At 53.4% G+C, this 57,671-nt stretch carries 48 protein-coding genes and 1 tRNA gene (2 of these 49 running past the window's edge); 20 read left to right on the top strand and 29 right to left on the bottom strand.

Features of this window, described 5'->3' with window-relative positions:
• The 3 genes from ACJJIF_RS08945 to ACJJIF_RS08935 form a co-directional block, all read right to left on the bottom strand.
• On the bottom strand, positions 1 to 31 hold the 5' portion of the coding sequence (locus tag ACJJIF_RS08945) for a hypothetical protein (protein WP_444931874.1). The gene continues 635 nt to the left of window position 1, outside the view; the window shows 31 of its 666 coding nt (coding positions 1–31); it begins with the start codon at positions 29 to 31; the stop codon falls past the left edge of the window.
• Between the two features lie 11 nt (positions 32 to 42).
• A complete protein-coding gene (locus ACJJIF_RS08940) occupies positions 43 to 4,410 on the bottom strand; it encodes an RHS repeat-associated core domain-containing protein (protein ID WP_444931873.1) in 4,368 nt (1,455 codons plus the stop codon).
• A gap of 846 nt (positions 4,411 to 5,256) precedes the next feature.
• Positions 5,257 to 5,526 (bottom strand): hypothetical protein, encoded by a 270-nt coding sequence (locus tag ACJJIF_RS08935; RefSeq protein WP_444931872.1) that lies wholly within the window; start codon positions 5,524 to 5,526, stop codon positions 5,257 to 5,259.
• A 121-nt stretch (positions 5,527 to 5,647) separates the two neighbouring features.
• Here ACJJIF_RS08935 and ACJJIF_RS08930 point away from each other — a divergent pair, with 121 nt between their 5' ends.
• A complete protein-coding gene (locus ACJJIF_RS08930; RefSeq protein WP_444931871.1) occupies positions 5,648 to 5,974 on the top strand; it encodes a hypothetical protein in 327 nt (108 codons plus the stop codon).
• Between the two features lie 103 nt (positions 5,975 to 6,077).
• Here ACJJIF_RS08930 and ACJJIF_RS08925 read toward each other — a convergent pair whose 3' ends face one another.
• From ACJJIF_RS08925 to ACJJIF_RS08910, 4 genes are all read right to left on the bottom strand, one after another.
• The gene (locus ACJJIF_RS08925; protein ID WP_444931870.1) at positions 6,078 to 6,839 is read right to left on the bottom strand and encodes a thiaminase II/PqqC family protein; all 762 of its coding nucleotides are present in this window, start codon (positions 6,837 to 6,839) and stop codon (positions 6,078 to 6,080) included.
• A 71-nt stretch (positions 6,840 to 6,910) separates the two neighbouring features.
• The gene (locus tag ACJJIF_RS08920) at positions 6,911 to 7,762 is read right to left on the bottom strand and encodes a M90 family metallopeptidase (protein ID WP_444931869.1); all 852 of its coding nucleotides are present in this window, start codon (positions 7,760 to 7,762) and stop codon (positions 6,911 to 6,913) included.
• Complete coding sequence (locus ACJJIF_RS08915; protein WP_444931868.1) at positions 7,759 to 8,178, bottom strand: nuclear transport factor 2 family protein; 420 nt, start codon at positions 8,176 to 8,178, stop codon at positions 7,759 to 7,761. Before ACJJIF_RS08915 ends, ACJJIF_RS08920 begins: the two co-directional genes overlap by 4 nt.
• Before the next feature lie 98 nt (positions 8,179 to 8,276).
• Positions 8,277 to 9,179 carry a LysR family transcriptional regulator gene (locus ACJJIF_RS08910; protein ID WP_444931867.1) on the bottom strand — a complete coding sequence of 301 codons (903 nt, stop codon included), beginning with the start codon at positions 9,177 to 9,179 and terminating at the stop codon, positions 8,277 to 8,279.
• A gap of 154 nt (positions 9,180 to 9,333) precedes the next feature.
• On the opposite strand from ACJJIF_RS08910, the gene ACJJIF_RS08905 reads away from it, so the two are divergent.
• The gene (locus ACJJIF_RS08905; RefSeq protein ID WP_444931866.1) at positions 9,334 to 10,311 is read left to right on the top strand and encodes a DUF1852 domain-containing protein; all 978 of its coding nucleotides are present in this window, start codon (positions 9,334 to 9,336) and stop codon (positions 10,309 to 10,311) included.
• A 28-nt stretch (positions 10,312 to 10,339) separates the two neighbouring features.
• Entirely contained in the window at positions 10,340 to 11,368 is a 1,029-nt protein-coding gene (locus tag ACJJIF_RS08900) for a methionine synthase (RefSeq protein WP_444931865.1), read from the top strand.
• Between the two features lie 382 nt (positions 11,369 to 11,750).
• Here the strand turns inward: ACJJIF_RS08900 and ACJJIF_RS08895 are convergent.
• Positions 11,751 to 11,827 (bottom strand) — tRNA-Arg (locus ACJJIF_RS08895).
• 346 nt (positions 11,828 to 12,173) lie between these two features.
• Between ACJJIF_RS08895 and ftsH the strand changes: the two genes are divergently transcribed.
• From ftsH to ACJJIF_RS08880, 3 genes are all read left to right on the top strand, one after another.
• Positions 12,174 to 14,156 carry an ATP-dependent zinc metalloprotease FtsH gene (ftsH, locus tag ACJJIF_RS08890; RefSeq protein WP_444931864.1) on the top strand — a complete coding sequence of 661 codons (1,983 nt, stop codon included), beginning with the start codon at positions 12,174 to 12,176 and terminating at the stop codon, positions 14,154 to 14,156.
• A gap of 701 nt (positions 14,157 to 14,857) precedes the next feature.
• On the top strand, positions 14,858 to 17,152 hold the full coding sequence (locus tag ACJJIF_RS08885) for a TonB-dependent receptor (protein ID WP_444931863.1): 2,295 nt from the start codon (positions 14,858 to 14,860) through the stop codon (positions 17,150 to 17,152).
• 204 nt (positions 17,153 to 17,356) lie between these two features.
• Entirely contained in the window at positions 17,357 to 18,349 is a 993-nt protein-coding gene (locus ACJJIF_RS08880) for an NAD(P)H-quinone oxidoreductase (protein WP_444931862.1), read from the top strand.
• A gap of 47 nt (positions 18,350 to 18,396) precedes the next feature.
• Here ACJJIF_RS08880 and ACJJIF_RS08875 read toward each other — a convergent pair whose 3' ends face one another.
• Positions 18,397 to 20,697, bottom strand: a complete 2,301-nt coding sequence (locus ACJJIF_RS08875) for a transporter substrate-binding domain-containing protein (protein ID WP_444931861.1) — start codon at positions 20,695 to 20,697, stop codon at positions 18,397 to 18,399.
• 90 nt (positions 20,698 to 20,787) lie between these two features.
• The gene (gene xseA, locus ACJJIF_RS08870) at positions 20,788 to 22,140 is read right to left on the bottom strand and encodes an exodeoxyribonuclease VII large subunit (RefSeq protein WP_444931860.1); all 1,353 of its coding nucleotides are present in this window, start codon (positions 22,138 to 22,140) and stop codon (positions 20,788 to 20,790) included.
• A gap of 175 nt (positions 22,141 to 22,315) precedes the next feature.
• Between xseA and guaB the strand changes: the two genes are divergently transcribed.
• Positions 22,316 to 23,803 (top strand): IMP dehydrogenase, encoded by a 1,488-nt coding sequence (gene guaB, locus ACJJIF_RS08865; RefSeq protein ID WP_444931859.1) that lies wholly within the window; start codon positions 22,316 to 22,318, stop codon positions 23,801 to 23,803.
• Between the two features lie 100 nt (positions 23,804 to 23,903).
• The gene (guaA, locus tag ACJJIF_RS08860) at positions 23,904 to 25,481 is read left to right on the top strand and encodes a glutamine-hydrolyzing GMP synthase (RefSeq protein WP_444931858.1); all 1,578 of its coding nucleotides are present in this window, start codon (positions 23,904 to 23,906) and stop codon (positions 25,479 to 25,481) included.
• 430 nt (positions 25,482 to 25,911) lie between these two features.
• Here guaA and rlmB read toward each other — a convergent pair whose 3' ends face one another.
• The 7 genes from rlmB to ACJJIF_RS08825 all read right to left on the bottom strand — a co-directional run bounded on the left by rlmB (position 25,912) and on the right by ACJJIF_RS08825 (position 30,835).
• Entirely contained in the window at positions 25,912 to 26,694 is a 783-nt protein-coding gene (gene rlmB, locus ACJJIF_RS08855; RefSeq protein WP_444931857.1) for a 23S rRNA (guanosine(2251)-2'-O)-methyltransferase RlmB, read from the bottom strand.
• Complete coding sequence (locus ACJJIF_RS08850) at positions 26,691 to 27,560, bottom strand: Rossmann-like and DUF2520 domain-containing protein (RefSeq protein WP_444931856.1); 870 nt, start codon at positions 27,558 to 27,560, stop codon at positions 26,691 to 26,693. The genes rlmB and ACJJIF_RS08850 overlap by 4 nt, the downstream gene beginning before the upstream one ends.
• The gene (locus tag ACJJIF_RS08845) at positions 27,560 to 28,318 is read right to left on the bottom strand and encodes a pyridoxine 5'-phosphate synthase (RefSeq protein WP_444931855.1); all 759 of its coding nucleotides are present in this window, start codon (positions 28,316 to 28,318) and stop codon (positions 27,560 to 27,562) included. The genes ACJJIF_RS08850 and ACJJIF_RS08845 overlap by 1 nt, the downstream gene beginning before the upstream one ends.
• Before the next feature lie 3 nt (positions 28,319 to 28,321).
• The gene (locus ACJJIF_RS08840) at positions 28,322 to 28,912 is read right to left on the bottom strand and encodes a peptidylprolyl isomerase (protein ID WP_444931854.1); all 591 of its coding nucleotides are present in this window, start codon (positions 28,910 to 28,912) and stop codon (positions 28,322 to 28,324) included.
• A 158-nt stretch (positions 28,913 to 29,070) separates the two neighbouring features.
• Positions 29,071 to 29,751, bottom strand: coding sequence for a TIGR04211 family SH3 domain-containing protein (locus ACJJIF_RS08835; RefSeq protein ID WP_444931853.1), 681 nt, complete (start codon positions 29,749 to 29,751; stop codon positions 29,071 to 29,073).
• Positions 29,752 to 29,781: 30 nt separating this feature from the next.
• Positions 29,782 to 30,081: a YciI family protein gene (locus tag ACJJIF_RS08830; protein WP_444931852.1), complete on the bottom strand. Its 300-nt coding sequence runs from the start codon at positions 30,079 to 30,081 to the stop codon at positions 29,782 to 29,784.
• 34 nt (positions 30,082 to 30,115) lie between these two features.
• On the bottom strand, positions 30,116 to 30,835 hold the full coding sequence (locus ACJJIF_RS08825) for a VC0807 family protein (protein ID WP_444931851.1): 720 nt from the start codon (positions 30,833 to 30,835) through the stop codon (positions 30,116 to 30,118).
• Positions 30,836 to 31,041: 206 nt separating this feature from the next.
• Here ACJJIF_RS08825 and ACJJIF_RS08820 point away from each other — a divergent pair, with 206 nt between their 5' ends.
• The 7 genes from ACJJIF_RS08820 to ACJJIF_RS08790 all read left to right on the top strand — a co-directional run bounded on the left by ACJJIF_RS08820 (position 31,042) and on the right by ACJJIF_RS08790 (position 38,392).
• The gene (locus ACJJIF_RS08820) at positions 31,042 to 31,998 is read left to right on the top strand and encodes a PHP domain-containing protein (RefSeq protein ID WP_444931850.1); all 957 of its coding nucleotides are present in this window, start codon (positions 31,042 to 31,044) and stop codon (positions 31,996 to 31,998) included.
• A gap of 93 nt (positions 31,999 to 32,091) precedes the next feature.
• A complete protein-coding gene (locus ACJJIF_RS08815; protein ID WP_444931849.1) occupies positions 32,092 to 32,715 on the top strand; it encodes an L-threonylcarbamoyladenylate synthase in 624 nt (207 codons plus the stop codon).
• Between the two features lie 54 nt (positions 32,716 to 32,769).
• A complete protein-coding gene (locus ACJJIF_RS08810; protein WP_444931848.1) occupies positions 32,770 to 33,795 on the top strand; it encodes a segregation and condensation protein A in 1,026 nt (341 codons plus the stop codon).
• Between the two features lie 10 nt (positions 33,796 to 33,805).
• Positions 33,806 to 34,897 carry an SMC-Scp complex subunit ScpB gene (scpB, locus tag ACJJIF_RS08805; RefSeq protein WP_444931847.1) on the top strand — a complete coding sequence of 364 codons (1,092 nt, stop codon included), beginning with the start codon at positions 33,806 to 33,808 and terminating at the stop codon, positions 34,895 to 34,897.
• 22 nt (positions 34,898 to 34,919) lie between these two features.
• A complete protein-coding gene (gene rluB / locus ACJJIF_RS08800; protein ID WP_444931846.1) occupies positions 34,920 to 35,786 on the top strand; it encodes a 23S rRNA pseudouridine(2605) synthase RluB in 867 nt (288 codons plus the stop codon).
• 762 nt (positions 35,787 to 36,548) lie between these two features.
• Positions 36,549 to 37,808 carry a YHYH protein gene (locus ACJJIF_RS08795; protein ID WP_444931845.1) on the top strand — a complete coding sequence of 420 codons (1,260 nt, stop codon included), beginning with the start codon at positions 36,549 to 36,551 and terminating at the stop codon, positions 37,806 to 37,808.
• Positions 37,809 to 37,888: 80 nt separating this feature from the next.
• Positions 37,889 to 38,392 (top strand): hypothetical protein, encoded by a 504-nt coding sequence (locus tag ACJJIF_RS08790; RefSeq protein WP_444931844.1) that lies wholly within the window; start codon positions 37,889 to 37,891, stop codon positions 38,390 to 38,392.
• Positions 38,393 to 38,444: 52 nt separating this feature from the next.
• Here ACJJIF_RS08790 and ACJJIF_RS08785 read toward each other — a convergent pair whose 3' ends face one another.
• The 3 genes from ACJJIF_RS08785 to ACJJIF_RS08775 all read right to left on the bottom strand — a co-directional run bounded on the left by ACJJIF_RS08785 (position 38,445) and on the right by ACJJIF_RS08775 (position 41,290).
• On the bottom strand, positions 38,445 to 39,107 hold the full coding sequence (locus ACJJIF_RS08785; RefSeq protein WP_444931843.1) for an SRPBCC family protein: 663 nt from the start codon (positions 39,105 to 39,107) through the stop codon (positions 38,445 to 38,447).
• Positions 39,108 to 39,195: 88 nt separating this feature from the next.
• Positions 39,196 to 40,572, bottom strand: coding sequence for an ATP-binding protein (locus ACJJIF_RS08780; protein WP_444931842.1), 1,377 nt, complete (start codon positions 40,570 to 40,572; stop codon positions 39,196 to 39,198).
• A gap of 10 nt (positions 40,573 to 40,582) precedes the next feature.
• Positions 40,583 to 41,290, bottom strand: coding sequence for a response regulator (locus ACJJIF_RS08775; protein ID WP_444931841.1), 708 nt, complete (start codon positions 41,288 to 41,290; stop codon positions 40,583 to 40,585).
• Positions 41,291 to 41,458: 168 nt separating this feature from the next.
• On the opposite strand from ACJJIF_RS08775, the gene ACJJIF_RS08770 reads away from it, so the two are divergent.
• The 4 genes from ACJJIF_RS08770 to ACJJIF_RS08755 all read left to right on the top strand — a co-directional run bounded on the left by ACJJIF_RS08770 (position 41,459) and on the right by ACJJIF_RS08755 (position 43,785).
• The gene (locus tag ACJJIF_RS08770) at positions 41,459 to 41,923 is read left to right on the top strand and encodes a Spy/CpxP family protein refolding chaperone (protein WP_444931840.1); all 465 of its coding nucleotides are present in this window, start codon (positions 41,459 to 41,461) and stop codon (positions 41,921 to 41,923) included.
• Between the two features lie 220 nt (positions 41,924 to 42,143).
• Positions 42,144 to 42,686 carry a flavodoxin gene (locus ACJJIF_RS08765; RefSeq protein ID WP_444931839.1) on the top strand — a complete coding sequence of 181 codons (543 nt, stop codon included), beginning with the start codon at positions 42,144 to 42,146 and terminating at the stop codon, positions 42,684 to 42,686.
• A gap of 7 nt (positions 42,687 to 42,693) precedes the next feature.
• Positions 42,694 to 43,062 carry a hypothetical protein gene (locus ACJJIF_RS08760; protein WP_444931838.1) on the top strand — a complete coding sequence of 123 codons (369 nt, stop codon included), beginning with the start codon at positions 42,694 to 42,696 and terminating at the stop codon, positions 43,060 to 43,062.
• Positions 43,063 to 43,323: 261 nt separating this feature from the next.
• Positions 43,324 to 43,785, top strand: coding sequence for a Spy/CpxP family protein refolding chaperone (locus ACJJIF_RS08755; RefSeq protein ID WP_444931837.1), 462 nt, complete (start codon positions 43,324 to 43,326; stop codon positions 43,783 to 43,785).
• A 330-nt stretch (positions 43,786 to 44,115) separates the two neighbouring features.
• On the opposite strand, the gene ACJJIF_RS08750 is transcribed toward ACJJIF_RS08755, so the two are convergent.
• A complete protein-coding gene (locus ACJJIF_RS08750; RefSeq protein ID WP_444932333.1) occupies positions 44,116 to 44,289 on the bottom strand; it encodes a hypothetical protein in 174 nt (57 codons plus the stop codon).
• A gap of 1,335 nt (positions 44,290 to 45,624) precedes the next feature.
• Here ACJJIF_RS08750 and ACJJIF_RS08745 point away from each other — a divergent pair.
• Positions 45,625 to 47,415 carry a hypothetical protein gene (locus ACJJIF_RS08745; RefSeq protein ID WP_444931836.1) on the top strand — a complete coding sequence of 597 codons (1,791 nt, stop codon included), beginning with the start codon at positions 45,625 to 45,627 and terminating at the stop codon, positions 47,413 to 47,415.
• 177 nt (positions 47,416 to 47,592) lie between these two features.
• Here ACJJIF_RS08745 and ACJJIF_RS08740 read toward each other — a convergent pair whose 3' ends face one another.
• The 8 genes from ACJJIF_RS08740 to map all read right to left on the bottom strand — a co-directional run.
• Positions 47,593 to 49,668 (bottom strand): S9 family peptidase, encoded by a 2,076-nt coding sequence (locus tag ACJJIF_RS08740; protein WP_444931835.1) that lies wholly within the window; start codon positions 49,666 to 49,668, stop codon positions 47,593 to 47,595.
• A 215-nt stretch (positions 49,669 to 49,883) separates the two neighbouring features.
• Positions 49,884 to 51,017 (bottom strand): succinyl-diaminopimelate desuccinylase, encoded by a 1,134-nt coding sequence (dapE, locus tag ACJJIF_RS08735; RefSeq protein ID WP_444931834.1) that lies wholly within the window; start codon positions 51,015 to 51,017, stop codon positions 49,884 to 49,886.
• 95 nt (positions 51,018 to 51,112) lie between these two features.
• A complete protein-coding gene (gene dapD, locus ACJJIF_RS08730) occupies positions 51,113 to 52,144 on the bottom strand; it encodes a 2,3,4,5-tetrahydropyridine-2,6-dicarboxylate N-succinyltransferase (protein ID WP_444931833.1) in 1,032 nt (343 codons plus the stop codon).
• A gap of 21 nt (positions 52,145 to 52,165) precedes the next feature.
• Positions 52,166 to 52,510, bottom strand: coding sequence for an ArsC family reductase (locus tag ACJJIF_RS08725; RefSeq protein WP_444931832.1), 345 nt, complete (start codon positions 52,508 to 52,510; stop codon positions 52,166 to 52,168).
• A 2-nt stretch (positions 52,511 to 52,512) separates the two neighbouring features.
• A complete protein-coding gene (gene nth, locus ACJJIF_RS08720) occupies positions 52,513 to 53,181 on the bottom strand; it encodes an endonuclease III (protein ID WP_444931831.1) in 669 nt (222 codons plus the stop codon).
• Positions 53,182 to 53,272: 91 nt separating this feature from the next.
• Positions 53,273 to 54,445, bottom strand: coding sequence for a succinyldiaminopimelate transaminase (gene dapC, locus ACJJIF_RS08715; protein WP_444931830.1), 1,173 nt, complete (start codon positions 54,443 to 54,445; stop codon positions 53,273 to 53,275).
• Between the two features lie 30 nt (positions 54,446 to 54,475).
• Positions 54,476 to 57,181, bottom strand: a complete 2,706-nt coding sequence (locus ACJJIF_RS08710; RefSeq protein ID WP_444931829.1) for a [protein-PII] uridylyltransferase — start codon at positions 57,179 to 57,181, stop codon at positions 54,476 to 54,478.
• 122 nt (positions 57,182 to 57,303) lie between these two features.
• Positions 57,304 to 57,671 carry the 3' end of a type I methionyl aminopeptidase gene (gene map / locus ACJJIF_RS08705; protein ID WP_444931828.1) on the bottom strand. It continues 403 nt past the right edge of the window, so only the last 368 of its 771 coding nucleotides appear in the window; the start codon falls outside the window, past its right edge; its stop codon occupies positions 57,304 to 57,306.

Raw genomic sequence — 57,671 nt, 5'->3', positions numbered from 1 at the left:
ATAAAACAATAATCACTAATACTTTAATCATTTTAATTTTCCTCACGGTGTACTATCGCAACCTTTGCACCACAGACCACTATAGGTATTAGCATCAAACATGGCTGGCCCCCATCCACCTTGAACAGGAACAGAAACAAAAGGAACTTTGTGCGTTCCTCCAAATATATGAGCAGGAATTCCATGACCTCGAAAAACAGAATGGTGATAACCAGCAACCTGAGTCGGGCTTAAAAGGTTAGCTATGCCACGCCCATCACCAATAACCGCATTAGCATGAGCTAAAGCTAATTCAGCCCCAATTTGTTCCATTGAAACTGTTAGACCGTTATCAGAAATATATGAACTTAGATCGCTCCAGGTATGACCTGCGGCCAGCTTCTCAAATAAACTTGCACCAACAAAGTCAGGATCACCCCAACCCGTCAATGCCGTTCGTGCAACTGGATCACCAGCTAAGTGGCGAGAGCGCCAAAACTCTAAAAACTTCCCTTCCTTAGCCAGTGCAAGCTCTGCATCAGTGATAGGTACACCCTTTTGTGCATCGTTTAAAACAAAAACCTTCTGTACTTGCGGCCCAGCAATAGTATTAACTTGCCTACTAGGATCTTCCTTCGCCGCAGTCAACCCCGAGGGGTCCACCCACTCAACTGGATTAGGCGCATACTGATAGCTATTTGACCCACCCAACAACCCAGTCGGGTCCTGCTGAGTAAACTCCCCAACTTGTGGATCATAATACCTAAACCGATTGTAGTGTAGCCCTGTCTCTTCGTCGAAGTACTGCCCCTGGAAGCGAACTGGCTGTTCTATCTGGTTCTGATGGGCTAAAGCGATATTGCCATAGCTCTTATAGGCAACACTCCATACCACTTCGCCCTCTTGATTGGTAAGGGTATCAGGCGTTCCCAGATGATCCAGATGATAGTGGTAAACCTGCTCTTTCTCTTGTTTGCCTTCTTTTAACGCAACCGGCTTGAAAGTACCTGGTTCAAAGTAGTAAGTTCGAGTATTCAGGTCCTGCCGGGTGTGGATATCAGCTTTATTTTCACGAAGCAGGACATCCCCATCCCAGAGGAAGCTGGTTTGTTCACTGTTAGTTGCCTTGCCAATACGACGGCCGAGCGGGTCATACTGGTAGTGAATCTCCTGCTGAAGCTGTTCTACCCCTTCTTCCAGCTTAAGCTTTTCTACCCGCACCAACTGTTGACGAGTATTGTAGTGATAGCGGGTTTGCAGCTTCTGCCCTTTACCGCGCAGTTCGGCGATGCGGTTGCCGTGAATATCGTAGCGGTAGTGGGTATCGCCACGGAAGGCTAGGCGGTTGCCTTTGACTTGAGTAGCATTGGACTGCTGTTTAGCTTCATCCTCTGAGCTGGCAGCGGCGAGAATATTGTGCGCAGGATCGTGCACAAAATATTCGGGGTTGGGGCCATCTACCTGAGTGAGACGGTCCAGAGCGTCGCAGTGATAACTGCGCGTGCCGCGCAGACTGTCTTCGATCTTGGCGATTTGACCGGCTTTATTGTACTGGTAGCCACGCTCCAGAATTGCGTTTGAGACCTGAGCCGGATCTGATATAGGACTGTTAGTTTTGTTTAGACGCAGCTTTTGCAGGCGCCCTTGAGGGTCATAATCTCGCTGGCTTTCCAACCCATTACCGTGCTGGCGCTGGCTCTCCCGGCCCTGTTCATCGTGACTGATACGGGTGATCAGCTGATAGGTATCACCACCGACTGGGCGGCGGTGTAGGCTTTGGAATTGGCCGGCGGGGTTGAAGGCGAAGTTGAGGACTTCTCCATCGGGCAAGGTTGTGGCGATACGGTTGCCGGCGGCATCGTATTTATGGGTAAGCTTCTCTTTGCCCTGCCAGTCCGCAGTGACGCGGCCGTTGGCATCATACTCCCAGCGCAGCTTGCGCTGGCTATTTTCCGCTTCGATTAGCTGGCCGCTGCGGTTGTAACGGAAGTTGGTAATCCCATCTGGAGTCACTTCTTCCAACATACGCCCGAAGGGGTCGCGTTCAAAGATCGTATCGATACCCTTGCCGGTATCAGGATCAGTTACCGCTCTTGAAGCGATCAGATGGCCGGCGCGGTTATAGGCGTAGCGGGTTACGCGGCCGTCGAAGCCCACTTCTTCGATCAGATGTTCGTTGAGGTCGTATTTAAGCTGGTAGCGCTCGCCATTTTCATTGGTGAGTCCGATTAAGTTGCGCTCGCCGTCGTAGTGGTATTCCAGGCGGCTGCCATCCGGATTGGTGCGCGCCTTAACCTGGCTGAGGCCGTCGTAGGCGTAGCAGGTGCTGCGGCCTTCGGAGTCAGTAATTTCGGCAAGCAATCCTTGGGCGTTGTAGCTGTACTGGGTGCGGGCACCATCTGGGGTAATAACCGCATGAATACGATCCTGGCTGTCGTATTCGTAGCGGGTGATTTGGCCGGGGGCGTGTTGTACTTCTTGCAGGCGGCGAGCCATATCATAGCGATAGTGCTGGCTGCGGCCCATAGGGTCTTGGGTTGCTGCGAGCCGACCTTCCGGGTTCCACAGGTAGCGGGTGGCATTGCCGAGGGGGTCGGTAACACTGCCGATCAGACCGACCGGGTTATAGCTGTAGCGGGTGCTGTTGCCGAGGGCATCAGTGGTGGCAACGATCTGGCCGTTTTTGTTGTATTCCCGCTGCCAAGTATTACCGGCTGGGTCGGTGACTTTGCCTGGTAAGCCTTCGTTGTTGTATTCGATGCGGTGGTTATTGCCGGCGGCATCGGTCTTTTGGGTCAGGCGCCCCTGATTGTCGTACTGATAGATATCTTCACGCAGGCTGCCATCATCGCTGGGCAGCTGGACCTTGGTTACCTGACCCAGCTCGTTGTAGCTGTAGAGCGTCTCTGCGCCCTCGGGGTCGCGGTGATAAATCGGCAGGGCGCGCTCATTAAAGCGGTAGCGCTCCTCGCCACCACGGGTATCGGTCACGGTAACTCCGTGACCATCCTCGTCCCAGGCAAACGCGTAGTTGTAGGTGGCCTGCCCATCGATGGGGTCGCCCCACTGGCGTATACAGCGGGCCGAGGGACCTTCTCTATCCCATTCGAAGTAAAAGCGGTAACCGGTTTTTAAGGTGCGCTTAGAGATGACATGTTGCTGGTATTCATAGTGCTCACTGTAGCCATCTGCATCAGTGGCTTTTATCAGGTCGCCTTCGTCACTGTATTCGTACTGAGCCAGTATTTTAATGCGGCCATCGCGGGTTTCTTTTTTTAGCTCGCCCATGCGCAGGCTGTTGCGCTGTCCTTCCGGTGGGCTGATATGCAGGGCTTCGCCGAGACTGCTCTCGATACAAATCAGGCGCTCGCCGATATAGTGGAACAGGTAGTAGTTGCCATAGCCGTCGCGTATTTCAGAGAGTTTTAGAGTGCCGCTCTCGCCTATCGCCTTGAAATGTTTTTGTACGCCATTTAAGGCGCCGTAGGGGCTGATCACCCAGTGCTCATCGTTCATTCGGGTGAGCGATAGCTTTTCCACCACATTGTGGCTTCGCCCGCTATTGCCCGGTTTCGGTAAACTAATTACCCGACCCTCGGCATCATAAAACTTTACGGTTTTATTACCCGGTATCAGGCGCTCGTTTAAGGTGTGCGCCCAGCCGTGGCCCAGACCAAAATCCTCGCTATTACTGCTGCGATAAGATCGGGTCAGGGTTAATGGCAGCGGGCCATCTAGCACCGCATCCACCAGGGATAAAAACTCCTCCCCGGTTTTCAAGTTAATGGGGTCGCCACCATGACAGGAGTCATCTGCACAGGGGACAACCTCACCTTCAGGTGTCTGCCCCACTGTAGCAGTTGCGTTGTCAGGCTCGTTGCTATCGTTCGCTTGACTATTCTGAGTACTATTTGAATTACTGCTGGCGCTACTGTCGGAATTACTATTGTTTTGATTGCTACGGGAACTGCTAGAACTTCCAGAGCTGGAACTACTCGAAGAGGGGCCGCTAGAGTTCTCGGGCACGGCAGCCTCAAAGGAGCTAAAGTCGGAGAAATTGGCGCCATCACTATTGGATGCCTGTTGTTGCTGGCCGCCTCTGGCTGTCGCTACGTTGGGCACCTGCTCGATAATCAGCTGATTCTGTATTAGGGCGCGGTGAATTTCCCGTCCATAGGTGGATAAATGGCTCGGGGGCTCAGATGCGGGGCCCAGAGAAAGAGCCCCCGAGATGTCAGCTAGGGTGCTTACATTGAGCAGAGATCCAGAGGCGAAAAAGTGCTGGTAAACTTTCTCGATCGCGGCATCGTCAAAAATCGAAAGAAACTGGTCGGGATCGAATGGGGTGGGAATACCAGGTTGAGATGTCCAGCCCATACGGATACGGACTTCGTACTGAATACCTCGTTTATCTTCAATAGTTATCAGCATTCTATTTCCTTAAGTATTCACGTTCTGGAATAACCTGGCTAAATACACGACAAACTGAGGGTGCTGGGCAACTATAAATGACTTGGGCGACCTGTTGATTTAACTTATTTTTATAAGGGCTTCTAAAAACATGATTCACTTGACTGTAAGTGTGTGATTGTTTTAAGTAAGTATTGGTGTCGATTAAATTCGATTTTTAGATTTGTTAGTAATTTTCTATTAAAGCTAATGGAATACTAACGTTTAGACTTCCCTCTTTGTTTGAATTTTTAAAGCTGGGAGCCCAGTGTCGCCGGATGATGCCGGGTTCTGAAGCCGATTAGATAAGATTATCGTAAATTCTATAAAAGTAATAGGCTGGGGTAGGGATATCGAAGGTGAAATCCAAATTGTATATGTTAACTAAAATATATTACCGATTTTTTTTGTCTATATGAGCTTTGTAAGCCGTTAGAAGTTAGTGTAGCTAGCATAAGGTATGATCGATAAGCCTGTGTTCGAATCCTGCGCTGGCGCGTATATAGCGAAATCTGAGTAGATTTCTGAGCCAGATGACTCGATTGGCGGTAAAAGCTTCTATAGCAGGGGGTGTGCAAAGGGTTCTAGATAAGGGGTAAGCTTATTGGTTGATGTATAGACATTGGTGGTTAATCGAATATCACAGATTAAAATTCTGGCAATGGCCACTGAGATTGATACAGCCAAATGAATAGCGAAGCTCTGTAATTGCTGTGGGGATGATCCCCATAAAAGTTTTAATAACCCATTTGATATTTTGCTCCGAGTTTAATGAAGCTTGGCAATATCTAAAAGACCATATTGATGATTTTTTATTGGGTAACCCCATCAGTGCCGCATCGCTTGGCTAAGTTTTTTAAAAAACGCTGCCGGCTCAGATTGTTCTAAGTGAACATTGAGAATCAGCGGTCCGTCAAATCTAGAGAAGGCCTTTAAGGCGTCACCGAAATCTTGCTCGGTACGAACCTCGTAGCCATTTAGCGCTTTATTACCACCAAAAGCCTCGGGAAGAAGATGGTAATTCCAAGGCTGGATATCATTGTAGGGGTCTTTAACCCCCCCCCGGGTGTATAGCGCGCTCACAACCGTATTCTGCATTGTTATCCTTTCGGTCGATTGAAATGTATACTTGGGAGCACGGAAGTCCTCCAGGGTGTGCCTACTAAAGTTAAGTTAATGGCAAAAAAGCAGTAAGTCTTAGGGGCTGGAATAAGGTGTTATGATCAGAAAATCTGATTTGATTGAACTTCTTTGGGGGGCAATAGATGGTGATTTGGTTTGTGTGTCACGTAGGCAGATGGCAGCAAGAGAGAAGGGCTTATTTTGGTTGGAGGGTGAATGGATTTGGATAAAAGACCTTGAGATATCTTTGAGGAAGATTCAAGGATATCTCAATAGAAGTGATCGGAATCTTGGGGGCAAGTATATTGCAGGTATTCTAATAGAATTTTCAGATGATCAATTGAAAAATTCTTTTGATGAGAGCTTCTGTAGCCTACTCTTTAATGCAAGGAAAGCGGTCAAAGAGTTAAGTAATCCGGACTAGGAAATTACTCTGGCCGTCAAATGGGTGTACAACTGTTAGTGTACAGTTAAGGCGGCGGTGGATTTTTGCTGCATTAAGAAAGTAAGAAGTAATATAGGTGGTTCTAATTGGTGTTGATTTTAGCCTCAAATGCCCGCCAAAATTCCTGCTCATAGGCTTGGATTAATCGTACCCGAATTTCGATGTCGCTTTCTCTAACACCTGAGGCTAAGCCTTTTGCGACTATCTCGGTAGCCTGCTCCCGGAACCCCTCTGGCAGCTGGCTAAAAGAGACCAAGAAGCGGAGCTGTTCGTTGGTTAGCCTTTTGTGCTGTTTTAAAGCTTTTGCAATACGCGCCGCATTTTTACCAAAGCTTTGAAAGTTGACCAGTAGGGCTGCGGCAATTTCAGCGGGTTCTGCATAGTTGGCAAGCCAGGCGGTGTAAGCGGGATATATTTGCGCACCTGCGAGCGGTTGGTGCTGGGCAATTTGCTCGGGGGAGACTCCCAGTGCTTGAATAAGGGTGGGCAGCAGGTCGTTAGCTTGGATTTCTGCTGTGGTTATTTGAGCAAAAAATGTCCTTGTGCTCTTTCCGGGTAGGCCGCCAAAGCGGTGTAATGACAGCGCATTGCTTCTTAAGTCGGATAAATTAATCAGGCGCTGCTCCATAATAAAAGCCTGTAATTTTGAGTCCGGCAGTGTGTTTTTTTCCAGTTGTTGTACAAATACGGGTGTGGGGATATTGAGGTATTGCTGCTCAAGGCGCTGAATCAGGGCTTTTGCATCTTGCTGGCCTGTGGCAATCTCCGCTGTGCCCAGCTGAGCCATACTTAATAGAATGACCAGTCCCGCGATGCCAAGTCTCAACCGGTGCCAATTGGCCACTATTCCAACTCCACTGATGCTCGACTCAAGCATAGCAGCCGCAGGGATGCCGGGGCGAATAAGCGCCCTCTCTAGCGAGTTGCGCTGTTTCTTTCCGCTATTAATTCGGCGGGGTCAATGCGATAGAACTGGCTTAATTCCCGATAGAGTTCCGGGTGTAAGGCGCGCGTAGCAGATGGAATGGTAAAAAAGCTCTCAGTGGCCACGGCGAAGAATTCAGCGGGAGACTGGGCGCCGTATAAATCCAGTATCGATGGGTTGTCGCCGGCAAATTCACCGAATTCAGCTCTGCGCCTTAGGCGCAGGAATTCCCGGCTCATAACGTCGGCCCAGGTGGCCCCCTCATCACTGTTCTCAAATAGTGGGCGGCCATCAAAATAGCCGTCCTCTTCATCGACCTTGTGGGCAAATTCGTGCAGGGCAACATTGTGGCCGCGCTGGGGGAATTGTAGATCTTTTTCCAGATCTCCCCAGGAGAGAACTACGGGGCCGCGATAGTGGGCCTCCCCTTCGCGGGCACTGTGTCTGGCTGTTTCCAAATAGCCCTCTCGGCGGGTCTCATAAGCTACATAGGTATCGGGGTAGAGCAGCAAGCTGTAAAGGTTGGGATAGCATTCATTTTTGCGGCCCAGCAATAGCAGACAGGCGTGGGCGGCGATAGTCACCCTCATACGCTCACTGACTTGAAGCCCCTCGCAACCGATAAACGCTTTGTCGTGGAGAAACAGGGCAATATTACTGCGCAGTTCCCGCTGACGGCCGGGGCTTAGGTGGCGGTAGAGCGGGAGGTTTTCTCTAAGGAGTTGCAACTGCTCTCGGGTTAGGGGCTGTGAGCGCCGGTAGTGAATACGCCACTGGCGATAAAAGTGGGGTACCAGCCATACGGCCAGGGCCAGTAGGATCGTTGCGATAAAAGCACTCACGATTTTGGTGCCGGCGCTGTAGAAGAGATATTGCCCTCCAGCTTAAATGCTTCGCAGGGGGTTCCCTGGTGGTACTGCATTTGCCACTGCCCTTTGCTTCTCACCCAAATAGATGAGCGCTTACAGAACCCTGTGTATCCCCCTCGGTGATTACGCTGTGCGGATTGATACAGCAGCATAATGACGGTATCTGATAGGGGGATACACTCATAGTTTTGGCTGTGTATTTCCCAATCGCCATCCTCTTCTCGCTGCATTGCCACAGCTATGCTCTGGCAGTCAAAGGTCCGCCCGGATTTTCCCACCTCCTTAAAGTCAGGGCTTAACAGTTTTTTTATAACCTCTGGGCTCTTGCGCATCTCAAACTGATGCAGTTTTGTTTCATATTCAATCAGAATATCCGCAATATCACGCATCTCTATTTTACTCCGCTAGAGTAATTGGGGTCGCCTGTATGGGGGGTTGTGTTTAGGGTTCTCCGTCTGCCGTGACTTAAGACTAAGCCTAATTTGTCCTAGGCTTCTGTGTCTAAGTGTTCGTAGCCTCTCGCCAGCTTGATAAAAGCACTCAGGTATTCAACATCGCTATCACTTTCGCGAGTTCCCAGATAGATCTGTTTGGCAATGCCTTTTTGCCCCAGGCGCACCGTCGCTAGCGCCAGCTTGGTAGAGTACTCCTCCGCCAGCCAGCGCGGTAGAGCTGCAACCCCGCGGCCGCTGGCTACCATCTGTAGCATGATGTCGGTGGTGTCACTGGTTTTGTGGCGCTTAGGTACGACACCTGCGGGGTTGAGAAATTGGGTGTAGATATCCAGTCGGTCTGGCGGCACGGGGTAAGTCAGCAGCACTTGATCGCGGAGATCTTCCGCTGTCAGATATTTCCGCTTTGCCATGGGGTGAGCCCGAGGGACGACCAGTACCTGCTCATAATCAAACACCGGGTCGAAGCGCAATCCGGCTTTATAGAAAGGGTCTGGCGTGACCAATAGGTCTATCTCATAGCCAAGTAAGGCGCCGAGGCCTCCAAACTGAAATTTTTGCTTAACATCTACATCCACGTCCGGCCAATCTTCCAGAAACGGTGATACGACTTTCAGTAGCCACTGATAGCAGGGGTGGCACTCCATACCAATGCGCAAGGTGCCGCGCTCGCCTTGCGCCATTTGCTTCAGTTTGTTCTCGGCGTGCTCCAGTTGTGGCAGGACGCGATTGGCAAGGCCCAGCAGGTACTCACCGGCCTGAGTCAGGCGCAGGCTGCGGCCCTCGCGCAACCAGATAGGGGTACCCAGATTCTGCTCCAGCTTGCGCACGGTGTGGCTCAGCGCTGACTGGGTTAGACAGAGGTGTTTGGCTGCGGCAGTGAGCGAGCCCTGCTGGTCCACGGCTTGGATTATTGTTAGGTGTGAGCGCTCTAGCATGGGCTTTACCCGAACAAATCATGAATGAAATTAATGGATTGTTGAAAATATACCATTTCTGCTCATTTATAAAGTGACTTATCCTGCGTGGCAATTTCAATTACTGAACAGAGAGTTCGGTTTTTGCCTCAGAAACCAGGGTGGTCAGATCGCAATGAATAAAGAGTTTACCTTCAGCATCAAGAGCTTGTGTTTTGATGAAGATTATCGTCCATTGGACAATACGCGCATTACGACCAACTTTGCGAATCTGGCTAGAGGGGAGAGCCGCCGGGATAACTTGCGCAATACCCTCAGAATGATTGACAGCCGCTTTAATGCCCTGGCGCACTGGGACAATCCTAATGCAGACCGTTATTCGGTAGAGCTGGATATTATTTCCGTTGATATTGATATTGAGGGTAACGGAGAGACTTTCCCTACCATCGAAGTGTTGAAAACGAATATTGTTGATCATAAAAACAATCAACGTATCGAAGGGATTGTGGGCAACAATTTTTCTTCTTATGTGCGAGACTATGATTTCAGTGTTCTATTGCTGGAACATAACAAGAATCAAGTTGAGTTTAGCCTTCCGCAAGGTTATGGCGATCTCCACGGGAAAATTTTCCAGTCCTTCCTGAATTCAAGCACCTACAGGGATAATTTTAGTAAACCCCCTGTTATTTGTCTGAGTGTATCGAGCAGTAAGACCTATCATCGAACTGAAAATCAGCACCCTGTGCTGGGGGTTGAGTACCGGCAGGATGAGTACTCCTTGACCGATGACTACTTCGAGAAAATGGGTCTACAGGTCCGCTATTTTATGCCGCCAAATAGTGTTGCGCCTCTGGCTTTTTATTTCAGTGGTGACCTGCTCGGTGACTATACAAACCTTGAGCTTATTAGCACTATAAGCACGATGGAAACCTTTCAAAAAATTTATCGGCCTGAGATTTACAATGCAAACTCTGTGGCGGGTAACTGCTATCAGCCCAGCTTGAAACATCAAGATTATTCACTCACCAAAATTGTTTATGATCGGGAAGAGCGCAGCCAGCTGGCTATTAAGCAGGGGAAGTTTACAGAAGAGCAATTTATTAAGCCGTATAGGAATGTCCTCGACCAGTGGGCGGCCAATTACGCGCTTTAATTAACCGAGATAGACAAGATTATTTATTATGAGTCGTTTATTGCCAACCTCAACCGCCGGCAGCTTGCCAAAACCGTCTTGGCTTGCGGAGCCGGAAAAACTGTGGTCGCCCTGGAAACTGCGGGGCGACCAATTAATCGAAGGCAAGCAAGACGCCTTGCGCCTGGTGCTAAAAGAGCAGCAGCAAGCCGGTATCGATATCGTTAGCGATGGTGAGCAAACTCGCCAGCATTTTGTCACGACCTTTATCGAACACCTCAATGGTGTTGACTTTGAAAAGCGTGAAACCGTTAAAATTCGAGATCGCTATGATGCGAGTGTGCCGACAGTTGTTGGCGAAGTATCGCGGCAAAAACCAGTGTTTATTGAAGACGCCAAGTTTTTACGTCAGCAAACTGGTCAGGCTATTAAGTGGGCGTTGCCTGGCCCCATGACAATGATCGATACGCTCTACGATAGCCACTATAAGAGCCGCGAAAAGCTCGCCTGGGAATTTGCCAAAATTCTCAACCAGGAGGCTCGGGAGCTGGAGGCCGCTGGTGTCGATATTATTCAGTTTGATGAGCCGGCATTTAATGTATTTTTTGATGAAGTGAATGACTGGGGTATTGCCACTTTAGAAAAAGCCATTGAGGGGCTGAAATGCCAAACTGCCGTACATATTTGCTATGGCTATGGCATCAAAGCCAATACAGACTGGAAGAAGACTCTGGGTTCAGAGTGGAGGCAGTATGAAGAGGCGTTTCCAAAGCTGCAAAAATCTAACGTCGACCTGATCTCACTGGAATGTCACAACTCCCATGTTCCAATAGATTTGCTTGAGCTTATTCGAGGCAAAAAAGTGATGGTGGGTGCTATTGATGTGGCAAGCAACACCATTGAGACTCCGGAAGAGGTGGCCAACACCCTGCGCAAAGCGCTGAAGCATGTGGATGCCGAAAATCTCTACCCCTGTACCAACTGCGGTATGGCGCCGCTATCCCGTCAGGTGGCAAGGGGCAAGCTCAATGCTTTGAGTGCAGGTGCAGAAATTGTCCGCAGAGAGCTCTCGGTCTAGCTGTCTCCGCTCTTTAAAGGGGCGTGCCTCTGCTTGGGCGCCCGCATAGATTAGCCCACTTGGTCGCGGGTCCGCTACTGTCTTCACTTTTATTGACTCGGCACTGGAGTACCAGTGCAAAACGATTAAGGCGCTCCCAATCGTTGGGCGGCGGCTAAACGGGTGTTTACGTATAGTGATCTAAAGCGTGCGCTGGAGTGATGCCCCTCTGGGAGCGACAAAGATTCAAGGGGGATGCTGTAGTGGTGATATCGCGATGCGCCACTCTGCTCCAGGGTGGAGCCAATTGCAGGCGAGAAAAGAAATCTCGCACTGACCATTCGGCAACAAAAAAAGGGCTACCCGAAGGTAACCCTTTTTTCTGGCCTTTCAGCCTATCGTATGGCGCGCTCGGGAGGATTCGAACCTCCGACCGCCTGGTTCGTAGCCAGGTACTCTATCCAGCTGAGCTACGAGCGCGTCGTTATGGGTGCGTACTATAGAGAGTTGATTCGTTGCCGTCAACCTCTTTTTGGAAAAAATTCCTTAAAAATCCGCAACTTATCGAGTTTCTGGACCTCTGTGGGAACAGTCGACCAGTCTCGACAGGGCGCGAATTCTGCCGTGTCCGCTTTCGCTTTGCAAGCCTTACTTTGAAAATAGTGCGCTTGGATCGGGTGTTGGGGCTGGAGGTGTGGGAAATTCCCGCTGGGAATGGCGGGGAACTATACTGATGACTCCAGTGGGATTGCGATAATTCGCACCTTCCACTGCCGGACCCGATCTTTCGTCGGGTGGTGGGCCTCTCCAGATACAGCGAGAAAATATGGCGGACGAGCAGGACCAACAGCAAAAGCCGCCGCAGGAGGAGCCACCTTCACCGCTATCCGGCAAGCCGCTACAGCAGGGGCCGCTGAACTGGTTGCAGTATTTTCTATGGATTTTCCTGCTGATACTGACCGTACAGTTTTGCACTAGCGGGCAGCTTTCCGGCAAGCGGACTGAATTAGCTTACAGCGATTTTAAGAGTGCGGTCGCCGAGGGCCGGGTTGCCAGTGTGGTTATTGAGGGCGATCGAGTCAGCGGCACCTTTAAGCTGGATAAGTCGGAACCGGCAAGGTCGCCAGCGCAACCCGCCGCTAAAAAAGGGGAGAAGCCCCCAACCCCAGAGCATTTTGCTACGGTTTTGCCACCGGTTCAGGACCCGGAGTTGCTGCCCCTGCTGGAGCGGGAGAAGGTGGAAATCCTGGCTGAATCCCCCGGAGGCAGCTTTCTACAACGGACTCTGATCCTGCTGTTGCCCTGGATATTAATTGTCGGGCTGCTGGTCTGGCTGGGGCGGCGAATGCAGGAAAAGATGGCCGGAGGTGCTCCCGGCAGCCCCTTCGGTTTTGCCCGCTCCCCGGCAAAGCGCTTTGAGCGCAGTGAGTCAGCGGTGACTTTCGCCGATGTGGCGGGGCTGGCGAATGCGAAGCGGGACCTACAGGAAGTGGCGGGTTATCTAAAGAACCCAGAGCATTACCGCAAGCTTGGCGCAAAAATCCCCCGAGGTATTCTGTTGATGGGCCCTCCCGGTACGGGAAAAACCCTGATGGCTAAGGCTTTGGCCGGTGAGAGCGAGGCGCCATTTTTCAGTATCAGCGGTTCTGAGTTTATCGAGATGTTTGTGGGGGTGGGTGCTTCGCGAGTGCGGGATATGTTCGCCGAGGCTAAGAAAGAGGCTCCCGCCATTATTTTTATTGATGAGATCGACTCTGTCGGCCGGGCTCGGGGCACCGGTGTTGGCGGTGGGCACGATGAGCGGGAGCAGACGCTCAACCAGATTCTGGGGGAAATGGACGGTTTTGATCCCCAGGAGGCGGTCGTTGTAGTGGCGGCAACCAATCGACCGGATGTACTCGATGCGGCCCTGCTGCGGCCGGGCCGCTTTGATCGCAAGGTGACCCTGGATTTGCCCGATAAGGCCGCGCGCAGAGAGATTCTGGAGATCCATTCACGAGAGGTCCCTTTGCACGGCAAGGTGGATCTGGAGCGACTCGCAGCTCTGACTGCGGGCTTTGCCGGTGCGGATTTGGAAAACCTTATCAATGAAGCTGCGCTGCTGGCGGGGCGGGAAGATCAGTCGGCGGTGGATATGGATTGTTTACTGCGCGCCCGCGACAAGGTGGTCCTCGGCGGTGAGCGCGAAATGATGATCAGTGAAGAGGACAAGCGGATTATTGCCTACCACGAGGCGGGGCATGCGCTGGTGGCAACCCTGCTGCCAAATGCCGATCCCCTGGAGAAGGCGACTATTATCCCCAGGGGGCACAGCCTCGGTGCCACCGAACAGATACCCAGCGAAGAGCATCACAGTATGCAGGCCAGCTATCTGCGCGATCGTATCGGTGTCATGCTCGGGGGAAGGGTGGCTGAGCGAGTAGTGTTTAAAGAGGTGAGCACTGGTGCCGAGGCAGACTTAAAGCAGGCGACGCGACTCGCTCGCCATATGGTTACTCACTGGGGCATGAGTGAAAAGTTGGGGCCGGTGGCCTTCCGCCGGGGAGAGGAGCATATATTTCTGGGACGCGAGATGGCTCAGCAGAAAGACTTTAGTGAGCACACCTCAGAGATTATTGATGATGAAATTATTGCCTTGATCAGTGGCATTGAGATGAAAGTAGACCAGTTGCTGACAAAAAACCGCACTAAATTGGATGCATTGGCCGGAGCGCTTTTGGAAAAAGAAACACTCGAAGCGGGGGAAATTCATCAAATACTCTCCGCTTTCACCGCTGGTAGTGATGACATATCCACTGCAAAAAAATGATTACCAAGAAACGATGAAGTTTACTTTTAAGTTGGGCTGGTTGGTCAAACTGAATAGGGTTAAACGTACCAGCTTAATGGAGTTTTTTGCTTTTTAGTCTCTGCCGATCTAAATGTTAGCGGCTAAAAAGGGCGGTGGAGGGATTATATTAGGCAGGTTATCGGTTGCGAACTTGTCGGGGCGTGGTCAAAGCGAGTATCGAATACAGGGTATTCTTTCCTTCGAGCCGAGCGCTAGAAGTTTCGAGGCTCGGCTAAAATCCTAATAGCATATCCCTTTTAAAGTAGACAAAAAATTTTGTGTTTTTCTGGTGGATTAGATACATATTGTCATTGGATTTTTGAAAAGTAATCAATTTATGCTGTTGGGGAGCGCCTTAAATAGGTCGCCCTTAAACAGTGCATAGTTTTATTTCTTTAGATTCCTTTAATTTTTTATTCAATTTGAAAGAATTTTTCCGACTAATTGGGTTATTTTGCCGGCATTTGTGGCAAATGGACTTCCACACCGGGTTGTGAGCCTGTAACCTGTCCATGTCACAGATTCACTGCGAAATTTGTGCCTCTTTATCAGCACGGTCTTGAATCGGAGCTTCACTTAGTCGGAACCTCTTTTTAGAGGTGGAGCGGTGGGGCCAGGCAGTACCGGTTGCGATAAGTCCGTTGTTGTACATAAAAAAAATAAAACAATGGAGAGAAAACATGGAAAGTCCGTCAAAATCCAGGCAGCACTCTGCTCTGCTTTCCGCCTGTTCCGTAGCAACGCTTTGGTTAGCCAGTGGTATCAGCCCCAGTTATGCCGCAGAGGGCGCTGTCGGCACCCTTATGGAAGAAGTGCAGGTTACCGCCCGCAAGCGTGCAGACGCGGAATTACTTCAGGATGTTCCAGTAGCGGCTACCGCCTATTCTGGCGATCAACTGGAAGCACTGCAAACCCGAGATTTGCAGAGTCTTTCTTTCAAAATGCCGAACGTCCAGTTGGAGGATGTAGGCACGGTAAAAAACACGGCAAACTTTACGGTGCGCGGTCTCGGAGTCAATAGCTCTATTCCGTCGATTGATCCCACGGTAGGGGTCTTTGTCGATGGTATGTACCTCGGTGTGAATGCGGGTGTTGTCACCGACCTGTTTGACCTGGAGGGTATCGAAGTGCTCCGCGGTCCGCAGGGACTGCTGTTCGGCCGCAATGTTACCGGTGGTGCTGTTGTGGTTAAAACCGCGCGCCCCACCGATGAATTTTCCACCCGCTTTAAGGTATCCACCACCGACAATCTGGATATGGTAGCCGCAGGTTCAATCAACGGTGCCATCTCTGAGGATGTCAACGGCCGCCTGACGGTGTACTACAACGATGATCGCGGCTGGTTCGAAAACGTCGCTACCGGCAATGATAATGCCGGTGCCTCAGACAGCTGGTTTATTCGCCCGAGTTTTAGTGTTCAACTCAATGAAACCGCTGAGCTTATTGTGCGGATGGAACACGGGCGCATGGACTCCGATGGGGTTGTTGCGCAAAACCGTGGTAGCGAAGCCTTAGTCGTTGATACCGGAACTGGCTATGACATATACCCCAGTGCAACTCAGATTGCTGAGGCGTACGGTATTCTTAACTGGGACAATAGTGAAGACTCCTTTGAGGTTGCCCAGGATGAAGAGGGCTACCAAAAAGACGAGTGGAGCCAGATTATTACTGAATTCAATAAAGACGTTGAATTTGGTAACGGTACCATTACCAATATCCTGGCCTGGCGCACCTATGAGGCGCAGGGCCTCGCCGATGTAGATTCCCTGCCGATAGTGGGCTTCCATGCCGACTCCAATGTAGAACAGAGCCAGCTCAGTAACGAGCTGCGCTATGCCGGTCGCTTCGGTCGCACGGCGATCACTAGCGGTGTTTACTGGTTCTCTCAGGATGTGACCTATCTGGAAAATCGCTTGCTGGCCGGTGGTCTGTTCGATTGGACCGGTGGCGGTGAGCAGGATCACAGCACTTATGGCATTTTTACCCAGGCGGACATCGACCTGAATGAGGCCTGGGTGCTGACCTTGGGAGGGCGCTACTCGCAAGAGGAAAAAGACGTCAAGATTGCCTCTATTCCTCTGAATACCTGCACCCTGGATGGCTGCTCTCAATACGACTTCACGGATAGCGAAAGCTGGAATGCCTTTACGCCCAAAGTCGGCTTGCAGTGGACGGTTTCCGACGAGACCCAGCTCTATACCTTCTGGACCAAGGGCTTTCGCAGTGGCGGCTACAACTTGCGCAACGCCGGTCTAGATCCCACCCAGCCCCCTCTCACTCCCTATGAACCACAGGCAACAGATCAGGAGGAGCAGAACAGCTTCGAAATCGGCGCCAAGGTAGATTGGTTCAATGGCCGCCTGCGCACCAATATGGCGGTGTTCCACAACTCGATTGACGATATGCAGCGGGAGGAGAATATGCCCGATGCGGCGAGCGGCGTGGCGCAGATTATTCGCAACACCGCTGATGCCACCATTCGCGGTGCCGAGCTTGAGGCTATGGCCGCGCTGAGTGAAAACCTGCTGTTGACCTTCAATGTGGGCTATGTGGATGGCGACTACGACAGGGTACTCGGCGACCTGAACGGTGATGGTGTCGTAGATGATGTAGACCTGGGTCTTGAGATTCCCCGCCTGGCGCCCTGGACCTATGGCGTTGGCGTGGTACACGACCTATCCCTGGGCTCCTACGGAAACCTGACTTCCCGCATTAACTTTAACCACCGCGATGAAGCACCTTACAGTGATGATAACCGGGGTATGTTGTCTGAAGTTGAAATGCTGGACTTCAGTATTGGCTATACCTCCGATAGCGGCCAATACACGCTCTCTGTATTCGGTAAAAATATGCTGGATGAAGTTACCGAGGGCAATGATACCCAGCTACCGGTCAATCTCGGTGGTATCGGTGCCAGCTTTACCCCGCTGAATAAAGGTCGCGTAATGGGTGTTGAGTTTATTTACGAGCTTTAAGCGCGGCGAATAAACTATTGGTCTGGAGAATGATGTTTTAGCTGACCAGGCCTAGATACGGCCAGGGCCTCCCGCAATCTAAATTTGTCGGGAGGTCCTGGCCGTTTTTATTGGTGCTAGGACAATTAAAAATAGGGTGGAAATCTCTGGTAACCTTGTGTGGCTGGCGTGGCCATAAAGTGAAAGTCAATAAAGGGAAAGTCGATGCGGTTTATTGATCTGCCTGCCTTTGGTGGGCCCGAAGTAATGCAGTTGCAGGAGATGGAGCGGCCAACTCCGGGGCCGGACGAAGTCCTTATCCGCGTGGCGGCGGCCGGGGTCAATCGCCCGGATATTGTGCAGCGCCAGGGCCACTATCCACCACCTGCTGGGGCATCGGCGGTGCTGGGGTTGGAGGTTGCCGGTGAGGTTGTTGCGATTGGGGGCAAGGTTGCGCGCTGGCAGGTGGGAGATAAGGTCTGCGCGCTGACCAATGGCGGGGGCTACGCCGAGTATGCCGTCGCCCCAGAGGGGCAGTGCCTGCCGATTCCGGCAAACCTAACCCCAGTTGAGGCGGCGGCCCTGCCGGAAACCTTCTTTACCGTATGGAGCAATGTTTTTGATCGCGCCGCTTTAAAAGCGGGCGAGGTGATCTTAATTCACGGCGGCGCCTCGGGTATTGGCACTACGGCTATCCAGTTGGCCCACAGTTTCGCAGCCCGGGTTTTTGTCACTGCGGGAAGCGCAGAAAAGTGTGCAGCCTGTGTGGCACTGGGAGCGGAGCGGGCGATTAATTATCGGGAGGAAGACTTTGTCTCCGTTGTGCGCGAGGCGACAGCGGAGCGCGGCGCCGATGTTATTTTGGATATGGTCGGTGGCAGTTATATCAATAATAATATTCGTGTAGCCGCTAATGATGGTCGGATCGTGAATATTGCCTACCTGGCTGGCGCCAAAGTGGAGGTGAATATGCTGCCGGTGATGTTGAAGCGACTCACGTTAAGCGGGTCAACCCTGCGGGCCCGCTCGCCGCAGGTGAAATCCGGCATTGCACAAGCGCTGGAGGCGAAGGTGTGGCCGTTGATTGAAGCGGGAAAAGTTCGCCCGCAAATTGCCGCCCAGTTTCCCCTGGAGCAGGTGGTGGAGGCGCATAAACTGCTGGAATCACGCAGTATCACCGGCAAAATTGTGTTGAGCCTCTGCAAGTCTGGGGCGTGACGGAATTATTCAGGGGCTCCTCAACCCTATTGGGCCCCTGTGGCCGTCTAGGGGGAAGAGTAAGCGGGGGCCCAGTGTACCATCCCCTCTGGCACGTCCCCGGGTTCACAGTGGACTTTGGGGGGGAGTCTCTGTATCGGGGGGTAAAACGCCACGGTATCGCTCATCACTTCGACGTAGGCCTTGTACAGTTTGCTGATATTGCGCACATACTGTACGGGCTCAGAGCCCCGCACATAGCCGTAGCGGGCCCGCTTAAAATACTGCGGCTGGGCCAGCTTTAGCATGGCCACCTCTACATTGTCGAACCACACATTGGGGTCCAGCCCCAGTTCTTTGGCCAGGCGCTGGGCATCGAGCAAGTGGCCGTATCCAGCATTGTAGGAGGCCAGGGTAAACCAGAGTTTATTCACGGTGGGCAGGGCGGGATTAAAGCGATCGCGCACCCAGTCCATATATTTTACCCCCGCCTTTATCCCTCTTTCAGGTTCAAACAGTGGCGGGGGGAACCCCATTTCCTCTGCGGTGGCGGGCATCACCTGCATCAGGCCCTGGGCGCCAACCGGGGACACGGCCTTGGGATTGAAATTGCTCTCCTGCCACATTTGCGCAACGATCATGCGCCAGTCAAAGTCGTATTTAAAGGCCGACTCCTTGACCAGCTTGTCGAAAGGGGAGAGCTTTTCTCCCGGTATAACCCTCGAACTGACACGGCGCATAAAACGTTTATTCGGCTCAAAATAGGCCTGATACTGTTGTTTGTACTGGCTGGTTTTCCTGTAACTTTGCAAGAATTTATTTAAATTTTGTAGCAGGTGCCAGTTTTTGCGCAGCACCAGCCATCCCTGTGGGCGCGGGTCGCCGATCAGGGTGCCGAGGGTGAGATCGGGTTCTACCGAGGTCTCGATTTTGGCGCGGCCCGAGTGGGCAATGGTGGCATCGATCAGGCCGTCGGCAATCATTGAAAAAATTTGCGACTGGGAAATATCCGGTGGTGCGACACGAATATCGACATCTATACCGGCATTTTTTAAGGACTCTGCTACCTCGATAAAAGAGGAATAGGCCCGCAGGGTGAGTTTGCGACCATTGAGATCCTGGATTTGCTTGATCGGCGGGCGCCCCTTGTCGCTGACAACCTGGTCCGAGGATTCCACATAGGGTTTGGTAAACACCATGCCCTGGGCCTCAAGGGCGGAGGTAATATTGAGTTCGGCGCCGGCAAAGTCGCCGCGCCCGGCTCTCAGCCAATCGGCCAAGCTCTCCTCATAGGGGACCACAATCACCTGTAATTGCAGGTTGTGTTTGTTGGCAAAGGCTTGTGCCAGGTCGTAGTCAAATCCCATTAATACCCCTTTCCACAGAAAGTAGGTTGTGGGGCCGTTATAAGTCAGCAGGCGGATCACCCCGGATTTTTTAATGCCCTTCCAGTCGGTAATGCGCTCCACTTGGGCTTTGACCAAATTGCGGGTGAGGAAATGATTGACGGTGGTATTGAGACGCTTGGCGTTTTTGCGTAGGCCCCAGGCAATATTTTGCATTGTGGATACGTCGGCACCCAGGCGTAAGTCGTCGCGATAATTGCGCAGGTCTTCTGCGGCAAAGTCCTCCAGTATGGCCACGCGATTTTTCTGCGCGTTGATAAGGTCCATCAGGTTATCGCGGTTGCCGTGAATATCCAGTTCGCGGATGGTCAGGTTGGCGTTGGGGTTTTCGGCCACAATTTTTTCGGCGGTTTCCCGGATGGCAGAGCCGGCGGGAATAATAATTTCAATATTCTTTAATTGGCGGGCATCTGAAATGTCTGGTCCCTCTGGGCCGGTAACCAAAATAAGGCGTGCGTGACGTACGGGCACGGTAAATTCGATGACCTTTTCACGGGCATCGGTGACAGTTAAGTTGTAGGCGATAATATCGGCCTCGCCATCGATTAGCATTTGTATCGCTTGGTCTGGCGTTTCCGCTTTAATCCACTTGGGCTCCAGTTTTAATTGTTTGGCCAGTTTGTTGGCGAGTTCAAAGTGGCGCAGGCTGACGACTCCGTCGCGGGGGAGTAAATCCTCCGAGGCGCCGGATAGATTAACAAAGCGGATGGTGTCGTGCTTTTTAATTGCTTGCAGGTCACCGGTTTCGAGATAATTAACCGGCGCTTCTTTGGCGGGGGCAATTTCGGGCTGCGCTCTGGCCGCTTTATTCGCGTCGCCTGCCTCGGCCGCCGACATAGTGACTGACTCGGCCACACCGGACTCGCGCTTTTGTTCGGAGCAGGCGCTTGCGGCAAGAAATAGTGCAGAAAGTAATAGCCAGCCCCACAGGTTTAGGTGGACGGCAGTAGCTTCACTACCCATAGAGCGCTCCGCTGACATTTTCCTGGCAAAGTATAGTGTCGTGGGAATTGCGCTCTTGACTCTTTGGCGACTGGGGAGTGAATTGGTTTTCTAGTCAGAAACGGCGTCAACTGTTGCGCTGAAACTTCCCCTGGCCAACCTGACTTGGACCTGCTGGTCGGTACGCAGGTCTGCACTGTCACGCACTGCGCGTTTGTCGGAGTCCAGCACAATGGCGTAGCCCCGCTGTAAAACGGCCAGTGGGCTGATGTTTTGCAACATCTGTGCGCGGTGAGCCAGTGTGTCGCCACTGCGCTGTAAAATTAATTGCATGGCGCGCTGTAAATTTGCCTGTAGCTGTATTAACTTTTTCTGGCTCTCATCGAGCCGGCGCGCCGGTTGACTGTGGCTAAAGGCCCGCACGGCAGAGGTCAGTTGGGTTTTGCGTTTGTGAATCTGCTGTTGGCTCGCCGCAGCTAGGCGCATTTCCAGGTGGTCCAGGCGCTGGGCCTGGTTGAGGAGCTGCTCCCGGGGGTGGCGCAAGCGGTTGCGTCGCAATTGGACCTGTTGGGACAGGTGTTTTAATTGATTGTCTATCGCGCGCTGGAGTCTGCGCTGGGCCTGTTCGAGCCGCTGTAGAATCTCTGCGGCATTGGCGCTGGCTATTTCCGCTGCGGCAGAGGGCGTGGGCGCGCGCAGGTCGGCGGCTAAATCGGCAATCGTGGTGTCGGTCTCGTGGCCGACGGCAGAAATAGTGGGAATAGGACTGGCGGCCAGTGCGCGGGCGACAATTTCCTCATTAAAAGACCACAGGTCTTCGAGGGAACCGCCGCCGCGACCGACAATTAATAAATCGTGGCGGCCACTGCGGCCGGCTTTTTCAATGGCCGCCGCAATTTGCTCGGCGGCGCCCTGACCTTGAACCGCCACCGGCCAAAGTTCAATGGTGGCCGAGGGGTGTCTTCTGCCCAATACGTGGATCATATCCCGTATCGCCGCTCCGGTGGGCGAGGTGACAATACCGATATTGGTTGGCAAAAAAGGCAGGGGGCGTTTTTTGCTGGCGTCAAACAGGCCCTCGGCGTTTAATTTTGCTTTGAGCTGTTCCAGTTGGCGCATCAGAGCGCCAAAGCCGGCCTCCTCCATATGCTCCACGATCAGCTGAAATTCTCCGCGCCCTTCGTACAGGCTCACCCTGGCCCGAATTAAAACCTCGCGGCCGTTTTGCGGTCGAAAGGCAACGCTGCGATTGCGTCCGCGAAACATCGCGCAGCGCACCTGGGCGCGGGCATCTTTGAGACTAAAATACCAGTGCCCGGAACTGGGGACAGAAAAATTGGAAATCTCTCCGCTAATCCACAGCAGTGGCACACTGCTTTCCAGGAGATGTTTAACTTCCCGATTCAGGTCGCTTACCGACAGCACGCTGCGCTTGGCATTTTGACTTGGGGGAATTGTCTGCATCGCTGAATCTCGTCGGGCAATTTTGGCGGAGCAATATTGCAGTATCGCCTGTTTAGGTAAAGCGTTTTGCACTACAAATTGGTTTTTCTGTAAATTGGTGTTTGCGCTTTGGGCGCGTAGAGGTATAATCGCGCCGATACCCAATCCCGCCTATTTCGAGGTTTGAGTGTCAACAATGTCTGAATCCAATCTGCGCATCGCGCGCGAAGCCCTCACTTTTGACGACGTCCTACTTGTGCCCGGATATTCCGAGGTCACGGCCAAGGATGTGAGTTTAAAAACCCAACTCTCCCGCAACATTACCCTGAACATCCCCATTGTGTCCGCCGCTATGGATACGGTGACGGAAGCTCGCCTGGCCATTGCCCTGGCCCAGGAAGGGGGTATCGGCATTATTCACAAAAGTATGTCGATAGAGGCTCAGGCTCTCGCCGTTCGCGCGGTGAAGAAGTTTGAAGCCGGTGTGGTAAAAGACCCGATTACGATTGAGTCCGACGCCACGGTACGCGAGTTGATCGCGCTGACCAGCCACCACAATATTTCCGGTGTACCGGTAATGAATCGTGGAGATCTGGTCGGTATCGTTACCAGTCGCGATGTTCGCTTTTTAACGGATCTCGATGTCAGTGTCGCCAGTATTATGACGCCGAAAGAGCGTTTGGTAACGGCCCATGAAGATGCCTGCCCCGATGAGGTGCGCGAGCTACTGCACAAGCATCGCATCGAAAAAGTATTAGTTGTTAACGACAACTTTGAGCTGCGCGGCCTGATCACGGTTAAAGACTTTAACAAAGCGGAGCAGTACCCGAACTCCTGTAAGGATTCCGATGGCCGTCTGCGCGTTGGCGCCTCTGTAGGCACCAGCCCGGATACCGACGATCGCGTGGCGGCACTGGTAGAAGCCGGCGTTGATGTACTGGTTGTGGATACCGCTCACGGCCACTCCCGCAATGTGATCGAGCGCGTGCGCCGCATTAAGGAAATGCATCCCCGCGTCGATGTGATCGGTGGCAATATCGCCACGGCGGAAGCGGCGCGGGCACTGGTTGAGGCCGGTGCGGATGCGGTCAAAGTGGGTATTGGTCCCGGTTCTATCTGTACCACTCGTATCGTAACAGGCATCGGTGTACCCCAGGTGACCGCAATTGCCGAGGTTGCCTCAGCCCTTAAAGAATTCGGCGTGCCGATGATTGCCGATGGCGGTATTCGTTACTCCGGCGATATTTCCAAGGCGATCGTTGCCGGCGCTTCATCGGTCATGATGGGCTCCATGTTCGCCGGTACCGAAGAGGCGCCCGGTGAAGTCGAACTCTACCAGGGCCGTACCTACAAGTCTTACCGGGGGATGGGTTCTCTCGGCGCTATGTCCCGTACCCAGGGCTCTTCCGATCGCTACTTCCAGGATGCGAGCAAGGGCGCTGAAAAGCTGGTACCGGAGGGCATCGAGGGTCGCGTACCGTATAAAGGCCCGCTGTCCGCCATCGTCCACCAGATGATGGGCGGCCTGCGCTCGGCGATGGGCTATACCGGCAGTGTCGATATCGACATTATGCGCACCCGCCCCGAGTTTGTACGGGTCACTGCGGCCGGTATGGGTGAGTCCCATGTCCACGATGTACAGATCACCAAAGAAGCGCCCAACTATCCGGTGGGCCGCCGCTAAGCCCTCGACCTTTCCCGGGTGAAAAAACATAAACAGAGCAAGCAGCAAACGGACCTTTAAGGTCCGTTTGCCGTTATTTAATCCAGTTATCGAGTAAGTTATGAGCCAAGATATCCATTCCAGCCGAATACTCATTCTCGACTTCGGGTCCCAGTACACTCAATTGATCGCCCGCCGTGTCCGCGAGTTGGGCGTATTCTCTGAAATTCGCGCTTTCGATATGAGCGAAGAGGAAATTTGCGCATATCAACCCAAGGGGATTATTCTCGCCGGCGGCCCCGAGTCGGTGCCGGAAGAGGGCTCGCCGCGCGCGCCGGAAATCGTTTACAACCTGGGCGTGCCGGTATTGGGTATTTGCTACGGCATGCAGACTATGGCCCACCAGCTGGGCGGCTCTGTGCAGGGCAGCGATGTCCGCGAGTTCGGCTACGCCCAGGTAAAGGTGGAGGGCCAATCCAAGCTGCTGAGCGATATCAAAGATCATGTCACTGAGGATGGCAGCGCCCTGTTGGATGTGTGGATGAGCCACGGCGACAAGGTTGTGGCGATGCCAGAGGGCTTTGAGTTGCTGGCATCGACAGACTCCTGCCCGATTGCCGGTATGTACAGCGCGGAGAAGAATTTCTTCGGTGTGCAGTTCCACCCGGAAGTGACTCACACCCTGCAGGGCATGCGTATTTATGAGCGCTTTGTGATCGATATTTGCGGGTGTGAAAAACTCTGGACCCCCGCCAATATTATTGAAGATTCTATCGCCAAGGTGCGCGCCCAGGTGGGTGAGGATAAGGTGCTACTCGGCTTGTCCGGCGGTGTCGACAGCTCTGTGGTGGCGGCCCTGTTACACAAGGCCATTGGCGATCAGCTGACTTGTGTATTTGTGGACAACGGTCTCCTGCGTAAAAACGAAGGCGATCAGGTGATGCAGATGTTCGCCGACAATATGGGGGTGCGGGTTATTCGCGCCGATGCGGAGGAGGATTTCCTCGGGCGCCTCGAAGGTGAAAAGGACCCGGAGGCCAAGCGCAAAATTATCGGCAACACCTTTATCGAGATCTTCGATCGTGAGGCGTCCAAATTACAGGAAGTTAAATTCCTGGCCCAGGGCACTATCTATCCCGACGTTATTGAGTCCGCCGCCGCCAAAACCGGCAAGGCGCATGTGATCAAGTCTCACCACAATGTGGGCGGCCTGCCGGAAGATATGCAGTTTGAGTTGGTGGAGCCCCTGCGCGAGCTGTTTAAAGACGAGGTGCGCAAGATCGGTCTGGAACTGGGTCTGCCTTACGATATGGTTTACCGCCACCCCTTCCCGGGCCCGGGCCTGGGCGTGCGGATTCTCGGTGAGGTCAAGCGGGAGTATGCCGATATCTTGAGAGAGGCGGATGCGATCTTTATCGAAGAGTTGCACAACGCCGACTGGTACCACAAAACCAGCCAGGCCTTTGCTGTATTCCTGCCGGTGAAGTCGGTGGGTGTTGTCGGCGACGGCCGCCGCTATGAGTATGTAGTGGCCCTGCGCGCCGTTGAAACGGTGGACTTTATGACCGCGCGCTGGGCGCACCTGCCCTACGAGCTGATCGAGAAGGTCTCCAATCGCATTATCAACGAGATAGAGCATATCTCCCGTGTGGTTTACGACGTCTCCAGCAAGCCGCCCGCAACGATTGAGTGGGAGTAAGGGGGCAGTGGAAAGGGGTGCTTAGCGCCCCTTTCTTTTATTTGGCGGTGGTAGGGAGCCTCCTGAAAGCCCCGCAGGACGGGCTTTAAAGCTTCGCAGAGGTACTGTGGAATTATTTACAGACTCCCTGGTACTCTATTTTCCACAGTGAGCTTTTCTCCTTATTCGATCTTTAATTAGTACAGATTGCTATTAAAAATATGCTTGGGCTTTTGCTAACTCGTTGATTTTTTGAGCGTTTCCCGAGCTGTCTATTTTTTCTTCATATTGTCACAATGACCAATTCACGGGCCTTTGCGGCCTGCCGCTCGAAGTTAGCCACAGAGATATCCACAGAATCTGTGGGTAGTGGAAAATCTTGGATAAGCTGGGTGGGAATCCGTGGGATAAGTGGAGACTTGGGAGGCGGATGCCTCCCAGTTGGGGAGAGTTAGATTTCACGGCGGAAGCTGATCAGCGCGGCAGTAACCGCCACATTCAGGCTTTCCACATCGTTTTGCATCGGGATACGCACCAGCTCATTGCACTGGCTGGCGACGGCATCGCTGACGCCGTGGGTCTCATTACCCAGTACAAAAATGGTGGAAACTTGACTGGAGACCTCTCTCAGAGTGGTTTGAGCGTGGGATGACAGGCCGCAAATCTGGGCGCCAGCCTCGCGAAACTCTCCCAGGGTGGCCGCCAGTTTGTCGCAACGCAAAATCTGGGTTTTAAACAGGGTGCCGGTGCTGGCTTTGATCACCAGTGGATCTATCTGTGCACAGCCTTTTTTCGGCAGAATAATTCCATCGATGCCACCGGCACAGGCCGAGCGGATAATCATGCCCAGATTTTGTGGGTTGGTAATGCCATCCAGGGCCAGCAGTTCATAAGTGCTTTTATGCTCTGGAGCGCTAACTTTCTGTAAAAAGTCCGCCGCCCGGCCGTAGTGGGGCAGGGCAAGGTCCAGGGCTACCCCCTGATCTTGGCGGGAGTTTTTGGAAATCCGGGACAGGCCTTTGCGATCCCAGTAGGCGATTTCAATCTGGCGCTCTTCTGCCAGGCTCTCCATCCGCTGAATCAACTGGTCGCGCCGGTTACTGCTGGCCAGGTGTAATTTGTGGACGGGTACGGATAAATCCTCGAGGGCTTCGAGTACGGGCTTGCGCCCATAAATCGTCAAGAGGCTGTCGAAGAAGGCTTTTTTTTCCAGGTATTCGGAGGAGTCTTTCACCGCGTTGGCTCGCTCAGCAATTCGATCAATTTGGCCGCACTCTCGTCTGAGAGTGGGCCGCGCCGCGCCAACTCTACACAGGCCAGGCCCAGATGGCGATAGCAGAGTGCCAGTTGGCTATCCACAGCGGCGAGGCTTTCCACCTGCGCGCTCACGGTTGCGATATCCCCCCGGGCAATGGGGCCCGTCAGCGATTTCTCCGGCCCCAGGGTCATATTGTTTTGCAGGGTCTGCGAAACAATCGGCGCCAGCAGGCGCAGGGCCCGGTCTCGCTCTATACCGGCGGCAGCAAAGCTCTGTAGGCTCAGGTCCATCAGGGTGGTCAAATAGTTGGAGGCAATGACCGATCCGGCGTGGTAGAGGGACTTGTTACTGGGGTCGATATTGAGGATTTCGCCGCCAATAGCGGCAAAGGCCGCAGAGAGGATTTGCCCGGCTCGGGGGTCCCCCTCAATGGCGACGCTGGTGCCGGCAAAAGTCTCCAGCGAAGTTTCCGGTTTGGCAAAACTGTGTACCGGGTGGGCGCTGGCAGTGAGGGCGGGCTTTAAAGCTTTGAGCACCTCAGAGCTGAGGGCGCCGCTACAGTGGAATACCAGGGTACTGTGGTCGATAAGGTCACTTGCGGCCAGCTGCTGGGCAAATGCGCCGATTTCGCTGTCGATGCAACTGATCAGCCACAGATCTGCCGCCGGCATTGCGGCGAGGGATTCGGCGGCGTTGCCGGCGCCGATAAATCGGCTGGCAGCCCGACCGCTCTCCAGGCTGCGGTTGTAAATCGACTGTACCCGCAGTACACCATTTTCCTGCCACAGCCGCCCGAGGGTTTTGCCCAGGCGGCCGGCACCAATAATGTTGAGGCTTTGCATCAGTTGCCGGCGAGGCAGTTGACGTAGGCGTTGACGGCATTTTCCAAGCCCATACCGATAGCGTCGACAGTAAAGGCGTGGCCAATAGAGACCTCTTGCAGTCCCGGCAGGGTGCGGTAGCGCGGCAGGTTGACCAGGTTGAGATCGTGGCCGGCATTAATGCCCAGGCCCAGTTGGTGTGCGTGCTCGGCTGCGGCACAGTGGGCGGAGAAAATACTTTCCAGCTCTGGGCTCTGCTTGGCTGCCGCTTCGGCGTAGGGGCCGGTGTAGAGCTCAATGCGGTCTGCGCCCACCGCCTTGGCCAGGCCGATTTGTTCCAGGTCCGGGTCCATAAACAGGCTGACACGTATGCCGGCTTTTTTCAGTTGCTCAATGATGGGAACCAAGCGATCGCCGTCCTTCTTGAGGTCAAAACCGTGGTCCGAAGTGAGCTGATCGTTGCTGTCGGGTACCAGGGTGCACTGGTCCGGCTGGGTTTCTGTCACCAGGGGGATCAGGCCAGGGTAATCCCCCAGGGGGGCGGCAAAGGGGTTGCCCTCAACATTAAACTCAATGTTTTCGCGGCCGGCGCAGAGCGCTGCCAGACCGCGCATATCGCCGGGGCGGATATGTCGCTGGTCGGGGCGGGGGTGAACGGTCAGCCCCTGGGCGCCGGCGTCCAGGCAGCTGCGCCCGTGGGCGATGACATCGGGAAAGTTGCCTTCGCGGGAGTTGCGAATTAAGGCGATTTTATTGAGGTTTACGCTGAGAGCGATCACTACTTATTCTCCCTTGCTATTTTCAGCGACAGTAGTGTCACTGGCGCTAATTCGTTTTGCGGAAAGTATACGGATTGGGATGTTTGGGGCCTCGGGGTGCTGGCGGTAGAGCCCCCGGGGTTCCCGCTCAATTTTCTCGACGATCGACATTCCCTCGATCACTCTGCCGAAAACGGCATAGCCGGGTTTGTCTTCACTGCCATCGAGTTTGAAATTGTCTTTCAGGTTGATAAAAAACTGCGAGGTGGCGCTGTCGGGGTCGCGGGTGCGTGCCATTGACAGGGTTCCGCGCAGATTTTGCAGTCCGTTGGTCGATTCGTTGATGATGGCGTCGCGGGTTTCTTTTTTGTGGAAGTCGAAGGTGAAGCCGCCACCTTGCACGACATAGCCGGGTACTACTCTGTGGAAAATAATGCCATCGTAAAAGCCACTGTCGATATAGGCGAGGAAATTCTCTACGGTGACCGGGGCCCGCTGGGCAAATAACTCCACGCGGATAACGCCGAGGTCGGTCTTTAGTTCTACCTGTGGGTTTTGAGCAAAGAGTGGCAGGCTGAAAAGGGTGCAAAAAAGCAGAGTGAATAACTTGCGCATCATCCGTGTCCTTTGAGTGTCCGGGTCAAATCGGTTTACTAATATGCCAGGTCTCAGTGAGAGAGAGGGTTGATATATGCCTGGATGCTACTGACTGCGGGGTGCTTATTTGCGTGCCCGCAGCCGTATAGTAAGCGATTTTTATCGCGGCGAGGAAATCAGTTGGCCCACTCGGAATTGCGCTTGCGCGGGCGCAAGTGTGGGGCAATCATCGCCAGGATAGCACCCAGTACAACGGATAGGGCTCCGTACAGCTGCCACTTGCGCGCATCGCTGCTGGACAGGCGCTGGATCTCCGCTTCCGCCATACTTTTTTCCTGCTTTAGCAGCTCGTATTGGTGCAGGAGTTTCTGGTGGCGCTCATTGAGTGAGATGGCGTCGGCGGAAAGGGATTTCAGGTTCTTGAGCTCGGCGGCCAGCGCCTGGCTCTGCTGTTCGGCGGAAGTCAGGGCGCTGTGCAGTTCACTGTTCTCTGTTTCCAGGCGGCGAACCTCGCCCCCCAGATTGCCTTCCATTTTTTCAAAGCGGGCCAGATTTGCCTCCGCCGTTGCCAGCTTTAATTTGGCCACCGGCTCGCTGACCAAATACTGGCGCCTGATCCAGCCCTCGGTGCCGCTGGGGGTGCGCACTTTTGCCCAGCCCTCTGATGCCGCATCTTCGAGCAGTGTCAGTTCGGTGCCGCTGGCCAGGCCGCGGTGGATAATCCGGAACTCGTTGCCTTTGCCGGAGCGCATGGGCACGTGAAGTTGATCGGTAATGTAGCGGGTCTCCGCTGCAAGCGCCGCTGGTGCTGAGTTCAGCAGCGCCACAGCGAGCACACCGGACAGGAATTTTTTCATTGTGATACAGCTATTTATTGGGAGTTTTTGTTAGGGCAGCACGAGCTTGTAGGGCTTGACCACAACCGATGCATAGACGCCCGCTTCGATGTAGGGGTCGCTGTCCGCCCAGGTCCGGGCCTCTTGCAGAGAGGGGAATTCGGCGATGACCAGGCTGCCGGTAAAGCCGGCTTCACCGGGCTCCTCGCTGTCGATGCCGGGGTGCGGTCCTGCGGCCAGTAGGCGCCCTTCATCTTTGAGCAGGTTGAGTCGGGCCAGGTGAGCGGCGCGGGCTTTTTTGCGTAAGGGGAGGCTATCGCCAACATCTTCACTGATGATTGCGTACCACATGATTGTTAATACTCTTGTTAGTTTTTTAAAGTTGCTATTGCGCAACCATGACTTCTTCCAGCTTTAACCCGGTCAGTTTGCCGATGCGGGAGAAGAGGAAAAAGAGTGCGCCCATCAAAATCAGGGTTGATGGGAGTGCAATAACCAGATAGCCATACAGCGTCATTTCACCCAGCTCGGTGTTGTAGGCCTCGGTGCCCGGCGGGCTGATAACGATCATTTTGGCGAGGATATAGTTCAGCGCCGAGGAGAAAAAGAATGATCCGGCCACAATCCATGAGGTTTGGCGCAGGGTGCGGTCAAAGGCCGGCTGGTTGCCATTATCCTGTAGGGACTGGGCAATTTTTGCAGTATCGAGAATTTGGTCGTTGTAGAGCAGCGTTTTGACCAGGGGCCAGCGGGTGTAAACAGAGAGTGCGGTGGCGATGCCCAGCAGGCCGGGGATAGCGGCTTCTTTGATCGCAATATATTGCGGGTCCAGCTTCAGCAGGCTGATGCCGCCGGTCAGCAGGATGCCAATAAAACCGAGGGCTGAGAAAAAGTTGACCTTGCCCAGGCGCAGCAGGTCGCGAAGGCCGTAGCCCAGGGGGAAGGCGAGGGCGGCTATCAGTGCCCAGGTGGTGCCCAGCCATTCATCTCCAGAGAGCTTGGTCAGGATCAATGTCGGAATAATGACATTGAAGGTGATATTGCTGAGAAACCCTTCCTTTTTAGGTTTCTCGGGAGATGTCGTGGTCGAATTCGTTTCGGTCATACTCAATTCCGGTGATAATGCCCGCTGGAAGCTGAGGGGCGTCAAATCGTACTGACCGCCAGTTCAATTTCCCCGCTGACAAAACTGCTGTCAGACTTCGGCCCCGGCGCGTCGCTTACTGTGACTGCGAGTCCGGGCCTTATCCCTGAAAACGCCGGGTGCCGCATAGACAGCGGCAAAGGGCGATTGTTCCTAAAAAGACGGATATGGCGACCTTTTTCATCGTCGAACTGAGTGAGAGCCTGTTGTTGAAGACCCTTTCAGCCGATTTGAAGACAGACCTGGTGGATCTGCACAGCCACAGTACCGCGTCCGACGGTATTTTAAGTCCTGCACAGCTGGTGTCGAGAGCGAAATCCCAGGGTGTGACAATGCTCGCCCTGACCGACCACGATACGGTGGGTGGTGTGGGGGAGGCGCAGCGCGAGGGCGACCGTTTGGGAATAGCGGTGATCGCGGGAGTGGAGTTCTCCAGCCTCTGGGGGCGCAGGCCTGTGCATATTGTGGGGCTGAATATCAATCCGCAGTCGGAGTCGCTGCGAGCGGCGATCCAGTTGCGCGAACAGCTGCGCGAGGAGCGGGCGCTGCGCATTGCGGAAAAGTTGGAAAAGTGCGGTTTTACCGGGGCCCTTGAGGGCGGCCGCGCTATGGCGGGCGATTCGGTGTTGGGGCGGCCGCACTTTGCCCGCTGGCTGGTGGAGGCGGGCCATATAGAGGATGTGGGCAAGGCCTTTAAGCGCTACTTGGGGGCCGGTAAGGTGGGGGATGTGCGGGTCGAGTGGCCCCAGCTGGAAGAGACCATCGCGACCATTCACGGGGCCGGTGGCTGTGCGGTATTGGCCCACCCCCTCAAATACGGATTGACCCGCACCCAGTTGTTGCGGCTGTTGGGGGCGTTTCTCGCCGGGAGCGGGGATGCGGTGGAGCTGTTGTGTGGCCGGCAAAACCCGACTCAGACCCGGGAGTTGAGGGCTCTTCTGCTCTCCGCTGCCGAAGCGGCGGGCAGATCGATGCCACACTGCTCTCTTGGCAGCGATTTCCATCAACCGGAGCAGCCCTGGCGGGAGTTGGGGTGCGTTCACTTGCCCACAGACGTCGAGCCTGTGTGGAATCTGTGGCACACTCTGCACCGGGAACAGTGGGGTCACGCTCCGCTGCCCTGATTCCAATTCTGTGAATTGGGGGCCGCCGCCCGGCGTTGAGACCGGTGAGTGGCGGTGAGGTATTTTCTATCGGTAAGGCTTTTGGGGGGCTTTGTGGCGCAGTTTTTTCAGATTCATCCGGATAATCCTCAAGGCCGCCTGATTAGTCAGGCGGCTGAGATTGTCGCCCAGGGGGGCGTTATTGTTTTTCCCACCGACTCCGCATATGCCATCGGTTGTCGCCTGGGAGAGAAGCTGGCTGTCGAGCGTATTCGGGCGGTGCGCCAGCTGGATAAACAGCACAACTTCACGTTGATGTGCCGGGACCTATCGGAGCTGGCGACCTATGCCAAGGTCGACAACCAGATGTTTCGCTTGTTGAAGAATCATACCCCGGGTCCCTACACCTTTATTATGCCGGCGACGGCCGAAGTGCCGCGCAGGCTGATTCACCCGAAACGCAAGACCATCGGTATTCGAGTGCCGGACAACCCCATCACCCTGGCCCTGATCGAAGAGCTGGGCGAGCCGCTGATGAGTTGCAGCCTGATTCTGCCCGGCGAAGAGCAGCCTCTGACTGAGCCGTACGATATCCGCGAAACCCTGGAGCACCAGGTTGAGCTGGTTATCGATGGGGGTTTCTGCGGGTTGGAACCCACTTCGGTGGTGGATCTGACCGGCGATGAGCCCCAGCTGATTCGCCAGGGGTGTGGCGCGACTGACGAAATACTGGGCTGAAAGCCGCGTCGCTCGTGTATAATCGCGCGTTTGCACGATTGAGGGTGGGGCAGGGTGTCCAGTGAAGAGTTACTAGCGCAGGTCGAGGAGCAGGTGTTGGCCGAAGTTGCGGCTGGCGGTGACGAGGCCTCTGACCCGGCTGGCGATGGCGAATCGCAGGGCGGGGACTCGGATGAGGATTCCCCCCTGGCCCTGGTGCAGGGCGAAGCCTTTACCGACCTCCCACAGGACCTTTTTATTCCACCCGATGCCCTGGAAGTTGTTCTGGAAGCTTTTGAGGGGCCCCTGGATCTCCTGCTGTATCTGATTCGCCGCCAAAACCTGGATATTCTCGAGATCAACGTCGCCGACATCACCCATCAATATATGGTGTATGTGGATATGATGACGGCAATTCGCTTTGAATTGGCCGCTGAGTACCTGGTTATGGCGGCTATGTTGGCGGAGATCAAGTCGCGGATGCTGCTGCCGCGACCGCCGGAGGCCGAGGAAGAGGAGGGCGAAGACCCCCGCGCGGCTCTGATTCGCCGCTTGCAGGAGTACGAGCGCTTCAAAACGGCGGCTGAGGACCTCGATGAGATCCCCCGCGTTGGCCGGGATATTCACCAGGCCAGTGCAGAGGCGCCCGATCGCAGTATCACACGCCCCGACCCGGAAATTGACTTGAAAGAAGTCCTGGTTGCCCTGGCAGATGTATTGCGGCGCGCGGATATGTTTGAGAGTCACCAGGTCGAGCGGGAGAAGCTGTCTACTCGCGAGCGTATGACCCAGGTACTGGATAGAATTCGCCACGGCCAGTTTGTGCCTTTTGTCAGCTTGTTTACCGTGGAGGAGGGACGCCTGGGTGTCGTAGTGACCTTCCTGGCAGTGATGGAACTGGTGAAAGAGTCCCTGGTGGAACTGGTGCAAAACGAAGCTTTTGGCCCGATTCATGTGCGCGCTCGCGCCACTACCCACAGCGGTGAAGGCGGGGAGGGTGTCGACAGCGAGCTGGAGGATTGGGCTCTTGAAGACGCTGAAGGGCTCGGGGACGAAGCTGTAGAGGCCCCGGATAAAGCGTCAAAAATGTATTCGAGTTAGAAATTAGAAGATGACAATCGCCCCCGAATTACTGCGTAAAATTGTCGAAGGCGCCCTGTTGGCTGCTGGCCAGCCTCTCAGTGAAGAGAAATTGTTGTCTCTGCTGGAGGAGGAAGAGCAGCCCTCCAAGACTACCCTGAGAGATGTGCTCGAAGAAATTGCCCAGAGTTGTGCCGATAGGGGCTTTGAGCTGAAGAAGGTCGCCAGTGGCTGGCGTTTTCAGGTGTCTGAAGAGCTGGCCCCCTGGGTTAATCGGTTGTGGGAGGAGAAGGCGCAGAGGTACTCCCGCGCAACCCTGGAGACCCTCGCCATTATCGCCTACCGCCAGCCGGTAACCCGGGGCGATATCGAGGATGTTCGCGGCGTAGCGGTGAGTTCGCAGATTGTTAAAACACTGCTGGAGCGCGGCTGGATTAAGGTGGTGGGGCAGCGGGATGTACCCGGCAAGCCATCTCTCTACGCGACAACCCGGGAGTTTCTCGATTACTTTAATTTAAGTAATTTGGATGACCTGCCGACCCTGGCTGAGATTCGCGATATTGACAGTCTGAACCAGATATTGGAGCGGGAAGGACTGCCCCCAGAGGCGGGGGATGCCGAGGCGGATACGAGTATTTCGACAGATCCTGAGCCTGTGCAAGCCCCCGAGGCTGAAGTCTCTACACAAGCCCCTGCCGCCGGGGGGGAGGATGTGGATGATGCACTGGTAGAGGCGCTGGCCGAGGAGATTGTCGCTGAGGCTGAGTCCGATGTGACTGAAGTAACAGCTCCGCCCGAGCCGGATATCGATGGTGACGCGCTGCGCTCCTCTAGCGAAGAAGATCTGGTGGAAAGTGCAGCTGCGGAAGTTCAGCAGCAGCTGGCGCGGGAGGAGTCGGAAGACTCCCCGGAGGCGGATGCAGAGCTTGACCCCAGTGATGAGGACGAAGTTTACAGCGACGACGAAAGCGGTGCCGAATCGCTGCATATAGAGGAGAGTGAGGACTCTCTAACCGCGACGCTGCCACCTAGCAGTATGTTTGCCAAAGACGACACAGCTGCTGAGGTCGCCGAGGAGTCGGCGGCGGTAAATGCTGATGTCGATGAAGAACCAAAGAAGTAGTACAAGTGGAAAACACCACCCCATGAGTGATGGTACCCCGCCAGCAGGCGAGAAATTACAGAAAGTATTAGCGCGCGCCGGTCTCGGCTCGCGCCGTGAGATGGAGCGCGCAATTGACGCGGGCCGTGTAACCGTAAATGGAAAAGTGGCGGAACTCGGAGAGCGAGTAACTGAAGCGGATCATATCGAGCTTGATGGCAGTCGACTGCCTTCGGCGGAGCAGAATCGCTGTCGGGTGATCCTCTACAACAAACCCGTTGGGGAAATATGTTCCCGCCACGATCCGGAGGGCCGCCCGACGGTCTACGATCGCCTGCCGAGACTGAAAACCGGCCGCTGGATTTCAGTTGGGCGCCTGGATTTCAATACCAGCGGCCTGCTGTTGTTTACTAACAGTGGCGAGTTGGCCAATAAGTTGATGCACCCCTCCTCGGTGATCGATCGCGAATACCTGGTTCGAATTCAGGGGGATGTGGACGAAGAGATGAGGCGACGTCTGCTCAAGGGCGTATTGCTTGACGATGGATCTGCGCGCTTTACCGATATTGTTGAGAGTGGCGGCGAGGGTAAGAATCGCTGGTTCTACTGTGTGGTCATGGAGGGGCGCAATCGTGAGGTGCGCCGTCTGTGGGAGTCCCAGGGTGTCAGGGTGAGTCGCTTGAAGCGCGTGCGCTACGGCAGCGTGTTTATTCCCTCCCATGTGCGTGTCGGACAGTGGATCGAAATGGAGCCCCGGGAGATCGATGATCTCTGTGTAACGGCGGGAATGCCAAAACTGGGCCAGCGCCCACTGACCCAGGGTGAAAAGCAAAACCTGGAGCGCCAGCGCAGGAAATTGCGCAAGTCGCCGGCACCCGCAGCCCGGCGCAATCGACCGAAATTAGGTTAGTTATAAAAAAGCCCGCACTAGCGGGCTTTTTTATACGTGTAAGGCAGTGCTAAAACGCCAGTAGAAAGGTAGATGGCGGGCGATTAATCCAAAGATTTCGAGTTGAATTTAATCGTATATTTAATTGTAGTTTTTTCCCTTCACCTGTTAGCACAACAATTTACTTCCCCCTCCTCAAAAAAATACCGGACCGCCGAGGGCGTCTCTTTGAGGTGTCTACAGCGTCCAGTCTTTCATTTTTCCTGTTGTGTTAGTTAATAATTTTTTGACAGGCAGCTTTTTCTCGAAGGAGGGTTAGAAAATGTCGATTGTTGTGAAGTTGGTCCGCAGGCGTCCACAATTCATTCACTTTTGCGGGCTAGTTTTTTGCGGTGTAAGACTTTAGTTGTGTTTAAAAAAATAAATAAACTTTCTTGATGATTTTTTTATTTTGGGGTTTTTCGATTTTTTTGTGATTGCGAAAAGTTGATGGGGTACCTGAAATTTTTATTGCTGTTGATTATTAAAAATTATTTTTAAGGGTTTTTTGTGGGTGTCTTGCTTGATTAGTGAAAATTGATTGTTTATGTGCGGGTGAGTGTTTCTGTTGGAGGGGGTGGTGTATTGCTCAAGCTGCCCCATCAGGGATGTCGTTTTTTTTGTTTTGGGTGTGAGGAGGTGTGTTGCGTTGGGTTTTTGGGTTGCGCTGAGTGCCCAAATTCCCTGTCGATATTTAAAGATGTGAAGTTGTTTCTTGATAAATAAAAAATAAGGAGTGTTTTTGTGAAGCTAAAAAGATATTTTGCAGTTGGGGTTTTGCCCTGGGTGAGTATTGCCAGTGCTGCGGCGCAACAGCTCCCCGAGTCTGAATATGATGCAGAGGATGATGCGTTGAACTCTGCTTATACAGTTTCAGAAGAGGGGTGGATACTTAATACAGACAGAGAGCGTGCCCGCTATATTTTCAAAAGCAACAGCAATCGCCGGGTGTTGGTGAATGTCCAGAGGGTTGAATCTGTCAGGATTAATGGGAAAGACTACACGAAGGTTACGGCCTCGGGTATTCCCAATTATCAGATCGATATCACTCAGGAAATATTTGACTCGCTTGTTGGACGCCCCAAAGCATTTTCCGATTTTCTCAATGGCTATCCCTCTGTGGAAGTGGGGGATAGGGTCAGCTTTGCTCAGGATATTGGCTACCGCAGCAACGGCACTTGTGCCGCTGGGGCAGGTTACGGCTTTTGGCCGCCGGGCCCCGTCTGCCCGGAAGAGGTTTCCCACGAGGGGTATTTCCCGGCAGAGCCGGAAGTGGCGACAGAGCCCTGTGAATCAGGTCTCGGTGCCCAGGGGTATTGGGTCAACGGCACCTCCATTTATCAGTGGAGTGACGGACAGAGGGTCAATAATACCTGGCATACCTTGGCCGCTGAGGCCGAATTTTACGATGTGGATATTTGTGCTGGTCACGCGGCAAATGGTGACTATCACCACCATGTTTATAGCAGTTGTCTGGCAGATATCGTCGGTGATACTGCTGATGGCCACTCTCCCATCTATGGATATACCGCCGATGGCTACGCTATCTATGGTCCATGGGAAGATACTGGCGTACTGGCAAAGAGTAGCTGGGTAATTCGCAACTACGATAACCCGAATTCAGCTACGGGTTGCGGTGTTGCCGGTCGGCGCAACTGCCTGTTAGTCGATGAATACAATGTCGATCGCGGTGTTACTTATACGAATTATGCGGGCCCTGACACTGATGATATCTATACATCCGCCTCTGGCAATCAGTTTGAGGCTGTCTCGGGTTTCTTTTACGAAGATTACTACTGGGATGAAAGTTTGACTGACCGGGGCGGGGCCTATCTCGATCAGTTCAACGGTCACAGCGATAATCAGCGCGGCTACCATTATCATTTGACGGTGACAGAGGACAATAGTGGGGAATTAATTCCAGCCTTCCCGTATACGTTTGGCCCGCGTTTTGCTGGCAAGCTGGACAGCGAGGGGGTTGTGAATCGCTGCTGGGACTACTAACTCGTATTTAATCTAGGGGGCCTCTGAAAGCTGGAGGCCTTACGGAATTATTCAGAGGCTCCTTCAGGAGTAAATATTCAATGAAAATGCGCAGGTATTTTATCGCCGGGGTTTTGCTCTGGGGCACAGCGGTTCCGGTATTGTCACAGATGGCCCAGACAAATTCTCATGCGGGGCACAATGGCGATCAGCACCCCATGATTGAGATACCTGTGCATGCCGCAGTGCCCAGGATTGAGCTGGATATCAGCCGGGATGACCTGTCGGGCTACAACCTCCATATTGATTACGATCGGTTTGAACTGGAATCGCCGCGCTTTGCCGGTGAGGAAGATGAGCCTTTTTTGGAGGGGCATGCACATTTATATATTAATGGCAGCAAGGTCCAGCGCCTTTATGCCGCAGACCTGCATATTCCAGAAAAGCTATTGCAGCCCGGATTTAATCAAATCACCGTGACCTTTAACGCCCACGACCACAGTACCTGGAGTCGTGGGGGAAAGCGGATCTTGGCCACCCTGTTTATCCAGCGGGATAAGCCGGAGCTGGTAGTGCATCATTTCTCCAGCTCTCCAATCCGATAAAGCCCCGGGCGGCCACCGGGGAAGGGGGCCGCCGCAGGGGCTGCGCGACGGGCTATTGTGGGGGTGCGGGTGTCTCCCCCGCTTCCTCCTCATTTTGATTGCGCAATTCATTGGGAATGCCTTGGGGGCCATCACCCATAGCGTCATCCACATCCGAGGGAATATCTGACACCGTATTGGTGGAGGAGCCCTCCGGGGCGGTTTCAACGAGGTTCTTTAGTTTTTCCAGCCCCTGTTCATAGGATTCCCCCACCATCTTTTTCACTGCCAGTCCCATCCAGCGCGCCCTGGGGCCGCCGCCGGTATCACTGTAAAAATTCCAGGTGAGCAGGGTGCCGCCGCCCTGGGGTTCCAGCTGGAATTCGGCTGTGGCCTGGCTGCCGTCACCAAACTCCAGTTTGGTGGTGACAGTGGAGTTTCTCTGGCTGGTGAGGATGGTCTGGTTGCCGCTGCCGGCCTTGGAGTTTTCTCCTCGCCAGGTCATTTTGGCGCCGACTCCGGCCGGGGGACCGCTGTACTCATAGACTACTGAGGGGTCGATATGGCGCCACGGGGACCACTCGTTAAACTTGCGGAAATTGTTGACGTAGGGGAAAACTGTGGCGGGTGGCTTATTGATAAGCACGCTGCGGTGAACGGTGACCTCGCGGGGAAACAGGTATCCTGCGAGCACGAGTAGTACCAGGAAAATCAGGATATAAATAATCCAGCGCATAGCGGGTTCCTTTGCTATTTGCGGGTGCTGGGAAGCAACCGCCAGAAAATTCTGGCGGTAGAGATGCTTATATTAGCTGCTGTGCTGCTTAGTCGTCAGGGATATGTAGCAGGGGTAGGTTGATCTCAACACAAAGTCCGGCATTCGAGCTATTTTGGGCGCTGATACTTCCCCTGTGGTGCAGGATAGTGCGCTGGGCGATGGCAAGGCCGAGTCCAAAGCCACCGCTTTCCCGGGTGCGCGCGCTATCGGTGCGGTAGAAGGGGCGAAAAATAGCCTCCAGCTCTTCATCTGCCACGCCGGAGCCCGAGTCGACGACCGAAATGGTACAGGTGTCTGCTGACGCTTCAATCGACACTCTCACCTGGCCTTGCTCGGGACTGTACTTGATCGCGTTGCGCAGAATGTTCTCCAGCGCGGCGGTCAGGGAGCTGCCCCGGGTTGCGACAAGAAGCTCTTCGCCTTTGGAGCGGATATCAATAGACAGTTTTTTCTCTGCGGCTTCGCTGTGCAGGTCTTCCGCCAGCGCTCCGATCAGGGCGTTAACTTCCACTACATCGTCCAGGGGGCGCTGCTCCTGGGCGCTGATAGGAAGAGATAGCACGTCGGCAATAATGTCTTCCAGATAATCTGCGGCCTTGCCGATTTTATCCAGCTCTGTATCCAGTCCACCGATCTGTTTTTGGCGCGCGATCGCCAGTGCCACTTGCAGGCGCGCCAGGGGCGAACGCAGTTCGTGGGAGACATCCTTGATCAGACGTCGCTGTTCGGACATCGACTCCTGAAGCTGGGCGGTCATGGAGTCGAAATCCAGGGCCAGGTCGGTCAGTTCATCTTTGCGGGACTTCAGAGATGGGGTCACACGGTAGTCCAGCTCGCCGGCGGCGACCCGCTTGGTGGCGGCGCGCAACTGCTCCAGTGGGCGGCTCAGGTAGCGGGCTAGCCAGTAGCAGGCGAGGCCGGAGGCGATCATGGACAGCAGCAGCATCGGCCAGAAGTTGCGCCACAGGAAACGCAGCAGCAGGCCTTCCTTGCTGTCTCCGGCAATGACGATGATACGCAGGGGGTCGCCGGTGCGCAGGGGCAGAAAGAAGCCCACGGTGGGCTTATTGTTGACCAACCTGTGGGCTTCGCGGTTGCGGTAGTCGAGGCTGTCGATAAGTGGCTTCATACTCGATGGTACGTCGCGGCTGAGAATATCCCTCCCCTGCTGATCGACCGCATAGACCTGGCGTTTGACTTTCTTGGGGGCTTTTTCCAGCCAGTGCTGGAATTGCTCGGGGCCGTGGCGGCGAGCGATACGCATATTGCGCATGACCTCACGAAACAGGGCGGGCCCCTCCCAGCGCTCCTCTTGCCGGGGGTCGCCGAATTCACCGAAGTGGGTAATGTAAATTGCGGCCACCACCATCACCATAGCGGTGATCCAGGCCCCAAAGAACATTTTCCAAAACAGACTGCGCATACTGGAAGACCTACTGCTTGCTCTGGGTAAGCATGTAGCCGGCGCCTCGGATATTGATTATCAGGTCGCGGCTGGCCCCCTTGTCGGCGAGCTTCTTGCGAATATTGCTGACATGGACATCGATAGAGCGATCGTAGGGCATCAGTTTGCGGCCCAGGGCGCTCTCGGTAAGTACCTCTTTGCCGACCACTTCGCCGGCATGTTGAACCAACACTTTGAGTACGGCGAATTCGGCCCCGGTCAGAGCGAGCACCTGGTCGCCCCAATAGCCCTGGTGCTCGGCGGGAAGCAATCGAATCTGACCGCTGCTAAGGCTGTCGTCACTCTCTCCGCTGGGCTCAACTCGCCCGCGACGCAGTACTGCGCGCAGTCTCGCCGCCAGCTCTCTGGGGTTACAGGGTTTGGGTAGATAGTCATCGGCACCCATTTCGAGGCCGACAATTCGATCGACGGTATCTCCCTTTGCCGTAAGCATCAGAACCGGTAGCGAGCGGCTCGCAGCAGAGGCCTCCTCGCGAAGCTTGCGCAGCACTTCAAACCCATTGTGAACGGGCAGCATGACGTCTAGTACCAGAGCATCAAAACTTTCGCTCTGTGCGAGTTCCAGCCCTCGGCCGCCATCGTTGGCAGCAGTTACTTCAAAACCCTCACCGGTAAGGTATTCCTTTAGCAGGTCAGTGAGTTCGGTGTCATCGTCGATTAAAAGGATGCGGCTCATGGCGTTCTCTCAGTTTCTGTGTGGCCATTATATGCAAAGCGCTGGCGCTGGTTACCGCCAACATAAAAGCTTTTTACCGTTCTTAACAAATGTTTACCGGCGTTTTCCCCCGTTTACACAAGCTGAGATTACTATGAAGTCACTGAACACAAACATGAGGACGAGGGAATGAAGTACTGGAAACAAGCAGTCGGAAGCTTGGCAATAGCGGGTGTTCTTATCGCTCCAGCAGCGATGGCCCTCGGCAGCTCTGAGGGCGGCCAGGGACGCGGATTTGAATATATGGCTCGCCAGCTCGAGTTGACTGAAGGTCAGCAGGCGCAGCTGAGGGCCAACCGTGAGAACTCTCAGGAAGCGAGAGCGGCACAGCGCCAGCAAATGTACGAGTTGCGCCAGCAAATAAATACTGCGATTGATTCGGGTGCCGACCAGGCGACACTGAATCAGCTGGGCGAGCAGCTCGGCAAGTTAAAGGTTCAAGAGATGCTGAGCCAAAACAGGATGAGGGAACAATTTAAGGCCATTCTGACCGACGAACAGAAGGCCAAGTGGGAGACGTTGAAAACTCAGCGCAAAGAGCGACGCATGATGCGGCGTGACCAAGGTTCTTCAAGTCAGGATTCAGAGTCCTAGGCCCCCCAACCAAAGACTCCTTGTGCGATCCGCTGGGTGCACCCTTCCCCGAGGCCCAGCAGGTTCATAACCCTTAGCCCCCGCTGCCCCGGGGGCCTTTTTCTTTGTATCTTCCACTCCATACTTGCAGGGTAACTTGCTGAGCCAGGTTATTGCTGGGAGAATACGCCGCCTTGTAATTCAGTATGTAGTGGCCCGGATCGGGCGGAGAGGGTTGACAGTGAGTAAAATCGGCTTGTTCTATGGCAGCGACGAGGGGAATACCGAGTCAGTAGCTTTGCGCATCCGCGCCCGCCTCGGTGAAGAGAATGTAGATCTATTTGATATTGCCGATGTTACCCAGTTGGATATCGCCGGCTACCAGCATCTCATTTTTGGAATACCCACTTGGGACTTTGGTCAGATCCAGTCCGACTGGGAGGAATTCTGGGAGGACGTGCAGGAAATTGATTTTACCGGCAAGACCGTCGCTCTATTTGGCCTGGGGGATCAGTTCGGATACGGCGACTACTTCCTGGATGCCATGGGTATGCTCCACGATGTGATTGTGGAGCGGGGAGCTGCAATAGTGGGCCATTGGTCTACGGCGGGCTACGAGTATGAGGCGTCAAAAGCTGAGGTGGCGGGGGAGGCAAAGTTTGTCGGCCTGGCTATCGATGAGGACCAGCAGGAAGAGATGACCGCTGAGCGACTCAACCTCTGGTGCCAGCAAATCGCGGAAGAGCTTGCACTCGACTGCGAAGTTCTTGAGCTTGATGACTGATACCCCTATGAAAAGCTCCCTGCCATTTAGTGAATTTTGGCCCTGGTTGACTGAGCATACGAACTGTATTGTTCGCGCTGGAAGTAGCGATTCGGTAGTTTACGATGATGACGACTACCACTGGCGCTTCACCGCTGAAGATGCGAGTACTAAGTTAGTTCAGGTCATGCGCGGTAAGCGACCTGTCGCCGAGCTGTTTATTGAGCCCGAGCATATCGCTGCTGTGCGTATTTCTCCCGGGGAGCGGGGGGAGTATAACTTTGACCTGATAGCCGAAGTGCAGGGCCGCGAACAGGTCGTTTATTACTTCGTTTTGACTCACTCGCTAGAAGAAACCGATACAAAGCCAAGTCCCACCTCGGCCGCTCTGCACTGAGTGGCCTCTATGTGTTGCGGAGGCCCAGCAGGGTAAGCCTGTACGGCTTCCGAAATAAAGTTCTAAAAATAGCCCCCTCCATCGATTTAATTCCTTTAGTAGCGATTTAACTGCAACCAGGTTTATCCGTCTAAATAAATATCGCATTAGTGTAAAAATAGCCTGCTTAACGTTCTTAACAAAGGTTTACCACAGTTATCCCCTGTTTACACGGCGGCCACTTAGTATGTATTTACTGAATGCAAACGAGAGGGTTGAACGATGAAAAACTGGAAAGCAGTAGTAAGTAGTTTGGCATTGGCTGGTGTTGTGGCTGTACCGGCAGTGAGTATGGCGTGTGATGGCAGCGGGCGGGCGGAAGGTCGCGCTCATGGGCCGGGCAAAATAGTTAAAGAGTTAGAGCTGAGCGAAGCACAAAAGGATCAAATGAAGGCGTTTCGCGAGTCCAACCGCGAGGGTAAAGTGGCTCAGCGCGAGGAAATACATGGAGCCTATAAAGCGCTGCGTGAAGCGATTCGCTCTGGGGCGGACCAGAAAACTCTGGCGAGCCTGGGTGCTAAGATTGGCAGATTGGAAGTGGCTAAAATGCAGAGCCGCAATCAAATGCGCACCCAGTTTGAGTCCATTTTAACAGAGCAGCAGCTGGCTAAACTGGAAACCCTAAAGGCGGAGAAAAAGGATCGCCATATGAAACGGGCTAAGGCATATCACGATCACGGTTAAGTGTAGAGGTAATTAATCACGCCATTTATTGCGGTGTTAGCACCTAATGATTTAACGCTTACATCGCAATAAAGAGCTTCTATTCTATTTATTGGGTCCCTACCAGTGGTTCATATGGCAAAAGGTTCGCCGTTGAAGATAGATAAATTTTTAGGGGTGGGTATGTATTGAAGTTGAATTGGCTCAGACTTAATTTTGTAAGTAATGGTAAGTCAGGTCGTAATTTTTATTCGGAGCCACCCTTTAAGTTAACGACTCGTTGAGTTATGCACCCCTCAGCCAAAGTGTATTTTGATTGTAAACCTTCCTGAAGTCCTGAGCCATTAAAAATTAGTAGATAAATATAAAGCCTGAATTAGGGGCGTCATTGTTTTTCTTGTTGCCGCCAGTGTCGGTAGTATTACTATTTTCACCCGGGGCGCCCACTACAAGGGTGTTTCTATCTGCACTGAGGCTTACAGAGCAACTGAATTCATCTTCTTTTTCTGTAGTACTTGCTTTGATATAACTCTCTTTTCTCTATGTCGTCTTTGAGCGTGTAAACATATAAACTGCTCCAGAATCTCGAACGTTATTATCTTGCTTATCGCCATTAATATCACTGGCATAGCTGTCTTCATTGGGAGCCTCGACTGCAAGGAAATCCCTATTTTCGCTGAGGTTGACGGAGTAACCAAGTGCATCGTCGAGATCACTGTTGCTAGATTTTATATAAATCTGTTGAGCCCAGATATTATTTGTGCGGGCATATAAATATACGGTACCAAAGTTGAAAGCAGGTGAATTAAAATTGCTACTGCCCTGATTCCCGTTGATTTCAGTAGCGCCGCTATTTTCTTTATGGGCATCGATTGCGAGTGTGCTGCCATCATTACTTAAACTAATAGAGCGGCCAAAATGATCCCCCTGTCAGCTATTGCTGGCTTTGAGAGCAGCCTGTTCCTTTTAGTTAAAATTCGTTCGGGTAAAGATATAAACTGTTCCGGGGGGTTAGAGTTTTCAGTTCGAAGTAATTCACCTGGAGCTCCGATGGCAAGAGTATTCCCGTCGCCGCTAAAAGCTGTCGAGGCCCCAAAGTGCTCACCTTCGCCAGAGCTACTTGCTTTTAAGTAACCAATACTGCCAATAAGTGGATCGTTAACCGTAAGAGTGTCTGAATCAGAGCATCCATTGTGGTTACAGGCTTGTAAAATATACAGGGTATTTACTCTGGAATATAGTGGTACTTCCAAGGTGTAGCCTTCAGTGTCGTACGGAATGTCGTCTCCGGCTTGGCTAAACCCAGAAATACCATCGGGATTTTCTTAAAGTTGATAATAGCTTGCTCCTCAATATTAGTGCGGTGAAAGCTATTTGGCTTCTATTCTGTGCGTTGGCTATTTGAAAGCGGTTTGGCCGAAACGTAAAATAATCAGTTAAAGAGTTTTATAACTCCAGTAGCGGGGGAAGGAGTGGTGGTATTTGTTTCAGGTATATTGTATGTGAACAAAAGGCTGGGTAGCAGGTTGGGGGCTTGGGTTAAGAAGTCTGGCTGATTTTAATCGGTACAATAGACTCAGTTGAGTGCTAAGTCTTTAACACTTTCATATGGTTTATGTCGGCCAAACCTATAGGGAATAGAGGCTGTTTTCGAAATTGTCTGGCTGGAGTTTGCGATAAGGTTATAAGGTGTGTCGGAAATGTATATTCTGATAGCCTCTGTATTGATGTTTGGTTGTGTGAGGGTTAAGTTACTGTAATTCCCAAGGGTTTTATAGTGAGTGAGTCACTTATGACAGGTGATTTGTGACGTGTGGTTTCTTATATTTTTGGATTGTTAAATTATTTTAAGGGATAGGGATGGAGTTAGAAATGGTTTGTAGGCGAGTTATATGTAAATTTCTATGGGTTTTACTATTATCTGTTGCTTTTTTGGGGGGGTGTACATCAACTCAAAAGTTGGTTAATTCAAGCTGGTATGAGGTAGAGACTAAGCACTTTCGTATAGTTACCAATGGTAAATCGGAGAAGGTTGAGAGGTTGGCTATCGACCTTGAAAGGCTGAGGGTTGTAGCGGAGAGGCATATAGGATTTATACCGGATCAGCAAAAGCTAACCGTTTATGCCTTGTCGGACACGTTAAGTTTTAAGGGTATTTCTGGTCGGGAGGATGTTCGCAGGGTCGTAGGTTTATTTCGCAATACCTCTCACGGTAGCTTTGCTCTGGTGAATTTGGCGGGAAATAAATATTACCCAGGTAATCCTGCACGTCAAATTTTATTTCACGAGTATGTGCATTTCCTTACTTATGGGCGTAGCTCATCTAACCTGCCCTACTGGTATAGTGAGGGAATGGCGGAGGTTTTTTCTACGATCAGCTTCCACGAGGATGAATATGAGCTTGGGATGATTCCAATAAGTCGAGCTATTACACTAGACTATTCAAAGGAATTGCCTTTAAAGATGCTCCTTGAGGCAAAAAATGGGTCTTTGAATGATAGGGATCGAGAAGCTTTGTATGCTAATGGTTGGATGTTAGCGCACTGGTTGATTTTTGATCCGCAGCGGGCAAAAGCTTTGGGGCGGTATCTGAATGGCTACAACAAAGGCTTGGCTGGGGTGCGCCCACTTTGGGAGGAGCTTGGTATGACGTTCGAAGAACTCGAGTCAAAATATCTTAGTTTACCTAGGTCCAAATTTGGGTATTTTAGAATGTCTATGCCCAAGATGAAAGAGGCTGACTTTAATAGTACTGTAACGCGACTCCCTAAAAAAAAGGCGATTTTAGAGGTTGCAAACTTTATGGCGATTACGGGGCAGGAGGTTGCCCAGTTAAAGAGTTTTATTGATTATGCTGAAAAGCAGGAGGTTCGTAGTTATGAGCTAAATTCTGCAATGGCGATTGCAGAATTTCAGGCTGGGAATTTTCCGAAGGCAAAAGAGTGGTTGGATTCTGTTCCTGTGGATTTTCATGGGGAACTCTGGTTTCTGGAGGCTCAGGCACGTATAAGTTTGGCTGAAGAACTTTCGAAACTTGAGGGTGCTAATTTAAATTCGGTAACAGATATACGAGATAAGTATGTCAAACTTGTTAACTTCCAAGATGATATACCCATCTATTGGTATGAGCTTGCGATTGTAATGCAGGTGCTGGGGTACCCGCGAGAAGATTATTTTGAAATGCTTGAGCAGGCTTATCTGCGTGCGCCTAGGGATACTAGAATAGCATGGTGGTATGCGCATGAGCTTTATATTAATCGTGATAAAGAATATTTTTCTCAGGTTGCAAGTCCTTTGATGGTGCAGCTTTCCAATTTGGAGTGGGAGTCTCGTTTAAATTCAATGCGCAGAGAGATTGAGAAAATACAAGGACCTCGGTTGTCCGCTAAGCCCGTTAAAGAAGGATTGGGTGAAAAGTTTGAAAAATACCAAAATATGACTGGGAAAAAAGCTGTAGCTTTAGCTTTGGATTTTAGGGGAGCCTTTGCTATAGGTTTTTCTGAAGAAAATATCGATCAACAAGTCGCAAATGATGATGCGCTTGGCCTCTGTGAACGATATAGAAAACGATATAAGGTTTTTGGAAAGTGTCGCCTTTATGCCGAGGGTAATCAAATCGTAGATACAGGCGCCATAGAAAGAAGGCTGTAGCTTGTCTTGTGCTAGGGGCCGTGTAAATCGTTTAGCTTTTTCCGGAGGGTTGTTAAGTAAGCTGCTGATGGTTTGATTGAGGTGTGGCGGTGTACCTGAAGGGGTGACTCTTGAATTAGGAGCGGGTCGGTTGATCCGCTCCTTTCTGATTAGGCAGAGTCGGTAGATGAAATTTAGTTAATTGCTCGCTATATCCTCACTCTCATTCTCCCTGTCGGGTTTGTATTGATCAAACCAGTAGAGGGTCGAGGCTACTTTAGAGATTCTCTTGCTGGGTCTGTCAGAGAAGTTATGGGATGTATTGGGGAGGCGTACCATAGCCGCTTTTACATCATTTAACTTTAATGCCTGGTAAAACTGTTCAGTTTCAGATATTGGGGTGCGATAATCGTTTTCGCCGGTCAATAGCATTGTCGGTGTAGTGATATTACCGATATATGTGAGTGGTGAGCGGCGGCGGTACTCCTCGGGGGGCTCCCAGGGCATTCCTGAAAACCAGTAGCGTGTAAATAGCTTGGAGTAGTCGGCAGTTAGTACAAAGCTCTCCCAGTTAATTACCGGGGCCACAACGACCGCCGCCCTGAATCGTGCGGTTTTACCAATAATCCAAGCTGTCAGTGTACCGCCGGCACTTCCTCCGGTAACAAATAATTGCTCTTCATCAATATAGCCTTGGGCAATAACCGCATCGACACCGGCCATTAAGTCATCGTAATCCTGGCTCGGAAAGTTGTGGTGAATCAGGTTGGCAAACTCGTGACCATAACTGGTGGAGCCGCGCGGATTGGTGTAGAGCACTACATAGCCCGCAGCGGCAAATAATTGCATTTCGGCGGCAAATCGCGGGCCGTAATTGGTTAGGGGGCCGCCGTGAATCTCAAGCAGCAAGGGGTATTTGTTTTTGGGGGCGAAATTGGGGGGGTAGGCTACCCAGCCCTGAATGTTGCGACCGTCGAAGCTGGATTTATAGTTGATCTCTTCCACATGGGCCATATTGCGCAGCGGTATCAAATCACTGTTGATAGCCGTGAGTGTTGTTATCTTGCCGCCCCGGGAAATTGCAAGCTCTGCGGGAATCTGAGGGGTGGTTTGTGTATACACTACATTTCCACGCTTGGAGACAGCGAAGTCCGAAAAACTATAGGGAGCGCCTAATGTCAGACCCCCGGCGTTATCCGCGACTACCGTTGCTTTGCCGCCGATCTTTTTAAGGGCAATTTTGGTTGAACCGTGGTCGTCATAGCTGTAGGCAATACGCTTGCTGTCGGCGAGCCATTGGAAATCGGAAACACTGCGATCACTGGCGGTTTTCACTAAGTGATTTTTTCTACTGGCGAGGTCGATTACCCGCAAAGTATTTTGGTGGTAGGAAAGTCGCTGATCTTCATAGCCCAAATAGGCCAGCTTTCTCCCGTCGGGTGAGATTTTAGGTTGGAAGTCGGGGCCAAATCTTTCGGTTATCTGTTCAATATTTCCGCTGTCGATATCGACTTTATAAATTTCTGAATTGAGCAGCTCGATTTCATGATTGGGGTGGCGGTTTGCAGAAAAATAGATGGATTTATTATTTTTCTCCCAGCTGAGATGACCGCTGTGTTCGTAATCGCCGCTAGTGAGCTGACGGGGAGTGCCTCCTTCGCGGGAAATGACAAAAATTTGTGAATTGCCCTGTTCTAAGTATCCCACACCCTCGATGCGGTATAAGCTTTTATCGATAAACTGGGGTGCTTCCTCCCACTGAGCCCCTTCCGGTGGTGTGGGGAGTTCTACAGGGAGTGGTTTACTCTCGGGCACGAACATGGTGAAAGCAATATGCTGGCCATCGCGGGACCATTGAATATTTGCTGGGGCTTTGGGCAGGTGGGAAATTTGCTCACTTTGGCCGTTATCTAGCCACAATAAATGTATCTGGGGTTTTCCGCTTCTATCGCTGATAAAAGCCAGGGTCTTTCCGTCTGGAGATAGGCGAGGGGAGTGATCATAAAAGTCTCCCGAAGTCAGGGGGCGGTGGTCTTTGCCATCGTCGCTGATATACCAAAGGTTTGCCCTTGTGGTATCCGCCATTTTATTCAGGGAGTTGCGCACGTAATAAATGTTTTTATCGTTAGTGCCAAACTGTGGATCGCTGGCGTACTCTAGATCGAATATGTCCTCATAGCTAAAATTGGGCAAGGCTGCACTTGTGTTTGCGTTGGCTGAAAATATCGGGCTTGCGATAATTGCCGCAGCGATAAGTTTTATAAACCTCTCCATGGTCGATAAGCTCCTTTTTATTGTCGGGTGGAGCATAGCGAAGGGGCGGTGTTAGAGGGGGCAAATACACTGAATTGTCATATTGAGGGGATAGTCAGTTTATTTGGCGGGTAAAGCTACTGAAATTAACTGCCCCGGCCAGGAAAGCTGGGGCCTCTCAAGCGTACACTTTGAGCTTTTGCTCTTTTTGAATCTTTAACCTGAGCCAAATTAATTTAGCTGAGTAACTCTGTTAAGACCTCTCGATAAATATCTTTGAGTATATTCAAGTGATCGGCTTCAACCCTTTCGTCCACTTTGTGAATAGTGGCATTGACCGGCCCCAGTTCGACCACCTGGGCTCCGGTGGGGGCAATAAAGCGGCCATCGGAAGTGCCGCCGGCAGTTGACAGCTCCGTTTCTTCCCCGGTGATTGTGTGAATGGCCTGTTGAGTGGCTTGGACCAGGGGGCCCTCGGCGGTGAGAAAGGGCAATCCGGATAATTTAAAATTCGCCTCGTACTTGAGCTTGTGCCTATCCAGGATTGCGCGCGCGCGGCTCTCCAGATCTTCGGCGGTTAACTCAGTGGAAAAGCGCCAGTTGCACACTAGGTCCACTTCGCCGGGAATAACATTGGTGGCACCGGTGCCGCCATTGATATTGGAAACCTGGAAACTGGTTGCGGGAAAGAATTCATTCCCCTGGTCCCACTCTTCGGCAGCGAGTTCAGCGAGCGCTGGAGCCAGGGTGTGTATCGGATTTTCGGCCAGGTGAGGGTAGGCTACATGGCCCTGGGTGCCGAGAACTTTTAGTTCCAGACCGAGTGAACCCCTGCGCCCATTTTTGATGATATCGCCAACCCGCTCGCTGCTGGAGGGCTCGCCGACGATACAGCAGTCAATTTTTTCGCCCTGTTCCTCAAGCCACTCGACAACCTTAACGGTACCGTTTGTCGCGGGGCCCTCTTCGTCACTGGTGATCAGAAATGCTATGCGGCCACTGTGGTCAGGGTGTGCCGCAACGAACTCCTCACAGGCAACCACCATGGCGGCCAGGGAACCCTTCATATCCGCCGCGCCGCGCCCGTAGAGAAAACCGTCGCGAATTTCTGGTTCGAACGGGGGGCAGCTCCAGTTTTGCTCCGGGCCTGTGGGTACGACATCGGTGTGCCCGGCAAAGGCGAGTAGGGGGCCTTCACTAGAGCCATCCCGTACCGCCCAAAAATTATCGGTGTCACCCCGGCGCAATTTTGTTACTTGGAATCCTATTTTTTCCAGACGTTGGATCATCAGCTCCATACATCCCGCATCTTCGGGGGTGACAGAGCGGCGGCGAATCAGCTCGAAAGCGAGTTGGAGAGTGGGAGTCACGTGAGCTTTCCTTGTGTTGGGGAGGTGAGCCGCGAAGGGGCGGCTATAGCGGTGGGGCGCTGCGGTGCGGAACAGAAGCCCCGCACCGCGCCGTTTTAATTGCTGTGTAGAGCTGTGTTGAGCTCAATAGCGCTCTTGTTAGTGAGACACTCCACCGCGCCACTGGTGGAGTTGCGGCGGAATAGCAAATCGGACTTTCCGGCCAGGTCGCGAGCCTTGACGTGCTCTACCAACTTGCCGCTGTCATCCAGCAGGGCGACTTTGCTACCGGCGGTGATGTAGAGCCCGGCCTCCACGGTGCAGCGGTCGCCGAGAGGAATACCGATGCCGGCATTGGCGCCGAGCAGACAGTTATCGCCCACTGAGATAATGATATTTCCGCCACCGGACAGGGTGCCCATAGTGGAGCTGCTGCCGCCGAGATCGGAACCGGCGCCGACAAAGACGCCGGCGGAAATACGCCCTTCAATCATGCCGGGCCCTTCGGTACCCGCATTAAAGTTAACAAAGCCCTCGTGCATGATAGTGGTGCCTTCACCCAGGTAGGCACCCAGGCGCACGCGGGCGGTGTGGGCGATACGAACGCCAGTCGGTACCACGTAGTTGGTCATCTTGGGGAATTTATCCACGCAGGAGACATCCAGGTGCTCGCCCTTGAGTCTCGCCTCCAGTTGGCGTTGGGGCAGTTCCTCCAGATCAATGGCGCCCTGGTTGGTCCAGGCGACATTAACCAGCTTGCCAAAAATACCGCCGAGTTTGGTCTCGTGGGGTTTGACCAGGCGGTGGGAGAGAAGGTGTAGCTTGAGGTAGGCCTCGGGTACCGACTGCGGGGCTTCGTCAGAGCTCAAGATAACCGCTGCGAGAGGACGCTGGGTATTGGCGAACTGCTGCAAGATTTCAGCCTGCTCGGCAGCGCCGGCTCTTTGCAGCGCATCGGCCAATTTGTGTAACAGGGAGGGGTCCAGAGAGAGGCTGTGATTTCCCTCTGTCAGGCCGAGCGTTTCAACGACCGCGCTCGCGATTTCCGCACTGGGTTTAAATAGGGGTTTGGGATAGTAAACTTCCAGCCAGTCGCCCTTGCTGTTGCAGGTGCCGACACCAAAACCGATACTGTAAATATTGCTCATGTTGGTTATCTCCTAATTCGACTAGCTTTGCAGTTGTTCGAAGGTCGCCTCTTTAAAACCGAAAAGGGTTTCTGTTGAGGTGGCGGTGACCGGGCGCTTAATCAGGGTGGGCGTGGCACTGGCCAGGTCAAAGGCGAGTGCGTTGTCCATGGCGTTTTTCTGCGCATCGCTCAGTTCGCGCCAGCTGGTTGAGCGGCGGTTCAGAACCTCCTGCCAGCCAAACTTATCCAGCCAGGCTTGCAGGGGGACACCCTCCATGCCGTCTACGCGAAAATCGTGAAAGCGATAATCGACGCCATTTTTCTCCAGCCACTTGCGGGCTTTTTTTACGGTGTCACAGTTTTTAATGCCGTACAGAGTAATCACGGTTACGCCTTTTTGGTTTTCTTGGGGGTTTTACGGTTGGGGTAGCAGGTGGTGCATATTTCACAAACAGTGCCGTCGCAACCCCGCGCAGAGCAGAACTCGCGGCCGTAGAAAATAATCTGCAAATGCAATTTATTCCACTTGTCTTTGGGGAACAGTCGCTTCAGGTCTTTTTCAGTTTGGGCGACATTTTTACCATTGGTCAGACCCCAGCGCTGGGCCAGGCGGTGAATATGGGTGTCGACGGGAAAAGCTGGGTGTCCAAAAGCCTGTGACATCACTACGCCGGCGGTTTTGTGTCCGACCCCGGGCAGGGTTTCCAGCGCGGCCATATTCTCTGGCACTTCACTGTGGTACTCATTGATCAGGATCTGCGACAGCTTGCTGATGGCTTTGGATTTTTGCGGAGACAGGCCGCAGGGGCGAATGACTTTCTGGATCTCTTCTACCGGGACCTGCGCCATATCCCTGGGGTTGTCTGCCAGTTGCCAGAGTGCCGGAGTTACCTGATTGACCCGTTCGTCGGTACACTGGGCGGAGAGCAGTACCGCAACTAGTAGGGTATAGGGGTCTTTGTGATCGAGAGGAACGGGCGTTTCCGGGTAGAGTTCCTCCAGGCGCTGCAAGATATAATTGACGCGCTCTTGTTTGAGTAGATTTTTTACTGCCATGATTAAACGGTGCCTGGGCGTGGGGTTCCTGTCTGTTCTTGAGCCGCTGGTTGTTTCGAGTTGTTAGCTCTTCTCGAAGAGTGAGTTTGTCTTAGCTGCAAAATGCCTTTATGCGGTGCGCGGCGTCGATGCACTCTTGCAGTGTCGCTACCAGTGCCAAGCGCACATACTCGCGGCCGGGGTTTCGGCCGGCGCTATCGCGCGCGAGAAAGGCGCCGGGTAGTACCGTGATATTTTGCGCCTCATAGAGTTCCCTGGCAAAGCGTTCACCGTCACCGACATTGGGCCACAAATAAAAACTTGCCTGTGGCTGCTCAACGTCGAGGCAGCCATCGAGAATTTCGAGAACTGAGGAAAATTTTTCGCTGTAGAGTGCGCGATTTTGGCGCACATGTTCCTCGTCCTGCCAGGCTGCGATGGAGGCGTACTGGTTGGGCAGCGGCATGGCACAGCCGTGGTAGGTGCGGTAGAGCAAAAATTTTTGTAGCAGCTCGGCGTCTCCGGCGACAAAGCCCGAACGCAATCCGGGCAGGTTGGAGCGCTTGGATAAACTGTGGAATACCACACAGCGGTGAAAGTCCGTTCGCCCCATCGCCTCGCAGGCCTGCAACAGGCCCGCCGGTGGCGATGACTCATCGAAGTACAGCTCCGAATAACACTCATCGGAAGCGATGGTGAAATTGTAGCGATCCGCTTTCTCTATCAGCTGTTTGAAATCTTCAATGTCGAGGAGGGCACCGGTGGGGTTGCCGGGGGAGCACAGGTACAGCAATTCGCACTGCTGCCACACGGATTCCGGCACCGAGGCGAAGTCCGCTTTGAATTGGTTTTCCGCCACACAGTTAATAAAGTGCGGCTGCGCTCCGGCGAGCAGGGCGGCGCCCTCGTAGATTTGGTAAAAGGGGTTGGGCATCAGGACTTTGCTGCCGGCGGCAACGCTCGCCTGGGCGAAGGCAAAAAGCGCTTCCCGGGTTCCGTTGACCGGTAGCACCTGGCTGTCGGCACTCACATTGGAGAGCTGAAAGCGCCGGCACAGCCAGTCGGCGATCGCCTGCCGCAGGGGTTCGATACCTTTGGTCAATGGGTAGGCGGCGAGCTTGTCCAGGTGTCGAACGAGCTCGGTGCGGACAAATTCTGGCGGTGCGTGTTTGGGCTCGCCGATCGATAGCGCAATATGCGGCTTGTCCGCCGCTTGGAGGCCCTCTTTCAGGGCTTGCAGCTTGGTGAATGGATAGGGCTGCAATTGTTCCAGATGTGGATTCATGGTCGTGAGCGGGCCTCGGGTGTTTTCCGGTTAGGCGTCTTGGTTGTTCAATTCCGCACAGATGGCTTTTTCCAGTGCGCGGTTGGCCTCGATATCCTTAAGCGGTGAGCCCTCGGCATCGGTAATATGAAAAATATCTTCAACCCGTTCGCCGAGTGTCGAAATTTTTGCATTGTGCAGGCGCAGATCGTGAGCGATAAAAATTCGCGCGATGCGGGCCAGCAAGCCGGGTCTGTCGGCACTGGTGATTTCCAGGGTGCTGTAGTGATCGCCGGGTTCGGTGGACAGGTGGGCCTGGCTCTTTAACTCAAACATTTTCAGGCGGCGGGGTGTGCGCCGCTGAATAATTTTTGAGTAGTCCTCAACCAGGGCCAACTCCTGTTGTAGGGTATCGCGAATCTGCGCCAGGCGCTGGGGTTCATCCAGGAGCGGTTGACCCGCCTCGTCCAGCACATAGAAGGTATCCAGGGTATAGCCGGAGGCCGAGCTGTACAGGCGCGCATCGTGAATGTTCAGGTTGAGCATATCCAGGCCGGTCACCGCAGCGGCAAATACGTTGGCTCTATCCGGGGTGTAGACAAAAACCTGGGTGGCGCCATCGTGCTCGCCGGGGCCCGAGTTGCGGGTTAAAACCAGGGTGTCTTTTTGGCTAGTGTCCGGGCTGCTGTGCAGTTCGTGGATAGCCGAAGTGTGCCAGGTGATATTGTCTGCGGTCTCGCGAACAAAATAGTCCTCCCCCATCTGCGCCCAGATATTTTCCACTGAGGCCTGTGGGAGTCCCATAGCGGTCAGTTTTTCCATTGCCTGGCAGCGGGTCTCTTCGATAATTTCTTCCCGGTCGATAGGGTTTTCCAGGCCCCGGCGCAGGGCGTGGCGGGTGGCCTGATAGAGTTGGCGCATCAAGCTCGCCCGCCAGCTGTTCCAGAGTTCCGGATTGGTGGCATTGATATCGGCGACAGTGAGGGCGTACAGGTAGTCGAGGTGCTCCCGGTCGCCCATTTCGCGGGCGAAGGCGTGTACCACTTCGGGATCACTGATGTCCTGCTTTTGCGATACCTGACTCATCAGCAGATGCTTTTCCACCAGCCAGCAAACCAGTCGCCGGTCGCGGGCGGGCAGTTGGTGGCGCTGGCAGAATTCCGCCGCATCTACAACGCCCAGCTTGGAGTGGTCGCCGCCGCGCCCCTTGGCGATATCGTGGTAGAGGCCGGCGATATACAGCAGTTCCGGCTGGCGCAGGCGATCGAGGATTTCCGCCGCGATGGGGAATTTCTCCCGCGCCTCGGGACTCCGGAAGCTGCGCATATTGCGCACAACTTGCAGGGTGTGCGCATCCACGGTGTAGATGTGGAACAGGTCGTGTTGCATCTGTCCGGTTACCCGGCCAAATTCCGGTAGGTATCGCCCGAGAATACGGTAGCGGGTCATGCGCGACAGCTGTGTCGACAAGCCTCGCGGCGAGCGCAGCAGCTGCATAAACAGCTGGGTGTTTTTCGGATCTGTGCGGAACTGGTCGTCGATCAGGTGTCGGTGCTCGCGAATCAGGCGGATAGTGGAGGCTCGCACTCCGCTAATCTCCGGATTGTTGGCCATCAGCACGAAGATCTCCAGCAGGGCCGAGGGCTCCCGGTTAAATACCTGCGGGTAGGCGACCTCAATATTGCCGTCGCGCAGTTGGAATCGCTCGTTTAAGGGGATGACCAGCTGACTGCCCTTGCGCTGAAGAATGGCTTCGCCGAGGTATTGAAGTAGCACATCGTTCAATTCCTGTAGCGCCATCACAATGCGATAGTAGTTGTGCATAAACTGCTCAACGGCGAGCTGGGTGTCGCTATCCACATAGCCGAATTGCTTGGCCAGCTCTCTCTGGTAGTCGAATAGCAACCGCTCTTCCGCACGGCCGGCGAGCAAGTGCAGGCCGTAGCGCACCCGCCAGAGAAAGGTCTCCCCGGACTGCAAAATGGCGAACTCCTCCTCGGTAAAAAATGCCTTGCCCTGTAGTTGCTTCAGGGTGCGCACCTGGAAAAAATATTTGGCCACCCAGGCGATTGTCTGGATATCCCGCAGGCCCCCGGGGGAGTTTTTAATATTGGGTTCGAGAATATATTCGGCGGCCTGCTGGTTGCTGTGCCGCTTTCTCTGCTCGGCGAGCTTGGCTTTGAAGAATTCTTCGGTGGGCCAGAGCCTCTTGTGCTCCACTTGCGCGGCCAGCTGCTCACCCACGGCACTGTCACCGACAACTGTGCGGGATTCGGTGAGGTTGGTGGCGACGGTGATATCGGTTGCTGCCAGCTCCAGGCACTCCTGGATATTTCGCACCGAGTGACCGATATCGAGTCCCAGGTCCCACAAAAAGGCCACCAGGCGCTCAATATTGTCGATGGTCTCCGCAGCTGGGTGCTCACAGGAGAGGATCAGCAAATCGATATCGGAGTGGGGGTGCAGTTCGCCGCGCCCGTAGCCACCCACAGCGAGAAGCCCTATGCCCTCAGCCCATTCGAACTGGTGCCAGGCGTAGTGCAGAAGGCAGTCCACAAATAGGGCGCGCTCGTGCACCAGGGTGACGACGTCCTCCCCCTCGCGAAAACGCTCTGCCAGTTGCCGCTCGGCTGCGCCGACAGCATCTTTAAATATTTCCAGCGTGGGCTTGTCACCGGAGCTTAAATCCCGGCGAAAACGGGATTGGTCAAAGAAAAACAGGGGGCGTTCGAAGTAGGGGGGGCTTGCCGGCTGCATGGTAAGTCCGTTTGGCTCTTGGGCTGCCGCAAGTGGAGAGCGGCTTGAGTTCAGTTTGCGGGGAGTTGTCGCAGCGGCGCCGCGAGTGAGTTGTGAGTCTCTCGCGGCGCCACCGGTGCGGCTTAGAAGCTCTCTTCGCCGCGCGCGGTGAGTACTTCTACCCCGTTGCTGGTTACCACCATGGTGTGCTCCCACTGGGCGGAGAGGCGGCGGTCCTTGGTTACCGCAGTCCAGCCGTCACCCAGTACCCGCGTGCCCGCTTTGCCCGCGTTAATCATCGGCTCAATGGTGAAGGTCATGCCCTCTTTGAGTACTTCCCCGGTGCCGGGTTGACCGTAGTGAAGAATTTGCGGGTCTTCGTGGAAGACGTCGCCGATGCCGTGCCCGCAGAAGTCGCGAACGACTGAATAGTAGTTTTTCTCGGCGTGCTGTTGGATGACGTGGCCAATATCGCCGAGGGTAGTGCCGGGGCGAACAATCTCGATGGCTT

It is taken from the genome of Microbulbifer regidiadema (SeqCode) (assembly GCF_052467605.1).
The sequence above is the reverse complement of the archived record's forward strand: the minus strand, read 5'-3'. Positions and strand labels throughout refer to the sequence as shown.

Coding starts and splice junctions, on each gene's coding strand:
- ACJJIF_RS08755 (WP_444931837.1), top strand. CDS start 43,324: ATGAAAAACTGGAAAGCAGTAGTAAGTAGTTTGGCATTGGCTGGTGTT.
- ACJJIF_RS08850 (WP_444931856.1), bottom strand. CDS start 27,560: ATGCAAAGCCTCAACATTATTGGTGCCGGCCGCCTGGGCAAAACCCTC.
- ACJJIF_RS08780 (WP_444931842.1), bottom strand. CDS start 40,572: ATGCGCAGTCTGTTTTGGAAAATGTTCTTTGGGGCCTGGATCACCGCT.
- ACJJIF_RS08935 (WP_444931872.1), bottom strand. CDS start 5,526: ATGCAGAATACGGTTGTGAGCGCGCTATACACCCGGGGGGGGGTTAAA.
- ACJJIF_RS08790 (WP_444931844.1), top strand. CDS start 37,889: ATGAAAATGCGCAGGTATTTTATCGCCGGGGTTTTGCTCTGGGGCACA.
- nth (WP_444931831.1), bottom strand. CDS start 53,181: ATGGCAGTAAAAAATCTACTCAAACAAGAGCGCGTCAATTATATCTTG.
- rluB (WP_444931846.1), top strand. CDS start 34,920: ATGAGTGATGGTACCCCGCCAGCAGGCGAGAAATTACAGAAAGTATTA.
- ACJJIF_RS08835 (WP_444931853.1), bottom strand. CDS start 29,751: ATGAAAAAATTCCTGTCCGGTGTGCTCGCTGTGGCGCTGCTGAACTCA.
- ACJJIF_RS08930 (WP_444931871.1), top strand. CDS start 5,648: ATGATCAGAAAATCTGATTTGATTGAACTTCTTTGGGGGGCAATAGAT.
- ACJJIF_RS08825 (WP_444931851.1), bottom strand. CDS start 30,835: ATGACCGAAACGAATTCGACCACGACATCTCCCGAGAAACCTAAAAAG.
- ACJJIF_RS08885 (WP_444931863.1), top strand. CDS start 14,858: ATGGAAAGTCCGTCAAAATCCAGGCAGCACTCTGCTCTGCTTTCCGCC.
- ACJJIF_RS08900 (WP_444931865.1), top strand. CDS start 10,340: ATGAGTCGTTTATTGCCAACCTCAACCGCCGGCAGCTTGCCAAAACCG.
- ACJJIF_RS08775 (WP_444931841.1), bottom strand. CDS start 41,290: ATGAGCCGCATCCTTTTAATCGACGATGACACCGAACTCACTGACCTG.
- ACJJIF_RS08770 (WP_444931840.1), top strand. CDS start 41,459: ATGAAGTACTGGAAACAAGCAGTCGGAAGCTTGGCAATAGCGGGTGTT.
- ACJJIF_RS08710 (WP_444931829.1), bottom strand. CDS start 57,181: ATGCAGCCGGCAAGCCCCCCCTACTTCGAACGCCCCCTGTTTTTCTTT.
- ACJJIF_RS08740 (WP_444931835.1), bottom strand. CDS start 49,668: ATGGAGAGGTTTATAAAACTTATCGCTGCGGCAATTATCGCAAGCCCG.
- dapC (WP_444931830.1), bottom strand. CDS start 54,445: ATGAATCCACATCTGGAACAATTGCAGCCCTATCCATTCACCAAGCTG.
- guaB (WP_444931859.1), top strand. CDS start 22,316: ATGTCTGAATCCAATCTGCGCATCGCGCGCGAAGCCCTCACTTTTGAC.
- ACJJIF_RS08940 (WP_444931873.1), bottom strand. CDS start 4,410: ATGCTGATAACTATTGAAGATAAACGAGGTATTCAGTACGAAGTCCGT.
- xseA (WP_444931860.1), bottom strand. CDS start 22,140: ATGCAGACAATTCCCCCAAGTCAAAATGCCAAGCGCAGCGTGCTGTCG.
- ACJJIF_RS08760 (WP_444931838.1), top strand. CDS start 42,694: ATGAAAAGCTCCCTGCCATTTAGTGAATTTTGGCCCTGGTTGACTGAG.
- ACJJIF_RS08830 (WP_444931852.1), bottom strand. CDS start 30,081: ATGTGGTACGCAATCATCAGTGAAGATGTTGGCGATAGCCTCCCCTTA.
- ACJJIF_RS08745 (WP_444931836.1), top strand. CDS start 45,625: ATGGAGTTAGAAATGGTTTGTAGGCGAGTTATATGTAAATTTCTATGG.
- ftsH (WP_444931864.1), top strand. CDS start 12,174: ATGGCGGACGAGCAGGACCAACAGCAAAAGCCGCCGCAGGAGGAGCCA.
- scpB (WP_444931847.1), top strand. CDS start 33,806: ATGACAATCGCCCCCGAATTACTGCGTAAAATTGTCGAAGGCGCCCTG.
- ACJJIF_RS08905 (WP_444931866.1), top strand. CDS start 9,334: ATGAATAAAGAGTTTACCTTCAGCATCAAGAGCTTGTGTTTTGATGAA.
- guaA (WP_444931858.1), top strand. CDS start 23,904: ATGAGCCAAGATATCCATTCCAGCCGAATACTCATTCTCGACTTCGGG.
- ACJJIF_RS08910 (WP_444931867.1), bottom strand. CDS start 9,179: ATGCTAGAGCGCTCACACCTAACAATAATCCAAGCCGTGGACCAGCAG.
- ACJJIF_RS08840 (WP_444931854.1), bottom strand. CDS start 28,912: ATGCGCAAGTTATTCACTCTGCTTTTTTGCACCCTTTTCAGCCTGCCA.
- ACJJIF_RS08820 (WP_444931850.1), top strand. CDS start 31,042: ATGGCGACCTTTTTCATCGTCGAACTGAGTGAGAGCCTGTTGTTGAAG.
- dapD (WP_444931833.1), bottom strand. CDS start 52,144: ATGAGCAATATTTACAGTATCGGTTTTGGTGTCGGCACCTGCAACAGC.
- ACJJIF_RS08875 (WP_444931861.1), bottom strand. CDS start 20,697: ATGGGTAGTGAAGCTACTGCCGTCCACCTAAACCTGTGGGGCTGGCTA.
- ACJJIF_RS08880 (WP_444931862.1), top strand. CDS start 17,357: ATGCGGTTTATTGATCTGCCTGCCTTTGGTGGGCCCGAAGTAATGCAG.
- ACJJIF_RS08785 (WP_444931843.1), bottom strand. CDS start 39,107: ATGCGCTGGATTATTTATATCCTGATTTTCCTGGTACTACTCGTGCTC.
- ACJJIF_RS08915 (WP_444931868.1), bottom strand. CDS start 8,178: ATGCGTGATATTGCGGATATTCTGATTGAATATGAAACAAAACTGCAT.